The sequence below is a fragment of the Pseudothauera rhizosphaerae genome (assembly GCF_004801305.1).
In the GTDB taxonomy this organism is placed as follows: Bacteria; Pseudomonadota; Gammaproteobacteria; order Burkholderiales; family Rhodocyclaceae; genus Pseudothauera; species Pseudothauera rhizosphaerae.
In genome coordinates, this window is sequence record NZ_SSOD01000016.1 from 1 (window position 1) to 55,887 (window position 55,887).

52 protein-coding genes are annotated in these 55,887 nt (G+C 69.0%); 35 read left to right on the forward strand and 17 right to left on the reverse strand.

Annotation, left to right across the window (positions count from 1 at the left end; genetic code table 11):
- The first annotated feature begins 35 nt into the window (after positions 1–35).
- The 21 genes from E6O51_RS16985 to gloB all read left to right on the forward strand — a co-directional run bounded on the left by E6O51_RS16985 (position 36) and on the right by gloB (position 12,849).
- Complete coding sequence (locus E6O51_RS16985) at positions 36–461, forward strand: DUF1566 domain-containing protein (RefSeq protein ID WP_136386204.1); 426 nt, start codon at positions 36–38, stop codon at positions 459–461.
- 28 nt (positions 462–489) lie between these two features.
- Entirely contained in the window at positions 490–885 is a 396-nt protein-coding gene (locus E6O51_RS16990) for a four helix bundle protein (RefSeq protein WP_136386205.1), read from the forward strand.
- Positions 872–1,006, forward strand: a complete 135-nt coding sequence (locus E6O51_RS22405) for a hypothetical protein (protein ID WP_269140107.1) — start codon at positions 872–874, stop codon at positions 1,004–1,006. The genes E6O51_RS16990 and E6O51_RS22405 overlap by 14 nt, the downstream gene beginning before the upstream one ends.
- 111 nt (positions 1,007–1,117) lie before the next feature.
- The gene (locus E6O51_RS16995; protein ID WP_136386206.1) at positions 1,118–2,224 is read left to right on the forward strand and encodes an RNA-directed DNA polymerase; all 1,107 of its coding nucleotides are present in this window, start codon (positions 1,118–1,120) and stop codon (positions 2,222–2,224) included.
- 29 nt (positions 2,225–2,253) lie between these two features.
- A complete protein-coding gene (locus E6O51_RS17000) occupies positions 2,254–2,694 on the forward strand; it encodes a hypothetical protein (RefSeq protein WP_211091446.1) in 441 nt (146 codons plus the stop codon).
- Complete coding sequence (locus E6O51_RS17005) at positions 2,691–4,499, forward strand: ATP-binding protein (protein WP_136386207.1); 1,809 nt, start codon at positions 2,691–2,693, stop codon at positions 4,497–4,499. Before E6O51_RS17000 ends, E6O51_RS17005 begins: the two co-directional genes overlap by 4 nt.
- Positions 4,496–4,762: a Lar family restriction alleviation protein gene (locus E6O51_RS17010; protein WP_136386208.1), complete on the forward strand. Its 267-nt coding sequence runs from the start codon at positions 4,496–4,498 to the stop codon at positions 4,760–4,762. Before E6O51_RS17005 ends, E6O51_RS17010 begins: the two co-directional genes overlap by 4 nt.
- A 2-nt stretch (positions 4,763–4,764) precedes the next feature.
- Complete coding sequence (locus E6O51_RS17015; RefSeq protein WP_136386209.1) at positions 4,765–5,370, forward strand: 3'-5' exonuclease; 606 nt, start codon at positions 4,765–4,767, stop codon at positions 5,368–5,370.
- Positions 5,367–5,912: a metal-dependent phosphohydrolase gene (locus E6O51_RS17020; protein WP_136386210.1), complete on the forward strand. Its 546-nt coding sequence runs from the start codon at positions 5,367–5,369 to the stop codon at positions 5,910–5,912. The genes E6O51_RS17015 and E6O51_RS17020 overlap by 4 nt, the downstream gene beginning before the upstream one ends.
- The gene (locus E6O51_RS17025) at positions 5,909–6,367 is read left to right on the forward strand and encodes a hypothetical protein (RefSeq protein ID WP_136386211.1); all 459 of its coding nucleotides are present in this window, start codon (positions 5,909–5,911) and stop codon (positions 6,365–6,367) included. Before E6O51_RS17020 ends, E6O51_RS17025 begins: the two co-directional genes overlap by 4 nt.
- The gene (locus tag E6O51_RS17030) at positions 6,364–8,289 is read left to right on the forward strand and encodes a DNA cytosine methyltransferase (protein ID WP_136386212.1); all 1,926 of its coding nucleotides are present in this window, start codon (positions 6,364–6,366) and stop codon (positions 8,287–8,289) included. The genes E6O51_RS17025 and E6O51_RS17030 overlap by 4 nt, the downstream gene beginning before the upstream one ends.
- Positions 8,286–8,459 carry a hypothetical protein gene (locus E6O51_RS21920; protein WP_168735310.1) on the forward strand — a complete coding sequence of 58 codons (174 nt, stop codon included), beginning with the start codon at positions 8,286–8,288 and terminating at the stop codon, positions 8,457–8,459. The genes E6O51_RS17030 and E6O51_RS21920 overlap by 4 nt, the downstream gene beginning before the upstream one ends.
- The gene (locus E6O51_RS17035) at positions 8,456–8,851 is read left to right on the forward strand and encodes a hypothetical protein (RefSeq protein ID WP_136386213.1); all 396 of its coding nucleotides are present in this window, start codon (positions 8,456–8,458) and stop codon (positions 8,849–8,851) included. The genes E6O51_RS21920 and E6O51_RS17035 overlap by 4 nt, the downstream gene beginning before the upstream one ends.
- 57 nt (positions 8,852–8,908) lie before the next feature.
- Positions 8,909–9,118, forward strand: coding sequence for a hypothetical protein (locus tag E6O51_RS17040; RefSeq protein WP_136386214.1), 210 nt, complete (start codon positions 8,909–8,911; stop codon positions 9,116–9,118).
- On the forward strand, positions 9,115–9,303 hold the full coding sequence (locus E6O51_RS17045) for a hypothetical protein (RefSeq protein ID WP_136386215.1): 189 nt from the start codon (positions 9,115–9,117) through the stop codon (positions 9,301–9,303). The genes E6O51_RS17040 and E6O51_RS17045 overlap by 4 nt, the downstream gene beginning before the upstream one ends.
- The gene (locus E6O51_RS17050; RefSeq protein ID WP_136386216.1) at positions 9,300–9,941 is read left to right on the forward strand and encodes a hypothetical protein; all 642 of its coding nucleotides are present in this window, start codon (positions 9,300–9,302) and stop codon (positions 9,939–9,941) included. Before E6O51_RS17045 ends, E6O51_RS17050 begins: the two co-directional genes overlap by 4 nt.
- A gap of 83 nt (positions 9,942–10,024) precedes the next feature.
- A complete protein-coding gene (locus E6O51_RS17055) occupies positions 10,025–10,276 on the forward strand; it encodes a hypothetical protein (RefSeq protein WP_136386217.1) in 252 nt (83 codons plus the stop codon).
- A gap of 39 nt (positions 10,277–10,315) precedes the next feature.
- Complete coding sequence (locus tag E6O51_RS17060) at positions 10,316–10,552, forward strand: hypothetical protein (RefSeq protein WP_136386218.1); 237 nt, start codon at positions 10,316–10,318, stop codon at positions 10,550–10,552.
- Between the two features lie 386 nt (positions 10,553–10,938).
- A complete protein-coding gene (locus tag E6O51_RS22510; protein WP_168735311.1) occupies positions 10,939–11,130 on the forward strand; it encodes a DUF4224 domain-containing protein in 192 nt (63 codons plus the stop codon).
- Positions 11,081–12,061 carry a tyrosine-type recombinase/integrase gene (locus E6O51_RS17070; protein WP_136386220.1) on the forward strand — a complete coding sequence of 327 codons (981 nt, stop codon included), beginning with the start codon at positions 11,081–11,083 and terminating at the stop codon, positions 12,059–12,061. Before E6O51_RS22510 ends, E6O51_RS17070 begins: the two co-directional genes overlap by 50 nt.
- Before the next feature lie 26 nt (positions 12,062–12,087).
- Entirely contained in the window at positions 12,088–12,849 is a 762-nt protein-coding gene (gene gloB, locus E6O51_RS17075) for a hydroxyacylglutathione hydrolase (RefSeq protein ID WP_136386221.1), read from the forward strand.
- Between the two features lie 27 nt (positions 12,850–12,876).
- Here gloB and E6O51_RS17080 read toward each other — a convergent pair whose 3' ends face one another.
- Positions 12,877–13,848: a diguanylate cyclase gene (locus E6O51_RS17080; protein WP_136386222.1), complete on the reverse strand. Its 972-nt coding sequence runs from the start codon at positions 13,846–13,848 to the stop codon at positions 12,877–12,879.
- A gap of 158 nt (positions 13,849–14,006) precedes the next feature.
- On the opposite strand from E6O51_RS17080, the gene E6O51_RS17085 reads away from it, so the two are divergent.
- Positions 14,007–15,245: a transglycosylase SLT domain-containing protein gene (locus tag E6O51_RS17085; protein WP_136386223.1), complete on the forward strand. Its 1,239-nt coding sequence runs from the start codon at positions 14,007–14,009 to the stop codon at positions 15,243–15,245.
- Positions 15,246–15,306: 61 nt separating this feature from the next.
- Here E6O51_RS17085 and E6O51_RS17090 read toward each other — a convergent pair whose 3' ends face one another.
- The 3 genes from E6O51_RS17090 to E6O51_RS17100 are packed head-to-tail and all read right to left on the reverse strand — an operon-like array spanning position 15,307 to position 18,335.
- Positions 15,307–17,349: an ABC transporter ATP-binding protein gene (locus E6O51_RS17090; RefSeq protein ID WP_136386224.1), complete on the reverse strand. Its 2,043-nt coding sequence runs from the start codon at positions 17,347–17,349 to the stop codon at positions 15,307–15,309.
- 54 nt (positions 17,350–17,403) lie between these two features.
- The gene (locus tag E6O51_RS17095; protein ID WP_136386225.1) at positions 17,404–17,889 is read right to left on the reverse strand and encodes an FKBP-type peptidyl-prolyl cis-trans isomerase; all 486 of its coding nucleotides are present in this window, start codon (positions 17,887–17,889) and stop codon (positions 17,404–17,406) included.
- On the reverse strand, positions 17,859–18,335 hold the full coding sequence (locus tag E6O51_RS17100; protein ID WP_230976827.1) for a peroxiredoxin: 477 nt from the start codon (positions 18,333–18,335) through the stop codon (positions 17,859–17,861). The genes E6O51_RS17095 and E6O51_RS17100 overlap by 31 nt, the downstream gene beginning before the upstream one ends.
- 302 nt (positions 18,336–18,637) lie before the next feature.
- Here E6O51_RS17100 and lexA point away from each other — a divergent pair, with 302 nt between their 5' ends.
- The 4 genes from lexA to E6O51_RS17120 are packed head-to-tail and all read left to right on the forward strand — an operon-like array spanning position 18,638 to position 21,983.
- A complete protein-coding gene (lexA, locus tag E6O51_RS17105; RefSeq protein ID WP_136386226.1) occupies positions 18,638–19,249 on the forward strand; it encodes a transcriptional repressor LexA in 612 nt (203 codons plus the stop codon).
- Between the two features lie 34 nt (positions 19,250–19,283).
- The gene (gene imuA / locus E6O51_RS17110) at positions 19,284–20,003 is read left to right on the forward strand and encodes a translesion DNA synthesis-associated protein ImuA (RefSeq protein ID WP_136386227.1); all 720 of its coding nucleotides are present in this window, start codon (positions 19,284–19,286) and stop codon (positions 20,001–20,003) included.
- Positions 19,939–21,375: a Y-family DNA polymerase gene (locus E6O51_RS17115; RefSeq protein WP_136386228.1), complete on the forward strand. Its 1,437-nt coding sequence runs from the start codon at positions 19,939–19,941 to the stop codon at positions 21,373–21,375. Before imuA ends, E6O51_RS17115 begins: the two co-directional genes overlap by 65 nt.
- A 41-nt stretch (positions 21,376–21,416) precedes the next feature.
- Positions 21,417–21,983: a hypothetical protein gene (locus tag E6O51_RS17120; protein WP_136386229.1), complete on the forward strand. Its 567-nt coding sequence runs from the start codon at positions 21,417–21,419 to the stop codon at positions 21,981–21,983.
- Here E6O51_RS17120 and E6O51_RS17125 read toward each other — a convergent pair.
- The 4 genes from E6O51_RS17125 to E6O51_RS17140 form a co-directional block, all read right to left on the reverse strand.
- Positions 21,972–23,762 carry a M61 family metallopeptidase gene (locus E6O51_RS17125; protein WP_136386230.1) on the reverse strand — a complete coding sequence of 597 codons (1,791 nt, stop codon included), beginning with the start codon at positions 23,760–23,762 and terminating at the stop codon, positions 21,972–21,974. The two genes, E6O51_RS17120 and E6O51_RS17125, sit on opposite strands and share 12 nt — an antisense overlap.
- A gap of 168 nt (positions 23,763–23,930) precedes the next feature.
- Positions 23,931–26,366, reverse strand: coding sequence for a Lon protease family protein (locus tag E6O51_RS17130; RefSeq protein ID WP_136386231.1), 2,436 nt, complete (start codon positions 26,364–26,366; stop codon positions 23,931–23,933).
- Positions 26,367–26,525: 159 nt separating this feature from the next.
- Positions 26,526–28,706 carry a catalase/peroxidase HPI gene (gene katG / locus E6O51_RS17135; RefSeq protein ID WP_136386232.1) on the reverse strand — a complete coding sequence of 727 codons (2,181 nt, stop codon included), beginning with the start codon at positions 28,704–28,706 and terminating at the stop codon, positions 26,526–26,528.
- Positions 28,707–28,971: 265 nt separating this feature from the next.
- Positions 28,972–31,848 (reverse strand): putative bifunctional diguanylate cyclase/phosphodiesterase, encoded by a 2,877-nt coding sequence (locus E6O51_RS17140; protein ID WP_136386233.1) that lies wholly within the window; start codon positions 31,846–31,848, stop codon positions 28,972–28,974.
- A gap of 368 nt (positions 31,849–32,216) precedes the next feature.
- Between E6O51_RS17140 and E6O51_RS17145 the strand changes: the two genes are divergently transcribed.
- Both E6O51_RS17145 and pabB read left to right on the forward strand, forming a co-directional pair.
- A complete protein-coding gene (locus E6O51_RS17145; protein WP_136386234.1) occupies positions 32,217–35,393 on the forward strand; it encodes an error-prone DNA polymerase in 3,177 nt (1,058 codons plus the stop codon).
- Between the two features lie 60 nt (positions 35,394–35,453).
- Complete coding sequence (pabB, locus tag E6O51_RS17150; RefSeq protein ID WP_136386235.1) at positions 35,454–37,241, forward strand: aminodeoxychorismate synthase component I; 1,788 nt, start codon at positions 35,454–35,456, stop codon at positions 37,239–37,241.
- Between the two features lie 109 nt (positions 37,242–37,350).
- On the opposite strand, the gene E6O51_RS17155 is transcribed toward pabB, so the two are convergent.
- Together E6O51_RS17155 and E6O51_RS17160 are read right to left on the reverse strand one after the other, a co-directional pair.
- Positions 37,351–38,025 carry a hypothetical protein gene (locus tag E6O51_RS17155; protein WP_136386236.1) on the reverse strand — a complete coding sequence of 225 codons (675 nt, stop codon included), beginning with the start codon at positions 38,023–38,025 and terminating at the stop codon, positions 37,351–37,353.
- Positions 38,022–38,690: an AAA family ATPase gene (locus E6O51_RS17160; RefSeq protein ID WP_136386237.1), complete on the reverse strand. Its 669-nt coding sequence runs from the start codon at positions 38,688–38,690 to the stop codon at positions 38,022–38,024. The genes E6O51_RS17155 and E6O51_RS17160 overlap by 4 nt, the downstream gene beginning before the upstream one ends.
- 191 nt (positions 38,691–38,881) lie before the next feature.
- Between E6O51_RS17160 and E6O51_RS17165 the strand changes: the two genes are divergently transcribed.
- On the forward strand, positions 38,882–41,449 hold the full coding sequence (locus E6O51_RS17165; RefSeq protein ID WP_136386238.1) for an EAL domain-containing protein: 2,568 nt from the start codon (positions 38,882–38,884) through the stop codon (positions 41,447–41,449).
- Positions 41,450–41,502: 53 nt separating this feature from the next.
- On the opposite strand, the gene E6O51_RS17170 is transcribed toward E6O51_RS17165, so the two are convergent.
- Positions 41,503–41,895, reverse strand: coding sequence for a hypothetical protein (locus E6O51_RS17170; RefSeq protein WP_211091447.1), 393 nt, complete (start codon positions 41,893–41,895; stop codon positions 41,503–41,505).
- A gap of 227 nt (positions 41,896–42,122) precedes the next feature.
- Between E6O51_RS17170 and E6O51_RS17175 the strand changes: the two genes are divergently transcribed.
- On the forward strand, positions 42,123–43,394 hold the full coding sequence (locus E6O51_RS17175; protein WP_136386239.1) for a bifunctional O-acetylhomoserine aminocarboxypropyltransferase/cysteine synthase: 1,272 nt from the start codon (positions 42,123–42,125) through the stop codon (positions 43,392–43,394).
- 70 nt (positions 43,395–43,464) lie between these two features.
- Here the strand turns inward: E6O51_RS17175 and E6O51_RS17180 are convergent, their stop codons facing one another.
- A complete protein-coding gene (locus E6O51_RS17180) occupies positions 43,465–47,028 on the reverse strand; it encodes a DUF748 domain-containing protein (RefSeq protein ID WP_136386240.1) in 3,564 nt (1,187 codons plus the stop codon).
- A gap of 203 nt (positions 47,029–47,231) precedes the next feature.
- On the opposite strand from E6O51_RS17180, the gene E6O51_RS17185 reads away from it, so the two are divergent.
- On the forward strand, positions 47,232–48,449 hold the full coding sequence (locus E6O51_RS17185) for a BaiN/RdsA family NAD(P)/FAD-dependent oxidoreductase (protein WP_136386241.1): 1,218 nt from the start codon (positions 47,232–47,234) through the stop codon (positions 48,447–48,449).
- Here the strand turns inward: E6O51_RS17185 and E6O51_RS17190 are convergent.
- From E6O51_RS17190 to cadR, 4 genes are all read right to left on the reverse strand, one after another.
- On the reverse strand, positions 48,446–49,096 hold the full coding sequence (locus E6O51_RS17190; protein ID WP_136386242.1) for a DsbA family protein: 651 nt from the start codon (positions 49,094–49,096) through the stop codon (positions 48,446–48,448). The genes E6O51_RS17185 and E6O51_RS17190 overlap by 4 nt on opposite strands.
- On the reverse strand, positions 49,093–49,527 hold the full coding sequence (locus E6O51_RS17195; protein ID WP_136386243.1) for a disulfide bond formation protein B: 435 nt from the start codon (positions 49,525–49,527) through the stop codon (positions 49,093–49,095). The genes E6O51_RS17190 and E6O51_RS17195 overlap by 4 nt, the downstream gene beginning before the upstream one ends.
- A gap of 176 nt (positions 49,528–49,703) precedes the next feature.
- Complete coding sequence (locus E6O51_RS17200) at positions 49,704–50,042, reverse strand: hypothetical protein (RefSeq protein WP_136386244.1); 339 nt, start codon at positions 50,040–50,042, stop codon at positions 49,704–49,706.
- Positions 50,043–50,088: 46 nt separating this feature from the next.
- Positions 50,089–50,517: a Cd(II)/Pb(II)-responsive transcriptional regulator gene (gene cadR, locus E6O51_RS17205; protein WP_136386245.1), complete on the reverse strand. Its 429-nt coding sequence runs from the start codon at positions 50,515–50,517 to the stop codon at positions 50,089–50,091.
- 82 nt (positions 50,518–50,599) lie between these two features.
- Between cadR and E6O51_RS17210 the strand changes: the two genes are divergently transcribed.
- Both E6O51_RS17210 and E6O51_RS17215 read left to right on the forward strand, forming a co-directional pair.
- Entirely contained in the window at positions 50,600–52,855 is a 2,256-nt protein-coding gene (locus E6O51_RS17210) for a heavy metal translocating P-type ATPase (protein WP_269140108.1), read from the forward strand.
- Positions 52,856–52,900: 45 nt separating this feature from the next.
- A complete protein-coding gene (locus tag E6O51_RS17215; protein ID WP_136386247.1) occupies positions 52,901–53,821 on the forward strand; it encodes a UDP-2,3-diacylglucosamine diphosphatase in 921 nt (306 codons plus the stop codon).
- On the opposite strand, the gene E6O51_RS17220 is transcribed toward E6O51_RS17215, so the two are convergent.
- The gene (locus E6O51_RS17220; protein WP_136386248.1) at positions 53,776–54,999 is read right to left on the reverse strand and encodes an MFS transporter; all 1,224 of its coding nucleotides are present in this window, start codon (positions 54,997–54,999) and stop codon (positions 53,776–53,778) included. The two genes, E6O51_RS17215 and E6O51_RS17220, sit on opposite strands and share 46 nt — an antisense overlap.
- Before the next feature lie 160 nt (positions 55,000–55,159).
- On the opposite strand from E6O51_RS17220, the gene E6O51_RS17225 reads away from it, so the two are divergent.
- Positions 55,160–55,627, forward strand: a complete 468-nt coding sequence (locus E6O51_RS17225; RefSeq protein ID WP_136386249.1) for a hemerythrin domain-containing protein — start codon at positions 55,160–55,162, stop codon at positions 55,625–55,627.
- Complete coding sequence (locus E6O51_RS17230; RefSeq protein ID WP_136386250.1) at positions 55,624–55,839, forward strand: DUF2249 domain-containing protein; 216 nt, start codon at positions 55,624–55,626, stop codon at positions 55,837–55,839. Before E6O51_RS17225 ends, E6O51_RS17230 begins: the two co-directional genes overlap by 4 nt.
- Positions 55,840–55,887: the final 48 nt, after the last annotated feature.

Consider the following 55,887-nt stretch of genomic DNA (forward strand, 5'->3'; position numbering starts at 1 on the left):
TGACCCATTCGACCCTTTCAACCAAGGAGCACACCATGAGCGAAACCACCACCAGCACCACCCCGCCTGTCATCGGCCAGCCGTGGCCCGAACAGGGTGGGATTTTCATCGGCAGCCGCCTGATCGACGGCGATATTCACCACCGGATCATCCCGGGCGGCCCGGAATTCGACATCCCGGCGAGCCACAACAATGCGGCCGAGCGCATCGCCGCGAAGGGCGCGATCAACGGCCACAACGACTGGTTCCACGGTGATCCGAAGGACGTGATGCTGGCCTACATCAACGTGCCGCACCTGTTCCCGAGCAAGGGCATCGAGAGCGTGCAGATCACGTCGAAACCCTACGGGGAATACTACGCGTGGGCTGTGGTTTTCGAGCACGGCGACGTGGACTGCCACTACCGGCTCAACGAGTTCCGCGTCCGCCCCTTCCGCAGCATCATCGCTTCATCCATTTAACCCTTCGCGGGCGTAGCCCGCTATCGCCATGGCTTTGCACACCGACACCGAGATTTACCGCGCCACGTACTCGCTGTGCCAACTCGTGACGCAACTCGTCGCGAACATGCCGAGGAACTACAAGGCCGACTTCGGTGCGGAGTTGCGGCGCCGCTGCATGGGGCTGGTGATGCGCACCTACGAGGCCAACACCGCAGAAGCCGACGAGCGGCCCGCTGTGCTGCGCCGCATGCGTCACGAGGTCGAGGCGGTGAATCTCTCACTGCGACTTGCGAAGGATCTGCGCCTCATCTCCGCCGGCCAGTACGCAAGAGCCATCGCCATCACGGAGAGCATCGCCAAGCAGGCGACCGGATGGCAGAAACACACCGAATCGCGCTTGTCGCCCGCTCGTCAAGGCGGACGGGCCAATGCGCATAGATGATCTGGTCGAGCCGCTGGGCCACGAGCCCACCGCCAAGCGCATCAGGGATATCGACGGCACCGCCGCAGCGATCCCGCGCAGTTTGCCCGCTGAAGCCGCGCGCCTCGGCGAGCTGACGTGAATAGCTCGAATCTCCGTGGGCTGTGGATTTCGAGAACGGCAACGTGAACAACAACAACCGGAACAACGAGTTCCGCGTCCGCCCCTTCCGCAAATCTCACCGGGTGTTTCTATGGATGCTGGCTATTCGCTCGAATTGCTGGCGCAGGCGTATTTCGACTGCCGCCGGCACAAACGCAACACCGCCAGCGCGCTCCGGTTCGAGCAGAACCTGGAGCACAACTTGATGGCGCTGCACGAGGAGTTGATGGACGGGTCGTACCGGCCCGGAAAGTCCATCTGCTTCGCGATCAGCAGGCCGAAACCGCGCGAGGTGTGGGCCGCGATGTTCAGGGACAGGATCGTGCATCACTTGCTCTACAACCACATCGCCCCGCGCTTCATCGCCAGGTTCGTGGCCGACTCGTGCGCGTGCATCCCAGGCCGCGGCACGCTATACGCCGCGCAGCGCCTGGAGGCGAAGATTCGCAGCCAGACGCAGAACTGGTCACGGCAGGCCTTCTACCTGAAAGCCGACCTCGCCAACTTCTTCGTGAGCATCGACAAGCGGGTGTTGTGGCCGATGCTGGCGCGGCGAATACCGGAACCGTGGTGGCGCGGCTTGGCGAAGCTGATCCTGTTCCACGACCCGCGCGAGAACTATGAGGTCCGCGGCGAGCCACGGGCACTGGCAGCCGTGCCGGCGCACAAGCGCCTCACCAACGCAGGCCCATACTGCGGGCTGCCCATCGGCAATCTGAGCAGCCAGTTCTTCGCCAACGTGCTGCTGGACGCCATGGACCAGCACGTGAAGCACGTCATCCGCGCCAAACACTACGTGCGGTACGTCGACGACATGGTGCTGCTGCACGAATCCGCGCAGTGGCTCAACGAGGCGCTGGCCGGCATCAACGCCTTCCTGCCGGGCCTGCGCCTGACCCTCAATCCGCACAAGACCGTCATCCAGCCCGTTGCACGCGGGGTGGATTTCGCGGGGCACGTCATCAAGCCGTGGCGGCGCCAAGCCAGGCGCCGGACGGTTCGCACCGCTCTGTCGCGGATCGAGCATCAGCCGGCAGCCCAGACCCTGGAAACCATCAACAGCTACCTGGGCCTGCTGCGCCACACCGACGGCCACCACGACCGGGCGCGCATCGCGCACGCCGCCCGCAAGCGCGGGCATTGCGTGGATTGGGACGCGACAAGGGCTTTCCGACGCTCGGCCGCAGCCGAGACATGACCGCCAACCACTACTTCAGGAATTTGACCATGAACGCACCCAAGGACTTTCGCGCCATGACGGCGCAATCCATCGGCAAGGATCTGCTCTCGGCGCTTGTCACCGAGATCAAGCTGCTGCCCGAACCCTGGCAGAAGCTGTCCGAGGCCAAGCAGAACGACATCATCGACCGCCTGCGAGCCCGCGTGGAACACAACGTGGGCATGGCGGTGCACGTGCTCGCCGCCCAGGGTCGTGCAACCGTCGTCGGCGACCTGGAGCAGATCGTCATCAAGGACGGCGTAAAAGCGACGCTGAAGTTCAGCCCGGCCGCGCCTAGCCTGCACGAACTGTACGAGGCTCAGGGCAAGGCCGTACTGGTCATCGTGGCCGCCGCAGCGGATCACACCGCAGGCATGGACGGGGTGAAGGGCTGGAAGGCGTGGCACGAGCAGCAGGAGGCCGAAGGCGCCGAGGAAGGTGCGGAATGAAACTCCACCACATCGCAATCCATAACTTCCTCGGCGCGCGTACCGTCGACCTGCCGCTCGCGCAACCCGTGACCTTGCTGGCGGGGGCCAACGGCGCGGGCAAGAGCAGCCTGCGGGACGCCATCAGCCTGGCCCTGACCGCCGACCTGTGCCGCGTGAGCAAGAGGGGCGAAGCCGCTGCGCTCATCAGCGAAGGTGCGGCAGCTGCCCGGGTGTTCATCCAGACCGACGAGCGCGACTACGAGGTCGCCATCTCGAAGGCCGGCAAGATCACCGACAGCGCCGCCGGCAACGAGCCGCACGCGGCCCTGCCCTTCGTGCTCGATCCGGCCCGCTTCGCCCGCCTGACCGACACCGAGCGCCGCGCGATGCTGTTCGGCCTGCTGGGCATCGAGACCAGCCACAAGGCCATCGGCGAGCGCATGACGCGCCGAGGCCTCGCCGAGCAGAAGATCGCTGCTGTGCTGCCGATCCTGCGCGCCGGCTTCGGCGCTGGCGAGAAGCACGCGAAGGAAATGGCGAGCCAGGCGCGCGGCTCCTGGAAGGCCATCACCGGCGAAGCCTACGGCGACAAAAAGGCCGACGGCTGGGCACTGCCAGCCATCGACGCGCCGGCCGGCGCAGACAAGAAGGCCGAGAACGCCGAGCTGCAGGCCAAAGCCGTCGAAGCCGAACTTGCCCAGGCACAGCAGGAACTCGGCGCTGCCCGGCAGGATGCGGCAACCCGGCGAGAGGCCGCTACCCGCATCGAACGCCTGCGTGAGCAGGCCAGCATGGTCGAGCGCATCAAGGGCCGGCTGAAAACGGCGGAGGAGAACGACGAGAATTGCCGCGCGCGGCTTGCAGAGTCCGACGGCAAGAGCGGGCTCATCCATGAGCTTGCCTACGCGCTCGACCGCTCCCTGTCGCTGACCATCCCATTCGGCGAGATGGACGCCGACCAGCGCGCAGTGCTCAAGACGGCAGGCTCCACGCTGGACGCCTACACCGCCCAGCACGGCAAGCCGGCTGCGCCGGCGCCGGCCGACCCCGCCCGCGCCGATGAAATCCGCCGCGGCCTGCAAACCGCCAAATCCGGCGCCGCGAACGCCCGCCGCGACCTGGCCACGGCCGAGGCGGCAGCCATCGAACTGGCCGAACTGGAAAAGGCCCAGCAGGACAACGCGGCCACCGCACCGGTGCTCGATGCCATCGAGGCCCGCATCGCCGAACTGACCGAGCGCCGCAACAACTGGCAAGCCGACGCCCGCCGCTACCGCGAGGCAGCCGGCGCCGCAGCACGCCGCGCACAGCAGATCGAGCAGGCCACCCGCCACCATGTCGACGTGCAGCAGTGGTCAGCCATCGCCGACGCCCTGTCGCCCGACGGCATCCAGGCCGAGATGATCGCCGAGGCGCTGGCCCCGCTGAACAAGCTGCTGGCCGAGCACGCCGCGCTGGCGCAGTGGGCGCCGGTGCTGATCGGCGCCGACATGTCAATCACCGCCGCCGGCCGCGCCTACGGTCTGCTGTCCGAGTCCGAGCGCTGGCGCGCCGACGCCCTGCTCGCCGTCGCCATCGCCGCGCTGTCCGGCCTGCGCTTCGTGGTGCTGGATCGGCTCGACGTGCTCGACGCCACCGGCCGCGAGGACGCGCTGTACTGGCTCTCCGACGTGGCCGAGGCCGGCCAGATCGACACGGCGCTGGTGCTGGCGACGCTCAAGAGCGCCCCGCCGGCCGGTGCTCTGCCGGCGCACATCGCCAGCCGCTGGATAGAGCGCGGCAACCTCATCGCTACCAACGAGAAAGCCCGGGAGGCGGCATGAGCGACGACCTCAAGCCGTGCCCGTTCTGTGGCGGAGCGCCAGAACTCGACACGATGCGTGGATTCATCAACAAGCGCGCATTGAACAAGCGCAACGCGCCGGCCGATCCGAGGCTGGACGACTTGGCGACGCTCGTTCGCCGACTCGCCCACTCGCTCAACAAACCCAGTGGCGACACGATTCTTGCGCAGAAGGCACTGGACTACTTGCGCCGGAACGGACTGCAAAACAGTCCGCTCCGCGATACCGACACGAAGGAATGACCATGAACCACATCCTCTTCTACGACAGCGAGACATCCGGCCTCCCGCTTTTCAGCGAACCGTCCGAGCACCCCGACCAGCCGCACATCGTGCAACTCGCCGCCCTGCTGGTCGATCCAGAGTCGCGCGAGACCATCGCCAGCATGGACGTGATCGTGCGTCCCGCCGGCTGGACGATCCCCGACGAGGTTGCCGCGGTGCACGGCATCACGACCGAGCGCGCAACCGCCGTCGGCGTGTCCGAGAGCATCGCGCTCGGGCTCTTCCTGGACCTGTGGGGATGCGCCGGCCTGCGCATCGGGCACAACGAGAGCTTCGACGCCAGGATCATCCGCATCGCCCAGCACCGCTTCGACTGCGGCGAACTCGATGCATGGAAGGAAGGCGCAGCCGAATGCACCGCCCGCCTGGCGACGCCGATCTGCGCCCTGCCGCCGACCGAGAAGATGAAGGCGGCCAAGCGCTTCCACTACAAGACCCCGAACCTGGGCGAAGCCTACCGGCACTTCACCGGCCGCGAGCTGGAGAACGCGCACAGCGCGATGGCCGACGTGCAGGCCTGCCGGGATGTGTATTTCGCGATCAAGGACGGGAGGGAAGCAGCATGAGACACAGTATCCGCCCCGACATCCTCACGGTCTCGGGCAACTACTTCGACTTCATTCAGCCCCAGAACAGCACCTTCGGCATCCAGGATGTGGCACACGCGCTTTCGCACGTCTGCCGATTCGCCGGCCATACCCGGTTCTTCTACTCGGTCGCTCAACACAGCGTGATGGTGTCGCGCATTGTGCCGCTGTCCGATGCCATGGCCGGTCTTCTGCACGACGCGGCAGAGGCATTCATCGGCGACGTAACGAGACCGCTCAAGCAACTTCTCCCGGACTTCAAGGAGATCGAGCGGCGAGTGGAAAAAGCAGTTCTGGTGCGCTTCGGTATCGAGGCCATTCCTCTGTCTGTCAAAGAGGCCGACATCATCATGCTTGCGACTGAGCAACGCGACCTGATGGCGCCTCACGATGACGAATGGGCGCTGATCCAAGAAGTGCGTCCACTGCCTGAAACCATCGTTCCGTGGAGTCCAGACGAAGCAAGGAAGCGGTTCCTCGACCGCTTCTTCGAACTGGCGCCCGCAGGCTGCGCAGCATGACCGAGCCTCTTGCCGACCGCATCGCCCGCGAATCAGCCCGCGGCCGCATGCCCGCCACCCACTCCCTGATCCTGCGAGAGATGGCCGAACGCCTCGAAGAGGCCGAACGCAAGATCGCCGCCCTTCAACAGCCCTGCCCCGAATGCGCCCGCCGCGCCGAGTGGGCGAACGGGGCCGAGTTCAGAGGAACGACCATGACCACCAGCGCCAAGGAATTCCGCCAGTACGCCATCGTGGAGTTGTTCGGCCACGCTTCGCATCGCCGGCCTCATCACCGAGCAGACCATCGGCGGATGCTCGTTCGTGTCGATGTGCCCGAGATCGTCACCAAGCCGGAGACCGCCGTCAAGCGTGCGAAGTCCGCCGCGCGCGGGGCCGGCCGCAGCGACGTGTATGCGCTCGTCCATGTCGGAACGGCCCGTCGGGACGCGGTGTATCGTGAGAAGCAAGCATGAACCGGAATTCCTTCACCACCGCCCCGTCCGACGTGCGTGAAATCCGCCACTTCCACCTGTTCTGCGGACTCGGCGGCGGCGCCAAGGGCTTCAACAAGGCTTCGCCCCGGGTGGGCAACATGGTAGGCAAGTTCCGCTGCATCGGCGGCATCGACGTCGACGCGCCGGCAATCCGCGACTTCGAGCGCCTCACCGGCGCCCGGGGCACCGTGCTGGATCTGTTCGACCGCAGCCAGTTCATGGACTTCCACGGCGTGGAGCCGCCCGCCGGCTGGCGCGAGGCCGGACCGGCGGACATCCGCGCTGCAGCCGGCGGCGAATATCCGCACATCGTCTTCCTGAGCGCACCGTGCAAAGGGTTTTCCGGCCTCTTGTCCGAGGGCAAGAGCAAGACGGCCAAATACGTGGCGCTCAATCGGCTTACCGAGCGTGGCGTATGGATGATGCTTGAGGCATTCTCCGACAACCCGCCGGAACTGGTGATCTTCGAAAACGTGCCGCGGATCATGACCAGGGGTCGTCACCTGCTTGACCGGATCGCCGACCTGTTCCGCGCCTACGGCTATGCATGGGCCGAAACGACGCACGATTGCGGCGAGATCGGCGCCTTGGCCCAGAGCCGTAGGCGCTTCTTTGGCGTCGCCAGGCATCTCGAAAAGGTGCCACCGTTCCTCTACGAACCGCCGCAGAAGCGCCTGCAGGCTGTCGGCACCGTGCTGGGCCGCCTGCCACTGCCTGGCGACCCAGCCGGCGGTCCCATGCACCGCGTACCTCGCCTGCAGTGGAAGACGTGGGTGCGGCTCGCGTTCGTGGAAGCCGGCAGGGACTGGCGTTCGCTGAACCGGCTGGCGGTGGAGAATGGCCACCTGAAGGACTATCTGATCGTCCCCGGGTACCACGCTGGCTATCTGGGCGTGGGAAGGTGGAGCGACCACAGCGGTACGGTTCAGGGCCACAGCGGACCGACGAACGGTGCATTCTCAGTCGCCGACCCGCGTTTCGACCAGTCAGCCAGGTGGAACGACGGACAGGCCCTGGGTGTGCGCGACTGGAACGAACCAACCGGCACCGTGGCTGGACAGCAGGGGCCGCTGCAGGGTGCCTACAGCGTGGCGGACCCGCGCCACACCGGTCCGTCCAAGCACAACAACGAGTTCCGCATCGTGCCGTGGGAACGTGAGGCCGGCGCGGTGACCGGCGCGCACGGCACCGGCCAGTGCGTGGCCGATCCGCGGAACCATCGAGAGGGCTTTGGCAAATACGCTGTCACGGATTGGAGTGACGCCGCTGGCACCGTGATTTCCGGCAGCACCACCGGACAAGGAGCCTACGCCGTCGCAGATCCACGCCCGAACGGCATCCCGCAATCCGGCGACCACTACCTGACGGGTGGACACTACGGCGTCGTCGGCTGGGGCGATACCTCTGGCGCAGTCTCTGCCGCAGCGTGCCACGACAACGGCCGGTGGTCGGTGGCCGACCCGCGAGTTTGCGATTCGGTGCAAGTTGGCAAGTTCTGCATGCCAGCGCCGGCCGACAAGCTGGTAGCGGTGATCCGTGCCATCGATGGGACGTGGCACCGACCATTCACCACGCTGGACCTCGCCGCGCTGCAGTCGCTGATCGACCCAGATGAAATCTGGTCGTCCGACCCGATCACGCAGCGCGCGATCGAGGCGCGCGATTCCGCCTTGATCGCCGAAGCCGTCGGCATCCTCCGCCTGGACGGCGAGAGCGATAGCGCGTGGCGTGAGCGCATCGGCAACGCAGTACCGCCTGACGCCGCCGAGGCCATCGGCAACGTCATGGGCACCACGCTGCTTCTCGCCTGGAGCGGGGAGACCTTCGTTCTGTCCAGTGCACCAATCTGGGTGCGGCCGGTGGCGGTTGCGCTCAGCGTCGCGCAAGGAGAATCGATATGACCCGCACCGAACTGATGCGCGCCATCAACGACCTGATGACCGCCGCCGGATGCAGCCTCACCGAAGACCAGGATGCCGTGCTCGCCGCGGCACTGGCGGTGTTGCTGCCGCAATACGTCAACGCGGCGCAGATGCCGGAAAAGAAAAATCAACAGGAGGCCGCACGATGAGCATCCTCACTCAACTGCAGGCGGCGAACTCGGCGCCTGCCGATCCGGCTGCCGTGCCGCATGACTTCGCGCTGCTCTTCGGGCTGGTGCCGCCACTTGCACGGCCGAAGCGCGCAAAGGTGCGCGCGCATCTGCTCGACGTGCCGGACGATGCTGTAGCGGCCCAGGCGATCAAAACGCCGAAGGCCCGCCCCACGGTGGCGGCGCAGAAGGACTCCATCATGACTGCCCTGGACGCTGCGGAATACCCGCTGCGCCGCTGCGAGGTATCGGAGCGCACCGGCATTCCGCCCGAGCGCGTCGGCGACTTGCTGCAACTGCTGCGCATCGCCGGCCGCGCGAAGTCGACCGGGCGCGGCGAAGGCTGCCTCTGGTCGCCCATCAAGACATAGCCCGCGGCATAACTTCCGGTTGCTCGCCCCGCAGGCCATCGGCCTGCAGTCTGGCACATGCCGGGGCTCGCCGGTCGGCGCGGGCGCGGGTTGGAGCTGAAACCCCGCGCCGACTCCACCTGTACGCGCACAGCCGGCCATGCCCAGTTCATCGGGCTGCGCGTTCAATGTGCCGAAGGCCGGCACAACCCCAACACCAGGAACATCATGACCACCATCACGCCCATCGCCGCGGCGCAAATCGCACTGCAGGAGCGCCAAGAATGACCGCCGCCACCCATACCCTTTCGCGCGAATTCGACAACGGTCGCATTGTTACCGTGACGGTCTCGGGCCAGGCCGACATCGACGACATCGTCGACGTCATGCGCGGGTTTCTGGTCCAGCTTGGCTATCACCCCGATGTCGCCAAACGCCTGCATCTGGCTGATGAAGAGGACGATTCGCGATGACCGACGACGAAATCCAGGCCGTCGAGTTCGCCCCTACGCTTCAGTCAGGCAACTACGTCCCCATGTTCTGGGTGCGCCTGTGCAGCGACGGCGGCTACGAAGGCCCGATCCACAATGACCGCATCGAGGATGTCCGCAAGCACTCTGGCGCATGGACGCCGCTGTACCTGGGTGCCGCGACGCCCGTGCCGGCTGTGGCGCCACATCTCGGTGGGCCAATGATCGACCGTGAATTGCTGGACCTGGAGCGGCTGGCACTGGATGCGACTCCCGGCCCATGGATTGCGTGCGGGCCGCACTACGGAGCCCCACATCCTCAATACTTCGATGCGGTCGTGCTTGATGAGGCCAAGGACGGCGGACAGGGAATCGCCCTCGCGCCTGACGGCATGGGCGAATCTGGATCGCCCGACATGGCATTCATCGCCGCCGCCAACCCCGTCGTCGTGCTCGATCTGATCAGACGGCTTCGCGCTGCGGAAGCGGCTGCAGGCCGCGCGAAGAAATTTGCCGACGAACGAGACAAGGCGAGGCTGGAGAACACGAAGCTGAAAGCCGCGCTGGAAGAAATCCGGCACAGCACATACCTACGGCACGCGACTGCCGTGGCTGCGATAGCGCTGGGCCATGAGGCATAACGTTGGAAGTAACCGGAAGCCCGCCGCAGGCGGGCTGTCCGGTTGACTGAAATGTTATGCCAGAGACAACTACGGAGAAAAAGATGGAAAACGACACTCGCTACCCCTACACCTACGCTGCCGATTTCTTGCGCGGGTTGGCCGGATATGGGGAAGGTGGAACGAAACTCTCTCGGTCGGGCGCGAGCCAGGTGCTGCAGGGGATCGCCGCCGCACTCGGCATGGATGACGCGGAGTTGGCTCGGAAGCTTGCCGACCACTACAAGGCCAACGAAGACGCGATCACCGAGAAGTCCGCCAAGGCGTTCATGGTGGCGCAAGGCTATGCGGGCTAACGCCAGCGTAACCGGCCTTGCGCCGGGAAAGGACTGAAAATGAGCAACGAACCGCCGCCGGCGCAAGGTCCGGTTGACGTAACTGTTGGGCGGCAATATCGGCTGCTGACACGCGCCGACAGAATTGATCACGACGACGAGTTCCTGCAGGAAGATTGCGAGACTTGGCAGATTGACCCGTTGCATATTTTCGCCGGTATGGAGTATTGCCCAGGCGTTCTTCGTCCAGCACGTCGAAAACTGCCGCCCAACGCCGGAGGTAACGCGCGTGAGTGAAACGAACGTCGCCGTTGACCGGCGTGTTGTGCGTGCGCTGATGCTGGACGACCTGATAACCGCTGCTGTGCAACTTGCCGGCGAGGATGCCGTGAGCTGTGGCGCGAGACTGTGGCAAAGCGAGGGAGGCCGAGCCTGCCCGCTGGGCTGGGGCGGCTGCAGCCAACCGGTGTACGTGGACCTGAAAACAGGTGAGTACGACTACGGCGCCACTGGCGGACCGGGACATGCTGACTGCACAAGGAACTGCCGGCATGGGATGCAGCGGTGCACGGATGATGACTGAGCCGCACAACACCTGATATCCGTCACCTGCCGCCTATCAAGGCAGCACCCCACCAGACCGCAGCCACGAGCTGCGGTTTTTCGTTTTCATGAGGGCGCCCATGCACATCCTGTCCGACGACCAGATCATCGAGATCACGCGGCGCGTGCGGCCAAGCGCACAGCGGCGTATGCTCGACTTCCTCAAAATCCCCTACCGCCAACGCCCGGACGGCACTCCGGTTGTCTTTGAGGCCGACATCCATGCGCCCCCGAAAGAAAGATCGTCAGCTCCCCGCCTGCGTCTACCTTAAGCACGGCGCCTACTACTACGTCAAACACGGGAAATGGACGCGGATCGGCACTGGCCTGGAAGCCGCGCTGCGCGAATACGCCCGCCTGCAGTGCCAGCGGTCAGGCGGCATGGTGGCCCTGATCGAGCGCATGTTGCCGGCCATCCTGGCGGGCCGCGCGCCGGCAACCGTCCGCAAGTACCGGACCTATGCGCGATACCTGCAGTCCGCGTTTGAAGAGTTCTCCCCGCAGCAGATCACGCAGGCCGACGTGGTGCAACTGCGCCGGCACTTGGCCTGCAGCCCGTCGAAGTGCAACGGCGTAATCTCCGTGCTACGGATGGTCTTCGACATGGCGCTGGAAGAGCGCATCGTCGAGTTCAACCCATGCAGCGGCATCAAGACGGTCCGCCCCGGAAAGCGCACCCGGCGCGTTGAAATGCACGAACTGGAAGCCATCAAGGCCCGCGCCCCGGCACGCCTCGCGGTCATCCTTGACCTGTGCTATCTCACCGGGCAGCGCATCGGCGACGTGCTCAAGATCGCCCGCGCCGACCTGCGCGAAGAAGGCATCTACGTCGAGCAGCAAAAAACCGGAGCCCGCGTGCTGGTGCGCTGGAATGCAGACCTTCGTGCCGCAGTGGATCGCGCGAAGGCGCTGCATGGTGCCGTGGCAGGAATGTATCTACTCAAGGGCAGTAAGGGCCGGCCGCCGTCCTACAACGGCGTGTGGAAGGCGTACAACATCGCCAGGAAACAAGCCGGCGTGCACGATGTCGTCATCCACGATCTGCGAGCCATGTCCGGCACCGAAGCCGACAACCAAGGCGCAGACCCGCAGAAGCTACTCGGACACACAGACCGCAGGATGACCGAGCGCTACCTGCGGGACAGGAAGGTTGCGCAGGCGGATGGGCCGAGTTTTAGACGTGTCCAAAATAATGAGCGCTGAAGCCGCACCATTACTGAGGAAAAGAGATGGACATTATCCCCCTTCCCGCCTTTCGCGATAACTACATCTGGTTGTTGCGCACCGGGCACGACGCCGCGGTGGTCGATCCGGGCGACGCCGAGGTGGTGGAAAACCACCTTGCGGAACAGGGGCTTGCGCTGCGGGCCGTGCTGCTGACCCACCATCACGCCGACCACGTGGGCGGCGTCGGCGAACTGCTGGGGCGCCACCGCGTACCGGTGTTCGGGCCCGCCGGCGAGTCCATCGCCGGGGTCGACCACCCGGTGAAGGAAGGCGACGAGGTGGCGCTGCCCGGGTTCCCGCTGCGCTTCACGGTGCTCGACGTGCCGGGGCATACCGCCGGCCACGTCGCTTACCGCGCGCCGGGCCTGATCTTTCCGGGCGACACACTGTTCTCCGCCGGCTGCGGTCGGTTGCTGGGCGGCACGGCAGCGCAGTTGTTCGCCTCCCTCGAACGCCTGGCGGCGCTGCCGGAGGATACCGCGCTGTATTGCGCGCACGAATACACGCTGGCCAACCTCGCCTTCGCACACGCGGCCGAACCGCACAATCCGGCGCGGGACGAGTACGCGGCCGCGTGCGCGGCACGGCGCGCCCATGGCCTGCCCACGTTGCCTTCCACGATCGGCCTGGAACGGCGCGTCAATCCTTTCCTGCGGGTTCGCGAACCCGGCGTGATCGACGCCGTGGCCCGCCATTCGGGGCAGACACCCGCGGGGCCGGAAGCGTGCTTCGCCGCCCTGCGGCGGTGGAAGGACACGTTCTGAACGCTGCCCGCCGGACGGGCGGCGGCCTCAGCAGACGTTTTCGGCTTCGCCCTGGGGCGGCGCGATGGCGACGCGGTTGCGCCCGGTGCTCTTGGCCCGGTAGAGCGCCTCGTCGGCCTGCTTGAGCAGGCGGGCGTGTCCGTCTTCGTCGCCGGCTTGCGGCACGGTGCAGGCCAGGCCGATGCTGATGGTCACCACCGGCGCCGCCGCCGAGAAGCGGTGGGTGATCCCCAGCTCCTGCACCGCCTGGCGCATGGCTTCGGCCACGATCCCCGCGCCCGTTTCATGGGTGCCCGGCAGGATCACCACGAATTCCTCGCCACCGTAGCGTGCGGCCAGGTCCGAGGAGCGGTGCACCGAGTCCGCCAGCGTGCGCGCCACCGCCTTCAGGCATTCGTCGCCGACCTGGTGGCCGTAGTTGTCGTTGAAGGGCTTGAAGAAATCCACGTCGATCAGCAGCAGCGCGAGGGGCTGGCGCTCGCGCGCGCAGCGCCGCCACTCCTTGAGCAGGGTCTCGTCGAAGCGCCGGCGGTTGGCGATGCCGGTCAATCCGTCTGCGGAGGACAAACGGGTCAGCTCCCGGTTGGCTTCGTCGAGCTTGCGCGTGAGCACCAGCAGCGAATAGCGCATCTGCGCGATGCGCTGCATCGCCCGCACCTTGGCCTTGAGCACGATTTCGGAAACGGGCTTGATCAGGTAATCGTCGCCGCCGACCTCGATGCCGCGCTCCAGGTCCTCGTCGCCGGTGCGGGCGGTAAGGAAGATGATGGGCGTCCACATGCCGTCCTTCTCCAGTTGGCGGATGCGGCGCGCCACCTCGAAGCCGTCCATGCCCGGCATGATGACGTCGAGCAGGACCAGGTCGGGGCGCTCGCTCTTGAACGCCTCGATGCCCGCTTCGCCATTGCGTGCGTGCACGGCCTCGAGCCCCATCTTGCGAAGCTGGTGGCAGACCAGTGTCGCGCTGGTAAGCGTGTCCTCGATGACCAGGGCTTTCATGAAAACGGCAAACGTGGCGCCATCTGACGAATGGCGTAATCGTAGCAGGAGCAACCCATGCAGGCATGGGGATCGGAAGGAATCTCGCCCTCAAGTTTGACGTATCGCCATCCCGGTCGATAGACTTGTGAAGTTTTTCACACTTTGCATCGGCACCCATGGCGACACGCACCGCCCTGACCTGCTGCCTGGCGCTGTGTCTGTGCCGTTCGGCATTCGCGCAGCCCGTCGAGGCTGAGCCGCCGCGGGTGGACGCGCCGATCGCACTGCTGTCGCCGGCGCCGGCCGCATCCTTCGCCGATCACGCCGACATCCTGCCCGCCGTCCTCGGGCCGCAACTGCGGGTCATCACGCTGGATCTGACCCGCCCCGCCAACGACGTGTGGGACCGCATCCGGCGCGGCTTCGCGATGCCCGACCTGGATGGCGGGCTGGTGGAGAAATACCAGCGCCACTACCTCGAACGCCCGGGTTTCCTGCAGCAGGTCTTCGCGCGCGGCGGGCGCTACCTGTACCACATCGTCAACGAGCTCGAAGCCCGCGGCCTGCCCACCGAACTGGCGCTGCTGCCCATGGTGGAGAGCAACTACAACCCGCTCGCCTATTCCCGCGCCAAGGCCTCGGGCCTGTGGCAGTTCATCCCCTCCACCGGCCGCCACTACAAGCTCACCCAGGACAAGTGGATCGACGAGCGGCGCGACGTGATCGCCTCCACCGAAGCAGCGCTCGAATACCTGCAGTACATCTACGAACTGCACGGCGACTGGCATCTGGCGCTCGCCGCCTACAACTGGGGCGAAGGCGCCGTGAGCCGGGCGCTGCAGCGCAACGAGGACGCCGGCCTGCCCACCGAGTACGTCCACTTGCGCATGCCGAGCGAAACGCGCAACTACGTACCCAAGCTGCAGGCGCTGAAGAACATCGTGATGAACCCGGAGCAGTTCGGCTTCGAACTGCCCTACGTGGCCAACCGGCCCCATTTCGTCACCGTGGAGTCGCCGGTGGGCGTGGACCTGGCCACGGCCGCGCGGCTGGCCGAGATGCCGATCGGCGAATTCCTGGCCCTCAATCCCGCTTTCAACCGCCCGGCCATCACCCGCAGCGGACACAGCCTGGTGGTGCCGGCCGAGCGCGCCGACGAGTTCGAAGAGCGCCTGCGCACGCTGGCCGATGCCGGCCCCCTGTGGGGCACCTACCGCCTCAAGCGGGGCGAGACCCTGGCCACGGTCGCCAAGCGCCATCGCCTGACGCTGGCCCAGTTGCGCCAGCTCAACGGCCTCACCGCCCGCAGCCGGACCGCGACCGGCTACGCGTTGCTGGTGCCCAAGGGCGGCGATCCGCGCGGCGCGCTGGCGGTGAGCGGCATGATTCCGCTCAAGGTGCGCGCCGTGAAGTAAGCGGCGCAGCCGCCGCCTGGAATGTCCCGCGCCTTCCCTGAACGCACCGGCCGTTTCCGGCTCAGTGTATTTCCGGCCAGTGGCAACGCACCTCGTGGCCGCCCGCCAGCGCGGTGGCCGGCGGATACTCGCGCCGGCAGCGCTCGTCGGCCTTCGGGCAGCGCGGATGGAAGTGGCAGCCCGCGGGCGGCGCCAGCGGCGACGGCAGCTCGCCCGCGGGCGGCGGCGCGCCACCCACGGCCTGCGGCGTTTCGATGCGCGGCACGGCGGCCATCAGCATGCGGGTATAGGGATGGGCCGGCGCGGCCAGCACACGCTCGGCCGGCCCCTGCTCCACGATGCGCCCCAGGTACATCACCGCCACGTCGTGGGCCAGGTATTCCACCACCGCCAGGTTGTGGGTGATGAACAGATAGGCCAGGCCCAACTCGTGCTGCAGTTCGCGCATCAGGTTGAGCAACTGGGCCTGCACCGACACGTCCAGCGCGCTGGTCGGCTCGTCGCACACGATCACCCGCGGCTCCACCGCGAGCGCGCGGGCGATGGCGATGCGCTGGCGCTGGCCGCCGGAGAATTCGTGCGGATAGCGGTGGCGCATCGCGGCCGACAGGCCGATGCGCTCCAGCAGCGCATCCACGCGCCGCGCCCGCTCCCCGGCATTGCCGCCCACGCCGAGCGCCACCATGCCTTCCTCGATGATCTCGCCGATGGTCATGCGCGGATTGAGGGAGGCGAACGGGTCCTGGAACACCATCTGCACCGCGCGGCGCAGCGGCCGCAGCGCGGCGGCGTCCTGTCCCGCGACCTCGCGGCCATCGAAGCGGACCGTGCCGCCGCTGGCCGCGATCAACTGCAGGACGGCCTTGCCCACGGTGGTCTTGCCGCAGCCCGATTCGCCCACCAGCGCCAGCGTGCGCCCGGCACGCAGGGCGAGGCCGACGCCATCGACGGCGCGCACCTGCCCCACGGTACGCCGCAGCAACCCCTTGCGCACCGGGAAATGCACCTGCAGTCCCTGCACTTCCAGCAGCGGCGCATCGCTGTGCGTGCGCGGCGCGGCCAGCGCCGCTGCGGCCCCCCCTGCCGCAGCGGGCAGGTTTTCGGCATCGTCGTAGAGATGGCAGCGCACCGCCTGCCCGCCGCGCTGCCGCCAGTCCGGCGCCTCGTGCCGACAGCGTTCGAAGACCTGCGGGCAGCGCGACGCGAAGCGGCAGCCGGCAAAGGCCGCATCCAGCGCCGGCACGCTGCCGGCCAGAGCATCCAGCGGACGGCCGCGCTGGGCGCCGTCCGGCAGGGCGGCGAAGAGCTTGCGGGAATACGGATGCAGCGGGGAGGCGAAGAAGGCCGCGCGCTCGCCCGTCTCGATCAGTTCACCGGCGTACATCACCCCCACCCGGTCGGCCATGCGCGCCACCACGCCCAGGTCGTGGGTGATCAGCAGCAGGGCCATGCCGCGCTCCCGCTGCAGGCGGGCGAGGAGATCCAGCACCTGGGCCTGGATGGTGACGTCCAGTGCGGTGGTGGGTTCGTCGGCGATCAGCAATTCGGGTTCGCCCGCCAGCGCCATGGCGATCATCACCCGCTGCTTCATGCCGCCGGAAAACTGGAAGGGGTAGTCGTCCAGGCGCCGTTCCGCGTCCGGGATGCCCACCGCCTCCAGCAGCCTGCGCGCCTCGGCGCGGGCCGCCGCGCCGCGCAGGCCGCGGTGGCGCGCGAGCACCTCGGCGATCTGCGTGTAGACGGTCATCACCGGGTTGAGGCTAGTGCCCGGTTCCTGGAACACCATGCCGATGCGCCCGCCGCGCACCGTGCGCATGCGCGCCTCGCTGAAGGCGAGCAGGTCCTCGCCCGCCAGGCGCAGGCTGCCGCCTTCGATGCGCCCGCCGTCGGGCAGCAGGCGGGCGATGGCGAGCGCCGTCATGGACTTGCCGCAGCCGGACTCGCCGAGCAGAGCGAAGGTTTCTCCCGCCCGCAGGCTGAGGTCGATGCCGGCCACGGGCCGAACCGGCGCAGCGGCGCCGCCGATGGCCACGCGCAGGCCGCTCACCGCCAGCAGCGGCGCCGCAGGGTCGGAGTCGGCAACGGAGCGGGTGTAGCCGATCATCGGCGGATGGAACTGCGGATGTGAAAAGGGCCGCTTGCGCGGCCCCGGTGAAGCTCAGTGATGGTGGCCGCCCGCGCCATGCACGTGGCCGTGGGTGATCTCCTCGGCGCTGGCCGCGCGCACCTCGGCCACGGTCACGTCGAAGACCAGCGCGGTGCCGGCCAGGGGATGGTTACCATCCACTACCACCTTGCCGTCGGCGATGTCGGTGATGCGGTAGATGATCTCTTCATCGCCGTCGTCGGTGACGCGTTCGAAGGACATGCCCACCTCGATATTCTCGGGAAAGAGCTTGGCGTCCTCGATCAGCACCAGTTCCTCGTCGTAGTCGCCGAAGGCGTCTTCGGGCTGCAGCTTCACTTCGAAGCGCTCGCCCACCTGCTTGCCTTGCAGCAGTTCTTCCAGCACCGGGAAGATGCCGTCGTAGCCGCCGTGCAGATACACCAGCGGATGAGCGCCGTCGTCGATCAGGTTGCCGTCCGGGTCGCGCACGGTGTAATTGAGGGTGACTACGCTGTTCTTGACGATTTCGGTTTGCATTTGTCTGCTTCCAGTTCCTTGACCAATTCGTAAACCGCGGCAGCATGGCCGCGGGGCGTGACGTCGTGGAGGGCGTGGCGGACGATGCCCTGCTTGTCGATGATGAAGGTCGACCGCAGCACGCCCATCTTCTTCACACCGTCGACTTCCTTTGGCTGCCACACACGGTACAGCCTGCAGACCTCCGTATCGGGGTCGGAGAGCAGGCGCACCGACAGACCGTGCTGATCCCGGAACTCGGCGTGGGTGAGGCAATCGTCGGGACTGACGCCGACCACGATGCAGTCGTGGCTGGCGAACTCCGCTTCATGGTCGCTGAAGTCGGCGGCCTGCAGCGTGCAGCCCGGCGTGTTGTCGCGGGGGTAAAAATAGAGCACCACATGATGCCTGCCGCGCTCGGCGGCAAGGTCGAAAGTCTCCATATCCGCATCCGGCAGCGCAAACACCGGTGCCAAGTCTCCGCATTGCAGCATGGGGCCTCCCTGACGTGCGGCGGATTTTATCCGAGAGCCGGTGCGAACTCTACCGGAAACGAACGACGACGGACGATCTTCCCGCAACAGCATGGCAGTTCTCCCCTTTCCCGTGAATCGGCACCCGTGGCGCGCGGGCCACGCTGGCGTCTGCCTGAAGCAATAGCCCAGATCGCCGGCTGGCTCAAGACGCGGTGCATCATCGGTGCAGCTCTCGACGCCTGTCGAGAGACTGTTTAAACTTACAGCACAACAATCCCCGCACCGGACCCGCCATGCCTCCCCGCAGCGAATCCCTGACCGCCCGCCAGGCCGAGATCCTCGATTTCATCCGCCAGACAGTGGAAGCCGAAGGCCGCCCGCCCACCCGGCTGGAACTGTGCGCCGCCTTCGGCTTCCGCTCGCCCAACGCGGCCGAAAGCCACCTGCGCGCGCTGGCCGCCAAGGGCGCGATCCTGCTGGAGGAAGGCCGTGCGCGCGGCATCCGCCTGGCCGAAGGGCCGGGCCTGCCCCTGGTCGGGCGCGTGGCCGCGGGCAGCCCCATCCTCGCCAGCGAACACGTGGAAAGCCGCCTGCAGCTCGACCCCACGCTGTTCTCGCCGCGCGCCGACTACCTGCTGCGCGTGCGCGGCATGAGCATGCGCGATGCCGGCATCCTGGACGGCGACCTGATCGCCGTGCATCGCCAGAGCGAGGTGCGCAACGGCCAGATCGTGGTCGCCCGCGTGCACGACGACGTCACGGTGAAGACCTTCCGCCGCAGCGGCCCGGTGGTGGAACTGCTGCCGGCCAACCCGGACTTCGAGCCCATCGTCGTGGACACCCGTGCCGAGCCGCTGGACATCGAAGGCATCATGGTCGGCCTGATCCGCCAGGACGGCCACTGAACGGCAGCACGCCGATGCCGGCCCCGACATCATCATGGGAAGCCCCCTCGCCCTTGCCGCCCTGCCGCCCTGCCTGGTGTGGCAGGCCGACCGCCTGGCCGGCAGCGCCGCGGCCGGGCTGCCCACCGGCTTCGCCGAACTGGATGCGCAACTGCCCGGCGGCGGCTGGCCCCGCGGCGCGCTGATCGAACTCTTCGCCGATCGTCCAGGCGTGGGCGAACTCGCCCTGCTGCTGCCCCTGCTGCGCCGCACCCCGGCCGACCACTGGCTGGCCTGGATCGCCCCGCCCTTCCTGCCCTACGCACCCGCGCTCACCAGCGCCGGACTGCCCCTGGAGCGCCTGCTGCTGGTACGCACCACGAACGCCGCCGAAACCCTGTGGGCCACACGCCAGGCCGCCGCCTCGGGCGCCTGCAGCGCCGTGCTGGCCTGGCCCGCCCGCATCGACGGCGCCGGCCTGCGCCGCCTGCAACTGGCCGCGGAAGATTCCGCCACCCCTCTCTTCCTGTTCCGCCCGCCGGAAGCAGCCCGCCAGCCCTCGGCCGCGGCGCTGCGCCTGCTGCTGAGTGGCCGGCCGGGCGGGCTCACAGTCCATATCCTCAAGCGCCGCGGCCCGGCCGCCGCAGCCCCGGTGGAACTGGCTCTGCCGCAGCGCCCCGGCGCCGCGGCCCCTTCACGACTCGACGATCATGCTCTGGCTCGCCCTGCTCCTGCCCGACTTGCCCTTGCAGGTCTTCACCCGCGGCGCACCTGAAGCCGGTCTGCTGGCGGTGGTGGAATCCCACCCCCGCCAGCGCATCGTGGCGGCCAGCCCGGCCGCCCGTGCGCTGGGGGTGAACGCGGGCGACAGCGTGGCCGCGGCGCTGGCCGTCGCCCCCGACCTGTTGCTGCGCCCGCGCGTCCCGGCGCTGGAGGCCGCCACGCTGGAAGAGCTGGCCGCCTGGGCCGGACACTTCACCCCCCATGTCAGCCTCGATCCGCCGGGTGGGCTAGTGCTGGAAATCTCCGCCAGCCTGCGCCTGTTCGGCGGCCTGCCCGCCCTGGCCCGGATGCTGGTGGACGGGCTGGCTGCCCTCGGCCTGCACGCCGCCCTCGCCGCCGCGCCCACGCCACTGGCCGCGCGCTGGCTGGCCGCCTGCCGGCCAGGGGAACTGCTGCGCCCCCGCACCGGCTGGCAGGACCGCCTGGCCGGGCTGCCCCTCGGCGTGCTGGTGGACGCCGGGGTGGGCCTGGACAGCCTCGATCTGCTGCTCGGCATCGGCGTCCGTTCGCTGGGGGACGTGCAGCGCCTCCCGCGCGCGGGGCTCGCCCGCCGCCAGGCCGGCGCGGTCAGCGCCGTGCTGGCCCGCGCCCGTGGCGAGGCGCCCGACCTGCGCAACTGGTTCGTGCCGCCCGCGCGCTATACCGCCCGCGTCGCCATGGCCGTGCCCACCGACAACGTGGAACCGCTGCTCTTCGCCGCACGCCGGCTGTTCGCCGGCCTGGCCGCCTGGCTGGTCGCCCGCCAGGCGGCGGTGGACCATTGCCACCTGCACCTGGAACATGAATCCGGCCCCGCCACCGTGCTGGAACTGGTCACCGGCGCCCCGTCGCGGGACGAGGCGCGTCTGGGCCTGCTGGCCCGGGAACGGCTCGCCGCCCTGCCCCTGCCGGCCCCGGTCGAGGCCCTGCACCTGGAAAGCGGTTTGCCGGTGGCCCTGGCACCGAGATCGGACGACCTCTTCGGCGACCCGGACAGCGCGCGCGAAAACGCCGGCCTGCTGCTCGACCGCCTGCGCGCCCGGCTCGGCGCGGACGCGGTCACCGGCCTGCGCCCCTACCCCGACCATCGCCCGGAACGGGCCTGGCGCCCGCTTCCTCCCGGCGCCCGTCAGCCCGTCGCCACCACCACCGCGGGGCCGCGCCCGCTGTGGCTGTTGCCCGAGCCGAAAGCCCTGGGCGGCCGTGCCCAGCTGACCCTGCTGGCCGGACCGGAACGCATCGAATCCGGCTGGTGGGACGAGATAAACGGGGGGGACGTGCGGCGCGACTACTACGTGGCCGCGGACGAGGCCGCTGCCCTGTGCTGGGTGTTCCACCCCCTCGATGCGCCCGGCGAATGGTACGTGCACGGCTACTTCGGCTGAGAACCGGTAAACTGGGCGCTTTCCGACGCCCCCGACGAGCCATGCCACTATTTCCGCACCCCCGCGCCTCCGAACTGCCCGGCGACTTCGCCCGCCGCGTGGCGGCCTACGCCCTGGTCGCCTTCCTGCTCGGCACGGCCGGCTCCGCTTGGCTCTTCATCCGCCTGCCCGAAATCTGGGCGCGGGTGATGCCGCTGGAAGGCGCCAGCTTCATGTTCGCCGCCACTGCGCTCGGTGGGGTCATGGCGGTGCTGCCGGTGATCGCGGCGGTCGGCTTCGTGCTCGCCCTGTGGTGCGGGGTGGAAAGCGTGTATCGCCCGCGGCGGCAGGCTTCGCCCTTCGCCGACCGGGCCATCGTCTCCCTGGGCCTGCTGGTCTGGTTCGCACCGGCCGCAGCCGCCATCGCTTCGGCGATCCGCGCCCTGGCGAGCGGACGCGTGCATTTCGTGCGCCCGCCGCGGGACTACTTCCTCGCCACCGACCCGGTGGCCTTCTGGGAGGGCGTGGGATTCTGGCTGATCATGGCCGGTCTGTTCGCCTTCCTCGCCTGGCGCTACTGGCGCGGCAAGCTGCTGCCCAAGGCCGACGAAGGGTCTTCAGCCGCCTAGCCAGCCGCGGCGCAGCCGCAGCGCGGCGGTCGACGGTCTGGCGGCCGTTTTCAGGCTCACCTTGTCGGCGGGGGCATCCGCCAGTTCCACTTCGAAGCGCATCAGTTCGTCGCGCCGGAAGGCGTGGATGTCCACGTGCTCGCCGCCTCGCCGGCGCGCCAGCATCGCGTCCAGCCCGGACGCACTCACCTTCAGCCCGTCCAGCGCCACCAGCACGTCGCCGGCCGACAGGCCCGCACGCTGGGCCGGGCCGCCATCGAAGACGCTGGCGAGCTTCGCCTCGCCGTTGCCGCCGGCGAGCTTCGCTCCCAGCCAGGGCGCAGCGACCGCCGCCTCGGCTTTCCAGACGATGCCGAAGGGCTTGAGCAGACGAGCCAGCAGCAGGTCGTCGGTGCCGTTCACCGCCCGGTGCAGCCAGCGCGCCAGCGCCTTGCCACCGACCTCCTCCACCGCGGCCTCGATGCCGTCCTCCGGCACGCCCAGGCCGGTCTGGCCGAAGCGCTGCCACAGCAGGCGCATCACGTCGTCCAGGCTCTTCCCGCCGCCGCTCGCCGCGCGCAACTGCAGGTCCACGGCGAGGGCGATCAGGGCGCCCTTGGCGTAGTAGCTGACGATGGCGTTGGGGGCGTTCTCGTCCTGGCGGTAATACTTGGTCCACGCGTCGAAGCTGGATTCGGCCACGCTCTGGCGCAGCCGGCCGGGCGTGCGCAGCACGTTGGAGGCGGTCTTGCCGAGCAGCGCGAGGTAGTCGTCCGTACCAATGACGCCGCTGCGCACCAGGGCCAGGTCGTCGTAGTAGGAGGTGAAGCCCTCGAAGGCCCACAGCAGGCGGGTGTGGTTCTCCACCGCCAGGTCGTAGGGCACGAAGGCCGCCGGCTTGATGCGCTTGACGTTCCAGGTGTGGAAATACTCGTGGCTGCACAGGCCGAGGAACTGGCGGTAGCCCTCGCTCGTGCCCTGCATGCCGGGGTATGGCAGGTCCGCCCGGCTGGCGAGCAGCGCGGTGGAAGCGCGATGCTCCAGACCGCCGTAGCCGTCGCCCACCACGGTGGCGAGGAAGGCGTAGTAGTCCATGGGCGCCGGGGCGCCGAAGAGTTTGACCTGCCACGCGCAGATGCGCGCCAGGTCCGCGGTGAGACGGGCGGTGTCGCAGTCGTGGCGGCCGGTGATGGCAAAGTCGTGGGGCACGCCGCCGGCTTCGAAGCTCGCCAGCGTGAAGCGGCCCATTTCCACGGGATGGTCGATCAGTTCGTCGTAGTCCGCCGCGTGATACAGCCCGAAGCCGTGGGCTTTGGCCGCCCCCTTGCCGCGGGCGCGGGGCAACGCGGTGATCACCCGCCAGTCGGCGAGTGCCGGTTCGGCCGGCGGCTGGATGTCCACCGTGCAGGGGGCGTTGTCCCGGCCGTGCACACGCAGGAACACGCTGGTGCCGTTGAAGAAGCCGTGGGTCCGGTCCAGATGGGCGCCGCGCACCGACAGGTCCCAGGCATAGACTTCGTAGTGCAGCGTAAGGGCCGCCCCCGCGGGCACCCGCGCGGCGCGCCAGGTGTGCTTGTCGAGCTTTTCCAGCGCCACCGCGCGGCCCGCGGTCTCGGCCCGGATGGCGACGATGTTGCGCGCGAACTCGCGGATCATGTAGCTGCCCGGAATCCAGGCTGGCAGGCTGAAACGCTGGCCGGCGGGGTCCGGCTCGGCCACGGTCAGGCTGAGCTCGAACAGGTGGGCAGCGGGCCGGGCGGGACGGATGGCGTAGTGGACGGCGGAAATCGAAGTGCTCATGGCAAAGAGGCGGGGCGAAAACGCCCGATTCTACGCGCTATCCACTGCGGCTCGCGGCCTGCCCGATTCTTGGGCAGCAGGAAAAAGCCCTGCTGCCTCAAGCTTCTGCAGCGCCGGCCCACAGCTTGTCCACAGGACTGCCCACGGGCGCTGGGGATAATCGTGGGCTCAATGCTCCTGCCGCCGCACGCGCCTGCGCGGCCGTTCGTGGCCCTCGCTCCAGGCGTGGCGGGCCGCGGTCATGTCGGCCAGGGCGCCGGCCACGCGGTGGTTGAGGGTGTCGCGCGGCATGATGCCCTTGGCGTCGGCCACGCCCGCCGGCATGCCGGTAAGCACTTCCATGGCCTCGTCCACGGTGGCGACGGCATGCACGGCGAAGCGCCCGGCGGCGACGGCCTCCACCACGTCGTCGCGCAGCATCAGGTGGCGGATGCAGGCGGTGGGGATGACCACGCCCTGCTCGCCGGTGAGGCCGCGCGCGGCGCACAGGTCGAAGAAGCCCTCTATCTTCTCGTTGACGCCGCCGATGGCCTGCACGCCGCCGAACTGGTTGATGGAGCCGGTGATCGCCAGGGACTGGCGGATGGGCACGTCGGCGAGCGCCGACAGCAGCGCGCACAGTTCGGCCAGCGATGCGGAATCGCCCTCCACTGGCGTGTAGGACTGCTCGAACACCAGGCTGGCCGAAAGCGACAGGGGCTGGTGGCGGGCGTAGCGGCTGGCGAGGAAGGCGGACAGGATGAGCACGCCCTTGGAGTGGATGGCCCCGCCCAGTTCGGTTTCGCGTTCGATGTCCACCACGTCGCCCTCGCCCAGGCGCACGGTGGCGGTGATGCGCATGGGGTGGCCGAAGCGCTCGCCGCCCAGCTCCACGACCACGAGGCCGTTGATCTGCCCGGCCTGCTCGCCGGCGGTGGCGATCAGCGTGGTGCCGTCCAGCATGGATTCTCGCACCTGCTCCGCGTAGCGCCCGAAGCGCCGGGCGCGCGCGGCCACCGCCCGGTCGATGTGGGTGCGGCCCACGACGGGCTGGCCGGCGTTTCGGGCAAGGAGATCGGCTTCGCGCATCACGTCGGCCAGTTGGCGGGTGTGCAGTGACAGGCGGCCGCCGTCTTCCGCCAGACGCGAACCGTGTTCGATGAGCCGCGCCACCGCAACCCGGTCGAAGGGTTGCAGCGCGGACTGGCGGGCGAGCTTGGCGAGCAGGCCGGCGAAATGCAGTTCGTTCTCGGCGGTGCGCGGCAGGTCGTCGTCGAAGTCGGCGGCGACCTTGAACAGTTCGGGGAAATCCGGATCGTGTTCGTTCAACAGGTAGAACATCTCCCGCTCGCCCACCAGCACCACCTTCACGTCGCAGGGCACCGGCGCCGGGTCGAGGGTCAGCGTGGCGCTCCAGCCCTGGGCCTCGGTGGGCGGTTCGATACGGATTTCGCCGCTGCGCAGCACGCGCTTGAGGCCTTCCCAGGCAAAGGGATGCACCAGCAGGCGCTCCACGTCCAGCACCAGGTAGCCGCCGCTGGCGCGGTGCAGTGCCCCGGCGCGGACCAGCGTGAAGTTGGTGACCGCCATGCCCATCTGCACCACGTGCTCGATGCGCCCGATGAGGTTACCGACGGCCGGATTGTCTTCCATGACCACCGGCGCCCCTTCCGTGCCGGAGTGGTCCACCAGCAGGTTCACCTGGTAGCGCTGGAAACGGCTGCCGTCCTCCTCCTCTTCCTCGCCCTCCTCCCCGGCGCCGCGCCACACGGTGCCGCTGTCGAGCAGGTCGGCGCAGATCGCGTCGAGGAATTCCCCGACTGCGGGCAGGTCGGCGAAATGCTCGCGCAGGCCGCGCATCAGATGGGTGACGGTGGGTGCCAGCGCGTCGCGCTCGGCCTGGGCGATGGCCTCGTGCAGAGTCTTGCGCCAGTCCGGGAGCTGCATCAGCAGGTCGCCCAGACGGTCGCTCCAGGTATCCACCAGCGCCTCGCAGGCCTTGCGGTCGTCCTCCGGCAGAGCGTCGAACTCCTCCGGCGACAGGGTCTGGCCGTTGCGGCTGGGGGCGAACACGAAGCCCTGCGGCGTGCGCAGCAGCACCAGCCCGTCGGCGGCGCAGGCCTGGCCCAGTTCGCGCAGCGCGGATTCCTCGCGGTTTTCGTGGGCCTCCTGCAGCGCTTCCACCCGCTTCGAGTGGGTCTCGCTGTCCAGCGCCGCCTCGATGGCCGGGCGCAACTCGCGGATGAAGGTCTGCACCTCGGCGCGCAGGGCGCCGCCCCGCCCGGCCGGCAACGCGAGCAGGCGCGGACACTGGGGTTTGTCGAAGTCGTGCAGGTAGCACAGGTCGGGCGGGGTGTCGCGCGCCGCGGCCACTTCCCGCAGCAGGCGCAGCGTGGTGGCATGGCGTCCAGTGCCGGGGCCGCCGAGCACGAACACGTGGTAGCCGGGATGCTTCATCGCCAGGCCGAAGCGCAGCGCCTCTTCGGCACGCTCCTGGCCCAGCCCCCCAGGCACGTCGGCCAGTTCGGCGGTGGTGGCGAAAGGCAGCTTCTCCGGCGCGCAGCACGCACGCAGGCGGGCCGGATCGAGGCTGCGGTCGGCGGCGCGGGCTGGGCCATCGGCCATGTTGTTGTTCTCCTGGGCGCTGAAGATTAAATCGTCCACGGCCCCTGACGCGGGCGTGCGGCGCAGCGAAGTCTACACGGTGCCGCAGGCCGCATCCCAAAAACAAACGCGCAGCCCGCAGGCTGCGCGTCGTTGGCGAACGGTTCGTTCAGTGTTGCATCAGGCGAGATCGAAGCGGTCCAGGTTCGCCACCTTGACCCATGCCGCGACGAAATCCTGCACGAACTTCGCCTGCCCGTCCGCGCTGCCGTAGACCTCGGCCAACGCCCGCAGCACGGAGTTGGAGCCGAAGGCGAGATCGACGCGGGTGCCGGTCCACTTCACCGCGCCGGTCTTGCGGTCGCGCCCTTCGAACACGTCCTTGGCTTCCGACACCGGCTTCCATTCCGTGCCCATGTCGAGCAGGTTCACGAAGAAGTCGTTGGTCAGCGTCCCGGGCCGCTTGGTGAAGACGCCGTGTGTGCTGCCGCCGGCGTTGGCGCCCAGCACGCGCAGGCCACCGACCAGCACGGTGAGTTCCGGTGCGGTCAAGGTCAGCAGTTGGGCCTTGTCGATCAGCAGGTGCTCGGCGAGCGCGCCCAGCTTGCCGCTGGCGTAGTTGCGGAAGCCGTCGGCCTTGGGTTCCAGCACGGCGAAGGAGGCCACGTCGGTCTGGTCGGCGGTGGCATCCACGCGGCCGGGCGCAAAGGGCACGGTCACGTCGATGCCGGCCGCCTTGGCCGCCTGCTCGATGCCCACGCCGCCGGCCAGCACGATGGTGTCGGCGAGCGAGAGCTTGCCGGAGGCCTTCTGGATTTCCTCCAGCTTGGCGAGCACCTTGGCCAGTTGCGCGGGCTGGTTGGCCTCCCAGTCCTTTTGCGGCGCCAGCCGGATGCGCGCGCCGTTGGCGCCGCCGCGCTTGTCGCCGCCGCGGAAGGTGGACGCCGAGGCCCAGGCGGTGGAGACGAGTTCGGCCACGGTGAGGCCGGAGGCGGCAATCTTCGCCTTGGCGTCGGCGATGTCGGCCGCCGTCGGGTTATGCGTCGCCTTGGGCAGCGGGTCTTGCCAGATCAGGTCTTCCCTGGGCACTTCCGGGCCGAGGTAGCGGGCCTTGGGCCCCATGTCGCGGTGGGTGAGCTTGAACCAAGCGCGGGCGAAGGCGTCGGCGAAGGCCTGCGGATTGTTCAGGAAGCGGCGCGAGATTCTCTCGTAGGCCGGGTCGAAGCGCAGCGACAGGTCGGTGGTGAGCATGGTCGGCTTGCGCTTGGGCGAATCGGGCGAGGGGCCGGGGACGATGGCTTCCGCGTCCCTGGCTTCCCACTGGATCGCGCCGGCCGGCGACTTGGTTTTCACCCATTCGTACTTGAACAGGTTCTCGAAGAAGTAATTGCTCCACTGGGCCGGCGTCTGCGTCCAGGTCACTTCCAGGCCGGAGGTGATGGCATCCTTGCCCACGCCGGTGCCGAAGCTGCTCCTCCAGCCGAAACCCTGCAGTTCCAGCGGCGCGGCTTCGGGGTCGGGACCGACCTTGTCGGCGGGGCCGGCGCCGTGGGTCTTGCCTATAGTGTGGCCGCCGGCGATCAGCGCGACGGTTTCCTCGTCGTCCATGGCCATGCGGCCGAAGGTGTCGCGGATGTCCTTCGCGGCGCTGATGGGGTCGCCGTTGCCGTCCGGGCCTTCGGGGTTCACATAGATCAGGCCCATCTGCACCGCGGCCAGCGGGTTTTCCAGATCGCGCTCGCCGGAGTAGCGGTTGCCGGTGTTCTTGGGATCGTTGCTGAGGGCGAGCCAGGTGGTCTCGCGGCCCCAGTAGACGTCCTGATCCGGTTCCCAGGTGTCCTCGCGGCCGGCGGCGAAGCCGAAGGTGCGGAAGCCCGTGGATTCCAGCGCCACGTTGCCGGCCAGGATCATCAGGTCGGCCCAGGAAATCTTCTGCCCGTACTTCTGCTTGATCGGCCACAGCAGGCGGCGCGCCTTGTCCAGGCTGACGTTGTCGGGCCAGGAATTGAGCGGCGCGAAGCGCTGTTGCCCGCGCCCGCCGCCACCGCGGCCGTCCAGCGTGCGGTAGGTGCCGGCGCTGTGCCAGGCCATGCGGATCATCAGCCCGGCATAGCTGCCGAAGTCCGCCGGCCACCAGTCCTGCGAATCGGTCATCAGCTTGCGCAGGTCGGCCTTGAGGGCCTCGTAGTCGAGTTTCTTGAATTCTTCGGCGTAGTCGAATTTCTCGCCCAGCGGGTTGGAGCGGTTCGAGTGCTGGTTCAGCAGGTCGACGCGCAACTGGTTCGGCCACCAGTGCTGGTTGGCGGTGCCGCCGGCGGCGTGGTGGAACGGGCACTTTGCTTCGGTCTTTTCGTTGCTCATGGTGCAGATCTCCTTTGTTGTCCGAGCAGAAGGATGCCTTGCGCGCAGGAGGCAGGAAGTCCGGCCGGCATGGCCCGCTTCGAGCGCCCTGTCCCGCGGAGGGGAAATGCTTGCGGCTTTTTCTAGATCATAGTCGCTTCGATGCCGGATTCAGCATGAAGTAAACCAATGGTTCGGATAGCCTCAGCCTCTTCGATGCGGGACCAATGATCAGGCAAGGCAATGGCACGGCAGGCGCCAGCTTCCGGGCCGGCGGCCGGGCGGATCACGCAGACGGCGATGCGCCGCCGTAGCGTGCGAGGATGTCGTCCGCCGGCATCGGCGCGGCGAAGTGGTAGCCCTGCCCCACGTCGCAGCCGAGCCGGAGCAGGTAGTCGGCCTGGGCGGCCTCCTCGATGCCTTCGGCGACGACCGTCATGCCCAGCGTCTTGGCGAGCGACACGGTGGCATGGACGATGGCCGCGTCGTTGGGGTCGGACATCATGTCCTTGACGAACTCGCGGTCGATCTTGAGCTTGTGGGCGCGCAACTGGCGCAGCATGATCAGCGACGAGTAGCCGGTGCCGAAGTCGTCGATGGCGAAATGCACGCCGCGCTCGCTGAGGCTGCGGATCCACGCCAGCGTGTCGTTGCCCACGTCCACGAAGGCGGATTCGGTGAATTCGATCTCCAGCACGGAGGGCGGCACGCCGCTGCCTTCTATCGTCTCGAGCATGGATTCCATGCCGCGGCCGCCCTTGAACTGCACGGCCGAGACGTTGATCGCGACCCGACCCACGTCCAGCCCCTGCGCCTGCCAGCGCTGCCACTGGCGGCAGGATTCGGCCATCACCCACAGGCCGATTTCGGGCATCAGGCCGCGGCTCTCGGCCAGCGGGATGAAGCGGTTCGGCGCAATGCCGCCCAACTGCGGGTGCTGCCAGCGCAGCAGCGATTCGACGCCCACCAGCCGGCCGGTCGTCAGCTCGATCTGCGGCTGGTAGGCGAGCGTGAGCTGGCCGAGTTCGAGCGCGCGGGCCAGGTCGTGCACCAGTTCGGCGTCGTTCTGCACCTGGGCGGTCATGGCGTCGTCGAAATACACGTAGGCCGCGCGCCCCGCGGCCTTGGCCTTGTAGAGCGCGATGTCGGCGCGGCTGATGAGGTCGTCCACGTCCAGCACGTCACCGGTGGGCACCACGATGCCGATGCTGGTGTTGCTGTGCAGGCGCATCAGCCCGAGCTCGAAGGACTCGCGGAAGGATTCGATGATCTTGCCGGCCAGCACCGCCGCATCCGAGGGCTGGCGGATGTCCGTCTGCAGGATGGCGAATTCGTCGCCGCCCAGGCGCGAGAGCGTGTCCGTGTCGCGCAGCAGGCCGAGCAGCCGTCCGGCCACCAGGCGCAGCAGTTCGTCGCCCACGGTGTGGCCGAGGCTGTCGTTGATGTCCTTGAAGTGGTCCAGGTCCAGGATCAGCAGGGCGAAGCCCGTCCCGTTGCGCTGATGCAGGCGCAGTGCCTGGTTGAGGCGGTCGCGGAACAGGCGCCGGTTGGGCAGGTCGGTGAGCGCGTCGTGGTAGGCCAGGTGATTGACGTGGGCCTCGGCCTCCTTGCGCCGCGTGATGTCCTCCTTGACCGCGACGAAGTGCGTGACGGCGCCGGACTCGTCGAGGATCGGCGAGATGGAGGTCTGCTCGTGGATGATGCGTCCGTCCTTGGTGCGGTTGGTCAGTTCCCCGCGCCACACCCGGCCGACGAGGATGGTGTCCCACAGTTCCCGATAGACCGCCTCCGGCATGTGGCCGCTTTTCACGAAACCGGGGTTCTGGCCCACCGCCTCGTCCGCCGTATAGCCGGTGATCTCGCAGAAGCGCGGGTTGACGTATTCGATCCGTCCGCTCGTCGAGGTGATGATGACCGAGGCCGGGCTCTGCTCGACGGCCTGCGAGAGCCGCCGCAACTGGTACTCGCGGTCGCGGATCTTCTCGGTCATGGCGTTGAAGGTATCCACCAGGTCGCCGATCTCGTCGCCGGAGCGCACGCCCGCGACCTTCTCGTAGCGCCCCGCGCGCGCGCTGGCCACCGCCGCCGCCAGGCGTTCGAGGGGCGAGGTGACGTTGCGGCGCAGGTACAGCACGCCGACCACGAACACCACCGCGGCCGCCAGCGCCATGCCTGCCAGGCCCGCGGTGAACAGGGCGTCGCGCTGCTCCGAGAGCTGCTGGCGGCTCAGCACGAACATGGCCGTGCTGAGGCTGCCGTCGCCCAGCAGCCAGTCGCCGGCGCCGAGCACATGGGCCTCGTCGCTGTGCCAGCGGATGCCGGCCAGGCTCAGGCGGCCGCGGTCGGCAGCGGCCGGCAGCGGATCGGCGACGGCCGGGGGAATGATGTCGGGCATCGCTTCGCTCAGCAGCTTGCGCTCGCCGACGATGCCGAAGGCCGCGCCGGCCTGGGCGGCCACCTTGTCCACGAAGGATTCGTCCAGGCAGGCGCCCAGGATCACGCGGCCGACCTCGCGCGTTCCGTCGGCCGTATCGATCTCCACCGGACGCTGCACCGCCAGCGCCGGCCCGCCGGCGGTCGCGCAGGCGGTCAGCACCGGGCTGCCGTTCCGGGTCGCCTCCAGGCCGGCGGTCACGCGCTGGATGAAGGGCTGGGGCTGGCTCGCGGCGCGAAACGGCGCGCCCGGAGCGGCGCTCACATAGATTTCGACGCCCTGCGGGCGCAGCGAGAAGTACGCATGGTGGTCCGCCTCCCCATGCCGCCAGTACGCGCCGACCGGGCCGCGCGGGCCGATGATGGCCGCCCAGCTCGCATCGGCAGCCTGGGCCATCTGGCCCAGTTCCATGGACAGCTCGCGGGCCGCGGCATCGAAGATGGCCGCATTGTCCGCCTGCGGGTCGAAGTGGTCGGCATAGAGGCCGATGGTGGCCACCATGCCGGGGCGGGAGGCCAGCGCACCGGCCGAATGTCCGAGCAGGGCCGCACGCTGGTCCAGGTGGTTCTGCAGGGTGCCGAACGCGGCTTCGATGCGTGCGCGGCGTTCGGCCTCGACCTCGTGCCCCTCGAACAGCAGGAAGGCGGCACCGGAAACCGTCAGCACGGCGGCGACGGAGGCGAACCAGAGCAGCAGCAGGCGATGGGTGAGGCGGAACAGGCGCGGCATGTCAGAAGATCTCGACGTCCGCGCGGACGACCTTCTTCGACTTCACCATGATCTCCTGCAACACCTGCCAACCGTGCCGGACATCCGGCGCGGGACCCGTCATCTGCCCCCGCACGGCGGCCGCACTTGGCCTCGCGAGCCGTGCAAACGGCCTCCTCCTCCGCATTCCAATCCCCTATTGGCGATGTGTGTTTATTTGTTACAGCCTAATACCGCAGCGCACAAGACGATGTCAAGCCGGCCGCGATGTCACGTGAGCAGGATCATGCCATATCGCACGAATTCATGCGTCCGGCCGACAGATCACGCCCGCGGCAGAGGTCCTGTCCCGGTTCCATACAGCGAAATCGACTGTATATACTTACACCATGACTGCCCCCGCCTATGCCGAACTGCACTGCCTGTCCTGCTTCAGCTTCCTGCACGGCGCCTCCCACCCCGAGGAACTCGTGCAGCAGGCGGCCGCCTTCGGCTATCGGGCATTGGCGATCACCGACGAAGGCTCGCTCGCCGGCGTGGTGCGCGCCCATCGCGAAATCCGCCGCCAGCGGCTGCCGCTCAAGCTCATCGTCGGCAGCCGCGTCCGCCTGGCGGACGGCCCCGCCCTGGTGCTGCTGGCGGCCACGCGGGAAGGCTATGCCGGCCTGTGCCGCCTGCTCACGCGCGGCCGGCGCGCCGCGCCCAAGGGACAGTACCGCCTCGCCCGCGCCGATCTGGCCGACGGCCTGCCCGGCTGCCTCGCGCTGCTGTTGCCGCCGGACGACACGGCCACGCTCGCCGCGGACCTGCCGCAGCAGGCCGCCTGGCTCACGCAAGCCTTTCCCGGCCGCGCCTGGATCGCCGCCGACTGCCCCTGCGGCGCGGACGACCGCGCCCGGCTGCAGAGCCTGCAGCGCATCGCCCGCGAGACCGGCCTGCCGCTGGTGGCCGCCACCGGTGCACTGATGCACGACGCCGGCCGGCGCGAACTGGCCGACGTGCTCACCGCCATCCGCCTGCGCACCCCGCTCGCCGAAGCCGGCCTGGCGCTGGCCGCCAATGCCGAACGCCGCCTGCACGACCCGCGGGAACTGGCCCGACGCCTGCCCGCTGCCCTGCTCGCAGAAAGCGTGGCGGTGGCCGAACGCTGCGCCTTTTCCCTGGCCGAACTGCGCTATGAATACCCCGCCGAGTTGGTCCCGCCCGGCGAATCAGCCGCCTCCTGGCTGCGCCGCCTGGTGGAAGGCGGACTCGCCTGGCGCTACGCCCCGCCCCTGGGGCGCGCGGCAGTCGCCGAGGCGGGCACGGCCCGGCCGCCGGAGGCTGCCGCCGATCCCGCACCGCCCAAAGTGCGCGCCCTGGTCGAATACGAACTGGCGCTGATCGCCGACCTGGGCTATGAACCCTATTTCCTCACCGTGCACGACATCGTGCGCCATGCCCGCCAGGCCGGCATCCTGTGCCAGGGGCGCGGCTCGGCCGCCAACTCGGTGGTGTGCTGGGCGCTGGGCATCACCGAGGTGCATCCCGAGCAGGGCGTCATGCTGATCGAGCGTTTCATCTCCCGCGAGCGGGACGAGCCGCCGGACATCGACGTGGACTTCGAGCACGACCGGCGCGAGGAAGTCATCCAGTACCTGTACCGCAAGTACGGCCGCGAGCGCGCCGCGCTGGCCGCCACGGTGATCAGCTACCGTTCCAGGAGCGCGCTGCGCGACGTGGGGCGGGCGCTCGGCCTGGACGAAGCGCGCATCGAACGCCTGACCCGGGGCCAGCAATGGTTCGACGGCCGGCAGATCCGCCCCGAGCGCCTGCGCGAGGCCGGCCTGGACCCGGCCAGCCCCGTCGCGCGCCGCCTCACCGGGCTGGTGCACACCTTGCTCGGCTTTCCCCGCCACCTGTCCCAGCACGTGGGCGGCTTCGTCATCGCCCGCGGCCGGGTGGACGAACTGGTGCCGGTGGAAAACGCCGCCATGGACGGGCGCACCGTCATCCAGTGGGACAAGGACGACCTGGACGAGATGGGCCTGCTCAAGGTGGACGTGCTCGCCCTGGGCATGCTCTCCGCCCTGCGCCGCAGCCTGGAACTGCTGTCCGCCTGGGAAGGGCGCAGCCTCACCCTGGCCGACATCCCGCGCGAGGACCCGGCGGTATACGACATGCTGGGCGAAGCCGACGCCATCGGCGTGTTCCAGGTGGAATCCCGCGCCCAGCTCTCCATGCTGCCGCGCCTGAAGCCGAGCGATTTCTACGATCTGGTGGTGGAAGTGGCCATCGTGCGGCCCGGCCCCATCCAGGGCGGCATGGTGCATCCCTACCTGGGCGCGCGCGAACGCAAGGCGCGCGGCGAAGATCCGCTGGCGGGCCTGCGCGAGGAAATCCGCCCGGTGCTGGAACGCACGCTGGGCGTGCCCATCTTCCAGGAACAGGTCATGCAGCTCGCGGTCGCCGCCGCCGGCTTCACGCCCGGCGAGTCCGACCAGTTGCGCCGCGCCATGGGCACCTGGCGCGGCAAGGGCGAACTGGACCGCTATCGCGAGAAGCTGATGGCCGGCATGGCCGCCAACGACTATTCCGACGACTTCGCCGAACGCCTGTGCCGCCAGATCGAAGGCTTCGGCAGCTACGGCTTCCCCGAATCCCACGCGGCCAGCTTCGCGCTGCTGGTGTATTGCTCGGCCTGGATCAAGCGCTTCCACCCCGCCGCCTTCCTGTGCGGCCTGCTCAACAGCCAGCCGATGGGCTTCTACTCGCCCTCGCAGCTCATCCAGGACGCCCGCCGCCACGGCGTGGAAGTGCTCGCCCCGGACGTCTGCCACAGCCAGTGGCACAGCGTGCTGGCACCGTCATCATCCACCGCCCCTGCCGTGCGCCTGGGCCTGGAGCGGGTCAAGGGCTTCAACGCCGCCACGGCCGAACGCATCGTGGCCGAACGCGCGTGCCGCCCCTTCGCCGACGTGGCCGATCTCGCCGACCGTGCCGCGCTTTCCGCCGCCGAACTGCGCGTGCTGGCCGCCGGCGGCGCGCTCGCCTCGCTCGCCGGCCACCGCCGCCAGGCCCTGTGGCAGGCCGCGGGCGACGTCGCCCTGCCCGGCGTACTGCACGGCGCCCCGCGCAACGAGGCGCGCCTCGCCCTGCCGCCGGCCACGGAAGCCCAGGACATCGTCGCCGATTACGCCCGCCTCGGCTTCACGCTGGGCCGCCATCCGCTGGCCCTGCTGCGGGAGCGCCTGGCCGCGCTGCGCTTCCTGAGCGCCCGCCAGATCGCCGACTGCCAGGACCGCCAGCTCGCCCGCGCGGCCGGAGTGGTCACCTGCCGCCAGCGCCCCGGCACCGCCAAGGGCACGCTCTTCGTCACGCTGGAGGACGAAACCGGGCTGGTCAACATCATCGTCCGCCCCGAACTGCTGGAAGCCCAGCGCCGCGAACTCCTCGGCGCCCGCCTGCTGGGCGTGTACGGCCAGATCAGCCGCCAGGGCCGGGTCGTGCACCTGGTGGCCGGCCGGGTGGTGGACCACTCCGTCCTGCTCGGCAGCCTGGAGGCGCGCAGCCGGGATTTCCATTGAGGGCTGCGGGGCGGGCGCTTTGGGCTACCATCGCCCCTCTTCCCGCTTCACCGCCGCGCCATGCTCCCCGCCCCGCCTTTCGCCTTGTTCGACGACAACCAGGACGCCGCCGGCGACCTGCTGCTCTCCGGGCTGCGGCAGACCCTGGCGTGCGAGTGCGCCGCGGATATCGACGCCACCTTCGCCGCCATCGAAACCGCCCGGGCCGCCGGGCACTGGGTGGCGCTGGCGGCGAGCTACGAACTGGGCTACCTGCTGGAGCCGCGGCTCGCCCCGCTGCTGCCGGAGGAACGTGACTGGCCGCTGCTGACCGCCTGGGTGTTCGCCCGCGGCGAACGGCGCAGCGCGCTACAGACGGCCGCCGATCTCGACGAGGCACTCGCCGCGCTGGACGAACACGAGCGCCTGGCCGGCCTCGCCGATCTCGCCCCCACGCTGGACGAAACACGCTACTGCCTTGCCGTGGACCGCATCCGCGCCCTCATCCATGCCGGCGACTGCTATCAGGCCAACTTCACCTTCGCCCTCACCGGCCGCACCTGGGGCGCTCCGCTCGCCCTCTACGAACGCCTCCGCCGCGCCCAGCCGGTGCGCTACGGCGCCTTCATCGCCGACGGCGAGCGCCACCTGCTGTCCCGTTCCCCCGAACTCTTCGTCGAGCGCCGCGGCACGCGGCTCACCTGCCGACCGATGAAAGGCACCGCACCGCGGGAGACCGACCCGCAGGCGCTCGCGGCCTCCGCCAAGAACCGCGCCGAGAACGTCATGATCGTGGATCTCATCCGCAACGACCTCGGCCGCCTCGCCCCGCCCGGCGGCGTGCGCGTGGAGGCCCTGTGCGAGGTGGAGGCCTATCCCAGCGTGTGGCAGATGACTTCCACGGTCATCGCCGGACCGGTCACGGCCGGCCTCCTCGACATCTTCCGCGCGCTCTTCCCCTGCGGTTCGGTGACCGGCGCCCCGCGTATCCGCGCCATGGAGATCATCCACGAACTGGAAGCCGAGCCCCGCGGCCCCTACTGCGGCGCCATCGGCTGGCTCGCGCCGGACGGCGACTTCCGCCTCAACGTGCCCATCCGCACCCTCGCCATCGACGCACATGGTGCCGCCCGGCTCGGCATCGGCAGCGGCATCGTGGCGGATTCCGACCCACAGGACGAGTGGCGCGAGAGCCTCCTCAAGGGCGCCTTCGTGCGGCGCGAGCCGCCCGGCTTCGCGCTCGTCGAAACCCTGCGCTGCGAGCCGGCCGCGTCCGAGCCCTACCCGCTGCTCCGGCTTCACCTGGAACGGCTCGCCCGCTCTGCGCAAAGCCTGGGTTTCGAATGCGATCCGCAGTCCGTGGGCGACGCCCTGCTCGCCCGCGCCCACGGGCTCGCCGGCCCGCAGCGCGTACGCCTGCAACTGGAAGCCGACGGCCGTTTCGCGATCACGACGGCGGCACTGGACGAACCGCCGCTGGCGCCGACCGTGACTGTCTCGGCCACCCCGCTGCGCGCCGGCGATCTGCTGCTGCGCCACAAGACCACCGCCCGCGCGCTGTACGACCGGGAACTGGCGCAAGCCGTCGCGGGCGGCCACTTCGACCTGCTCTACTTCAACGAACGCGACGAACTGTGCGAAGGCGCGCGCAGCAGCGCCTTCGTGGAACTCGACGGCGCGCTGTGGACGCCGCCGCTCGCCTGCGGCCTGCTCGACGGCGTGTGGCGCCGCCACATGCTGGAAAGCAGCCGCGCCCGCGAACGCGTGCTGACGCGCGCCGACCTGCGCGCGGCCGGCGCGCTGTATCTGGGCAACGCCTTGCGCGGGTTGCTGCAGGTCAGCCTGGCGTACAGCCCCACGGCAGAATGACGCGCCTCGCCGACGGCTTCGCCGCATTCTGCCCGATGCCGTAGGAGCGGCCTTGGCCGCGATGGCGGCCTATGGACAAACGAAGGCCGCATCGCGGGCGAGCCCGCTCCTACTTCTTGCTCTTGCCCTTGGGCACCGCCGCCAGTTCGTCCACCAGCTTGACGATCTCCGCCGCCGAACGGCCGGCCAGCAGTTGCAGGCCGGCACGCAGCAGTTCCGACTTGGTGCTGATCCGCCCGACCTTGGCGAGCGCGGTGCGCAGCGTCTTCAACTGCGCGTGCTCGCTCTTCGGAATGGAGAAGGAGTCGCGCACGACCTTCTCACGCTTGTCCTTGCGCGCGGTCTCCACCGGGGCGGCGGCCGGCTTCGCCGCGGCGCTCTTCACCGCAGCCGCAGGCGCGGCCTTGGCCGGCTTGTCGGTCTTGCCAGCGGTCTTGGCCACCTTGGCCGGTTTTGCGGCCGCCTTGGCTGCCGCGGGCTTGGTGGCGGCCGGCTTTGCCGCGGCGGCCTTGGCGACGGTTCTTGCAGCGGGTTTCGCCGCCGCCGGCTTGGCCGCGGCAGGCTTCCCCGCAGCCTTGGTCTTGGTGACGGCCGCCGGTGCCGCCACGACCGGTGCCGCCGGCGGTGCGCTTTGCGCAGCAGCCGGGGCGGATACAGCTTTCTTCGCAGCCGGCCTGGCGGTCTTCCCGGCCGCCGGTGCAGCCGGCAGGCGCTCGGCCAGTGCGGCATCTTCCTGCTTCAGCGCGGCGCGCAATGCGCTCTGGGTCTTGCGAGGGGTGCTCATTCTTTCTTCGCTCCTGTGAGTTTGAGTACCGCGGCGGCGAGCCGCGTCATTTCGTCGCGCGCCGCCTGCGCGGCGCGCCCGAGGTGGAACACCGACCCGCCTTGCACCGCGCTCTGCGCGTAGGCGTTGCGCTGCGCGAGCGCCACCGGCATCACCGGCAGCGTGAACTCGCGCATCACTTCCAGCACGTCGCCCGCCAGCGTGGTGTGCTGCACCCGGTTGGGCAGCAGCGCCGCGCGCAACACCGGGCGGCGCTGCTGTACGAGCAGGATCAGGCGCTCGACCGCACGCGTGGACCACAGGTCGGTCGGCCCCGGCACGATGGGCACGATCGCCAGTTCGACGCGTTCGAGCGCACCGAGCGTATGCGGATGTTCGATCGAGGGCGGGCAGTCGAGCAGCACCAGGTCGCAGCCTGCCGCACCCCGGTCCACCGCGGACGCGATTTCGCCGGCAGCGCCCGCCACCGCGAACACCCGCTCCGCGCGCGGCGGCCCGCCGCTGGCGGCTTCGGCCCAGCGCAGCGCGCTCTCCTGCGGATCGAGATCGGCGACTGCGACGCGCCGTCCCGCAGCACTCAGCGCCGCGGCCAGTTGCATGGCGATGGTGGTCTTGCCCGCCCCGCCCTTCTGCGAGAGCAGTGCGATCGCGACGGGTATTTTCATGGATGCCCCGAATTCGGTATTACTTTATTATCCAATTCGACGACGTGCGATGCAAGCATCGCTATTCGGGCGACGGACGGCGCAGTGTTGCAGGCGTCACGTCCTACCCCAAAAGTCGTGCTTCGCTTCGTGGCGGGAAAACCCCGCTGATGGTATGTTTTCGCCCATTTTGGGCAACGGCTCCGTCTCGTATGAAACTTCGCAGCTTCATCCTCGCCACCTCGGCTGCCGTCGGCATCGTCTTCCTGGGTGGTAGCTGGTGGGCCATCAGCAAGGGGTTCGACCGGGCTTTCAGCGAGCATGCGCGCCAGCAGGCCGACGACGTGGCCGCGCTGACCTTCTCCGCCATGTACGAGATCATGAGCCGCGGCTGGACGCGGGAGGAAGCCGAGCGCTTTCTGGCCGGTATACACGGCAGCCAGCCCGATGCCAACGACAACCGGCTGCAGGTGGTGATCTACCGGGGCCCCACGGTGATCGAGCGCTACGGGGAGATCGACCAGCCCGACCCGGGCAGGCTCGCCCGCGAGACGCTCGCCACCGGCCAGGGGGCGGATTCGGCCGAGTTCGGCGTGTTCCGGCGCACCTTTCCGCTCAAGGCGGAGGAGCGCTGCCTGGCCTGTCACGACAACGCCGCGGTGGGCGAGGTGCTGGGTGCGATCGAGGTACGCCAGCCCTATGAGGCCGTGCTGTGGAACGTGCGCACCGGCTTCTATCTGAGCGCCCTGCCCAGCCTGCTGCTGGGCATGATCGTCGCGGTCGGTGCGGTATGGTGGGTGAGCCGCCGCATCGGGCGCAGCGTGGACGAGGTGGAGCGCAGCCTGGAATCGATCAACAGCTTCGACGACCTGCGCCATCTCGCGGTGGACGAGGACCGCCACACCTTCGACGAATTCCACCAGGTGCATGGCTCCATCATGTCGCTGGCCACCAAGCTGCGCGCCGTGGCCGTGGACAAGGACATCCTGCTGTTCGAGATCGGCCTGCTGGAGAAATTCGTCATCACCTCCGAGGTGATCCGCGACTGGCGCGTCTACGTGGGCCGCCTGCTGGAGGACATCAACGCCGTCATCGAGGCCCACGTGCTGTTCTCGGTGTTCCAGATCGACGACGAGCTGTTCGACATCGAGATCTTCTGGTACCTCGTCCCCGACGACACGGCGCGCAAGCAGATCGAGCAGTCGATCCGCGAAACGCTGCACGCCGACACCCGCTTCGGCGCGCCGGCCACCCTCAACATCCATCACCATGCACCGGAGAGCAAGCGTTCGCTGGGCCGCGACGAACAGGACGCGATGGTGCTGCGCATCAAGTCCTTCTTCGTGGACCGCCCGCGCATCGGCAGCATCGTCGGCATCGGCGTGCAGTCCGACGCGCTCACCGACCATACCCACAGCCTGGTGCTGGACAGCATCCTGTCCACGCTGCTCAACGTGGTCGGATCCATCAAGGCCATCCACAAGTACACACGCGACCTGGAGTACTACGCCACCCGCGATCCGCTCACCGACCTCTACAACCAGCGCGTGTTCTGGGAACTGCTGGGCTACGAGATCGGCCGCAGCAAGCGCCACGACGCCAAGTGCACGCTGCTGCTGATCGACCTGGACAACTTCAAGCTCATCAACGACCACTACGGCCATGCCACCGGCGACCGCTTCCTGCAGAGCTTCGCCGAGGCGGTGGACGCCTCCCTGCGCGGCGGCGACATCCTGGCGCGCTACGGCGGCGACGAATTCGTCGTGGTGCTGCCCGAAGCCGGCGTGGAACAGGGTTACGCCATCGCCCAGCGCGTGCTGGCGGCGGCCAAGTCGGTGTCGGTGGAAGCCACGCCGGGCGGCGAACACATCCACGGTTCGGTGTCCATCGGCCTGGCGGTGTATCCGGATCACGCGGCCGAACCCAAGGATCTCTTCCTGTTCGCCGACAACATGATGTACCGCGCCAAAGCCGAGGGTAAGGAGCGCATCGCGCTGCCCTCCACCGAGGACGTCATGGCGGTCTTCCGCGACGTCTCGGAGATGGGCGTGGCCGTACTGGCCGCGGTGAACGAACGCCGGGTGATCCCCTTCTTCCAGCCCATCATGGGTCTGGACGGCAACCGCCTGGCGGCGGTCGAGGTGCTCTCCCGCCTGGAGGTGAACGGCGAGCTGATGCGCGCGGACCAGTTCATCGAGATCGCGGAGAAGATCGGCGTCATCCACCGCCTGGACGCCATCGTCATCGAGGCCGCGCTGGCCCAGATCCGCGACAGCGACTACGACGGCTACATCTTCTTCAACCTGTCGCCGCGCGCGCTGGTGCTGTCGGAATTCGCCCGCACGCTGCGCACCGTGGTGCGGGATTCGGGCATCCCGCCGCAGCGCATCGTGTTCGAGATCACCGAGCGCGACACGGTGAAGAACCTGTCGCTGCTCGAACGCTTCATCACCGATCTCAAGTCCGAGGGTTTCGGCCTGGCCATCGACGACTTCGGCTCCGGCTTCTCGTCCTTCCACTACCTGCGCCGCTTCCCCTTCGACTTCCTCAAGATCGAAGGGGATTTCATCGCCAACATGCTCCACAGCGAACGCGACCGCGTGTTCGTGCAGAGCATCACCGCGCTGGCCAAGGCGCTCGACATCAAGGTGGTGGCCGAGTTCGTGGAATCCGAGGAGGTGCTGGACATGCTGCGCGAACTCGACATCGATTTCGCCCAGGGCTACTACATCGGCCGGCCGGACCGCACGGTGGCGATGTCGGAAGCGGTGCGTACATGACCACACCCGGCACGGCCTGACGGACGCTCCGGGCATGGCGTGCCGACGCCGTTTCAGGAATTGAGCTGCTGGAAGCTGCAGCCGGCCGGGCACGAACTCAGATGGTTGTCACGCCCGATACAAAGGCAGAAACGCTGACCGCTGCACTCGGCGATGCCGGCATCCTCGCCCGGCTCGAAATCCTCGATCCGCACCAGCTTCAGAAAGTGCAGTGCTGCATCCAGGCCCTTGAACACGGTCAACTGGGCATCCCCCGTGCATAGCCAGCGCCCGTCCATGGACAGCGCATAGCAGCCGCTGTCCTTTTCGCCCAGCGCGTGCACCCTGACCTTGCAACTGCGCCGCCGCCACTCCGGCGCGACGGCCAGTTCCAGCCAGGTCGCGATCCGGACTCCCTCCTGCTGTGTAACCCCCATTTCCGCACCTCCTGTCGTCATCTCGCCCATGGTCTCGTCTTGTATTGGTGGCGATGCCGTCTGCTCTGCAGCAACTTTGATTATGGGAACCCATGCCGCGATCGCAAGGAGAAATAACCAATGCTCACAAACCGGCCCGGCCTATCCGTTTCGGGTAATTACAGAGGAATATACTCGCAGCCAGCGGTGCCGTCATGAATAATTTGCCCGGCCGCGGACTATACTGCCGCCCCACCATGACAAGAGGAGGAATCCCGATGAAGCTCGAAACCCTGGCCGTGCACGGCGGCTACCAGCCCGACCCCACCACCAAGGCGGTGGCGGTGCCGATCTACCAGACCACGTCGTATGCCTTCGACGACACCCAGCACGGCGCGGATCTCTTCGACCTGAAGGTGCAGGGCAACATCTACACCCGCATCATGAACCCCACCACCGCGGTGCTGGAGCAGCGCGTGGCGCAGATGGAAGGCGGCGTGGGCGCGCTGGCGGTGGCATCCGGCATGGCGGCGATCACCTATGCCATCCAGACCATTGCCGAGGCGGGCGACAACATCGTCTCGGCTGCCACTCTGTACGGCGGCACCTACAATCTGTTCGCCCACACCTTCCCGCAACTGGGCATCGAGGTGCGCTTCGCCGACTACCGCGACCCGGACGCCTTCGCCCGCCTCATCGACGCGCGCACCAAGGCCATCTACTGCGAATCGGTGGGCAACCCGCTGGGCAACGTGACCGATTTCGAGCGCCTGGCCGAGATCGCCCACAGGGCCGGCGTGCCGCTGATCGTGGACAACACCGTGCCCACACCCTACCTGTGCCGCCCCTTCGAGCACGGCGCGGACATCGTGGTGCATTCCCTGACCAAGTATCTGGGCGGCCACGGCAATTCCATCGGCGGCGTCATCGTGGATTCCGGCAAATTCCCGTGGGCCGAACACAAGGCGCGCTTCCGCCGCCTCAACGAACCGGACGTGTCCTACCACGGCGTGGTGTATACCGAAGCGCTCGGCGCCGCGGCCTACATCGCCCGCGCCCGCGTGGTGCCGCTGCGCAACACCGGCGCCGCGCTCAGCCCCTTCAACGCCTTCCTGATCCTGCAGGGCATCGAGACCGTGGCCCTGCGCATGGACCGCATCTGCGAGAACACCCTGAAGGTGGCCGAATACCTGAAGAAGCAGCCCAAGGTGGAATGGGTGAACTACGCCGGCCTGCCGGACCACGCCGACCACGGGCTGGTGCGGAAGTACATGGGCGGACGCGCCTCGGGCATCCTGTCCTTCGGCGTCAAGGGCGGACTGGAGGCCGGCGCCCGCTTCCAGGACGCGCTCAAGCTGGTCACCCGCCTGGTGAACATCGGCGACGCCAAGTCCCTGGCCTGCCACCCGGCCAGTACCACCCACCGCCAGCTCGCGCCGGAAGAACTCGCCAAGGCCGGCGTGTCGCCCGACATGGTACGGCTGTCCATCGGCATCGAGCACATCGACGACATCGTCGCCGACCTGGAACAGGCGCTCGCCGCGGTCTGATCCGCCACGTAGACGGCAGAAGGCCGGCCCACCCCGCGGGGGGCGGCCGGCCTTCTTTTTTTGCCCGCCCTTACTTCAGCGAGAACCGCACGCAGGCCCCGCAGGCGCCCTCGCCTTCCGGCGCGAGCTGCGGCGCGACCACGAACAGGCGTTCGGCGGGTATGCCGCCCTCCTCGGCCAGCCAGTCCCGCGCCGCCTGGGCGCGCTGCTGGGCAAGCGTGGCGAGTTCGTCCTCGCCGACCGCGGTGTTGGCCAGGATGACGGCCTCCATCTGCTCCACCGGCACCTCCTTGATCATGCCGATGAAATTGCGCTCCTTCTTGAAGTCGCCGTCGCGATAGACCGTGCGCAGCAGCGCCGGGTATTCCTCGTCGGAGACCTGGATGTCGTCCAGCGATGGCGCCTCGACGCCGCGCTTGATCATGTCCTTGAGCTTTTCCGCCTTCACCTGCTCGATCATCCGGGTCCGCTTCAGCCCTTCCGGGTCGGCCGCCGCATCGACGCTGCCGGCGATCTCCAGCTTGAGCGCCGGTCGGTCCAGCAAGGCTTCGGACAGGCGCCGCACCCGCTCCAGGGCGGTTTCGTTCAGCACTGGCGAGCCGGCGTCGAAGGCGAGCTGGGACATCTCCTCGCCGTTGCCGAACATGGAGCCGAGCAGCGCGAAGGGCGCGGTGATGGCCTTGCCGAGCAGGTTCATGATGGCGCGGAACACCAGCCCGCCGATGCTGAACTGGGGGTCGTCCAGCGTGCCGCTCACCGGCAGGTGGATGTCGATCTCGCCGCGGCGGTTCTGCAGCAGCGCGACGGCGAGCTGCACCGGCGCCTTGATCGCATCCGGGCTGTTGGTGGGCGGGCCGAAGGTGAGTTGGTCGAGGAAGACCCGGTTGGTGGCGCTGAGCCTGCGCTCCTCGATCCTGTAGTTCAGTTCCGCCGACAGCTTGCCCTTCTCGATGCCGTAGCCCACGTACTTGCCCGAATAGGTGGTCAGGCCGGTGAGTTCGAAGTCCTTCACCGCGGCGGCGATGTCCAGCCGCCTGTCCTCGCGGAAGGGGTTGAACTCGCCATTGACGGTCAGCGGCGCGGAGCGGTCCACCTTGCCGTTCAGTTCCAGCTTGGCCAGCGTGGCCGGGTCCGAGGACAGGCCGGTCAACTCGCCCGTGAGGCCGCTGATGTTGGCGTCGTAGTTGGGGCGGATGAAGCGGTCACTGAAGGCCACGTTGCCCTGCCGCACGACGATGCGGCGGATGGCGATGGGCGGCGGCTCGGCCGGTGCCTGTTCCGCCCCTTCCTGCGGCGTCCCGGCCGACGCCTCCTGCTGCCCTTCCTCCTGGCGAATCTCACGCAGGTTGAGGCGGCCCTGCTCGTCCAGGATCAGGCGGGTATGGAAATCGGTCAGCGCCACCTCGCGGATCGCCAGCGCGAACGGCGACAGGGCCAGATCGGCGCCGGTCACGCGCAGCGCACGCCAGCGCACGAAATCGTTGGCGTTGAGGCGGTCCACCGAAGCGAAATTGGCCACGCCGAGATCGCCGCGGAAGCGCCCCTTGATGCTGCCGTCGGCCGTCTGCTCCAGCGCCAGTTGCCCCTTCGTGGTCAGCGCACCGCGGGAAATGGCGATCTTGGTCTGCTCCAGCACGTAGGGCTGCAGCGGCAGCAGATCCACTTCGCGCAGATCGAGTTCCAGCGCGGTCTTCAGGGGTTCGAGCGCGACGCTGCCGGTGGCGGCGAGCTGGCCGCGCCGGTTGATGCGCGAACGCAAGTCCAGCGTGCCGCTGCTCCCCGGCGCATTGCCCAGTTTCTCCACCGTGAGCGCGATCTGGTCCGCCTCGGTCGACACCGGCTTGCCGGGCGTGCGGTCTTCCACGCGCACGCTGCCGTCTTCCGTGCCCAGGCGGGTGAGCATCCAGGTCCAGGGCTTGCCGGCCGGGCCGGCGTCGCGCGCCGGCGCAACGAAGTCGAGGGCGTCGAGCCGGCCCTCGCGGTCGCGCACCAGCGCCACGGCGAGGCCTTGCAGCGCCACCGCGCCCACTTCGACGCTGCGCCGGGCCGGGACGATCACGGCGCCCTCCACGCTCGCCTCGGGCAGGCGGAGCAGCGCTTCCTTCCGTCCCTTGAGCCCCAGCACCACGTCGTGCAGCGCCAGGCTCTCCACCGTGACCTCGACTTCCGGCACGCCCTCGTTCAGGCGCAGCTTGTGGGCCACCACGCCGTCGACCCGGCCGTCGCGCACCTCGCCCTTGTCCAGCGCATCGGCGTAGTACGGTCTCAGGCGCACTGGCTGCAGGGCCTCGATGGTCACCGTGCCGTCCAGCTCGAACGGCGTCAGGCGCAGTTGTTCCTGCAGATCGAAGCTTTCGCCGGCATCGGTATGGAAGTCGGCGCGGATCACCGCGGGCATCTCGCCGTCGCTGGCGAGGTCGCGCAGGTCGATGTTGATCGCCTCCAGGCGGGTGCGGTACGGCGTGGCCGGCACGCGGTCCTCGAAACCGACCACGCCGTCGCGCACGCGCGCGGTGGCAAGGAGGAAATCGAACGGCTCCGCAGCGGGCGCCGGTTTTGCCGCCGGCGCCGCCTTGCGTGCCGGAGCTGCGGGCAGCAGGCGGGCGAGGTTGAGGCGGCCGTCGCGCTCTCGCACCAGCTCGACCTGCGGGGCTTGCAGACGCAGGCGGGTGAAATGCCACTGCCCGGCCAGCGGCTGCAATTCGACCAGCTCCACCGCAAACTCGTCGAAGCCCAGCACGCGGCGGCCGTCCGCATCGTCTACCTGTACAGCGCCGAGGCGCACCTCGCCGTTGAGGGCGATACGCGGCGTGCCGTCCGCGTGCTGCTCGAAGGCCACCCGCAGTTCGGTACTCAGGTGCCCGCTCACCAGCGCGAAGGCCGGCTCGAAGGGCAGATAGGCGAGATAGGGCGCGACCTCCAGCTTGTCCAGCGTCAGTTCCAGCGCGGTCTCGCGCCCCTCGGTGAAGGGCTTGCTCTTGCCGGTGAGGTTCAGCGCGTGGCCGTTTACCGAGGCGCTCAGGGCCGGTTCGACGAACACGTCCACCTTCACCGGCAGGTTGGAAACGAAAGGCAGATTCAGCACCAGGTCGCCGATTTCGTGGCGCACGCCCGCCAACTGGTCGTCGAAGACGGCCGCCCCGCCTTCGAGCTGGATGTTGCCGACCGAGAAGCGCGCCGGTTCGGCCGCCTCCTCCGCAGCAGCCTCATCCCCGCCCGCGCCGAGGCGTTCGAACACGTCGCTCCAGTTGTAGCGGCCGTCGTCGTACCGCACCACCTTCAGGTTCGGCTGCCGGATGCGCAGTTCGTGCAGCACCGGTCCGCGCCGCAGCAGGGATTCGATCTCGAAATTGGCGTACAGGCTGCCCAGGGAAAAGGCCGTCAAGCCCCGGCCGGCCTCCGCCACCCTCAGCCCTTCGACGGTCAGCGCGAGGGTGAATGGGTTGAAGCGGACCACGTCCATGCTCACCCGCCGCCCGGTGGCCTCGCTCAGCAGGCGTTCGCCGTGCCCGCGCACGAGTTGCGGCACCAGGAGAAAACCACACAACGCATAGGCCGCCACCAGCGCGGCGGACCAGTTCAGCAGCTTGCGCGAGGGCCGCAGGCGGTTGGCCAGGGCAGCAGGCGAGGGCATCGGCGACTCCGGGGTTGTACAGGCGGCGTGGGCGAAGAGCGGTTCGAACGGCAGGATGCTACGCCGGTCCGTCCACGCAAACCGCGAAATCTATCAGGGTCCGGGGCTCAAAAGCGGGCCGCCGAGGTGTAAATAAATGTTTGCGGGTGCGGATTCCTGCGCGTAAGCTCGCGCGCTTTCATTGCACTCGGACCATCACGACGATGCGGCAGACCTACGACGTGATCGTCATCGGCGCGGGCGCGGCCGGCATGATGTGCGCCGGGCTCGCCGGCCGGCGCGGCCGCCGCGTGCTGCTGCTGGACCACGCCGAGCGCCTGGCCGAGAAGATCCGCATCTCCGGCGGCGGGCGGTGCAACTTCACCAACCTGCGGGTGGGCGCGGAGAACTACCTGTCGCGCAATCCGCACTTCGTGCGCTCGGCGCTGGCGCGCTACGGTTCGCGGGATTTCATCGACCTGGTGGAACGCCACGGCATCGCCTGGCACGAGCGCGAACACGGCCAGCTTTTCTGCGACGACTCCGCGCAGCGGATCATCGACATGCTGCGCGCCGAATGCGAGGACGGCGGCGTGGCCTGGGCCATGCCGCTGGCGGTGCAGCGCATCGAGCGCATCGCCGGCCAGGAATCCGCGGACGCGGAACGCTACCTGGTGCATACCGCCCACGGCGCGCTGGCCTGCGCAAGCCTGGTGATCGCCACCGGCGGGCTGTCGATCCCGAAAATCGGCGCCACGCCCTTCGGCTACAAGGCGGCGGAGCAGTTCGGCCTGCCCGTGGTGCCGCCCCGCCCTGCCCTGGTGCCGCTCACGCTGCCGCCGGAGACGCTGGCCCGCCTGGCGCCGCTGTCCGGGGCTTCCTTCGAGGCGGAAGCGAGCTGCCACGGCGGCCGCTTCCGCGAGGCGGTGCTGATCACCCACCGCGGCCTGTCCGGCCCGGCCATCCTGCAGGTGTCCAGCTATTGGCAGGCGCAGGCCTACGAGGGTGGCGAGCGCGCGCCGGTCACGCTCGACCTGCTGCCCGGCACCGACGCCCGCGCCTGGCTCGCCGAGCATGCCCAGGCGCGCACACTGCTGCCCAACCTGCTCGCCGAACGCCTGCCGCGCCGTTTCGCCCACGCCTGGTGCGAACTGCACGGCTGGAACCGGCCCCTCCAGCAGTTCCGCAGCAGCGAACTCGCCGAGATCGCCGACACGCTCGTAGCCTGGCCGCTGGCGCCGTCCGGCACCCAGGGCTACGCCAAGGCCGAGGTCACCCTGGGCGGAGTGGATACCCGCGCCCTGTCCTCGCGCACCATGGAGGCCGCCGCCTGTCCGGGGCTGTACTTCGTCGGCGAGGTGACGGACGTCACCGGCCACCTGGGCGGCTACAACTTCCAGTGGGCGTGGTCGTCGGGACACGCGGCGGCGCAGGTCGTCTAGGGCGCCAGGGCGTCCAGAATCTGCGCGTTCAGGCCCTCGGGGCTGAAATCCCGCAGCGGCTGACCGTTGACGAAGAAGGTGGGCGTCTGGCGCACCCGCAGCGCGGCGATGTCGGCAGCATCCTGGGCGAGCAGCGCGGCGATGCGCGGGTCTTCCATGTCGCGCCGTGCGCGCTCCAGGTCGATGCCCAGCCCGTCGAGGAATTTCCACACCAGTTGGGGCTGCGGCCGGCCGTGGTCGGCCCACACCGATTGAGCGTCGAGGATCGCTTCGAGCGCCCGCCAGTACGGCTCGTCGCCCTGCATGCGCACCGCTTCCAGCACCTTCACCACGTAATCGGAACCGTTGTGGAAGGCGGCGTAGCGCAGCGTCAGGCGCACCTTGCCGGCATGGGCCTGGGTGATCTGTTTCACGTAAGGGTAGAAGGCCCGGCAAGCCTCGCAGGCGGGGTCGAAGAACTCGGTGACCTGGGCGCGCGCCATCAGCGGTCCCAGGGAGGGCGAACCGGGGCGGCTGAGGGCGCCCTGGTGCTGCCGGACGACCTCGGCGCGCTGCACGGTCTGTGCGTTCTTGTACCAGTAGGCGCCGGCGGCGAAGCCGGCGATCAGCACGGCGGCGGCAGCGATCACGATGAGAGTGCGATTCATGTTTGAGTACCTTTGCGCGCGGCCAGGAGCAGCGCGGCGATGAGGGTGAAGGCGAACAGCGACAGCAGCGGAATGGTCACGAAGCCGGCCAGCTCGATCTGCACGTCCGCGCAGGACACGCCCTGGGTGCAGGGCTGCAGGCCGGCGGGGATGAAGCCGAGGTAGAGCAGGCAGTGGTAGGCCGCGACCAGCCAGCCGGCCACCGCCAGCGGGAGGGCATAGCGCACCGCGCGCGGATCGAAGGGCAGCAGGCCCACGCCGAGCACCAGCGGCAGCGGGAACATGAAGATGCGCTGGTACCAGCACAGCACGCAGGGTGGGCGCTCCATGACCATGCTGAAGAACAGGGCGCCCAGCGTGGACACGCTGGCCACCAGCCAGGCGGCGAAAAGCAGCAGCCAGGCGCGCGAGGAGGTCGTGGCGGCGCTCATGCCGCACACGGCCGTGCCGGCACGGCGGAATGGGGGGGGACCGGGAAGTTCATGGCATCTCCGGGGGTGTTCGCTCGGGGGCCTCGCGGGACGGCCGCCCATGCCGAGCACGGTGGTTCGCGGCAGTACGGAAGGCCGGGGACGGCGTGCGCCGCGTCAGGCGGCGGGCCGGGGACTCAGGCGGGGACGGCGGCGCCCCATTTGGGCCGCTCCGGCCTCGCCGGAGGGCGGAAGGCGGGTGCGCCGGCGGGGACGGAGGACAGGAGCTCCACCCGCGCGGGCAGCGGCATCGCCGGCAGGGCCGCGACGATGGCGGCGTGGCCGAGGTGGCAGGGATGGCAGTCCTGATGGGTGCGCGAGCCGGGGTCGCCCCCTGCCTCACCGCCGTGGCAGGCATCGACGCAGGCGGCGGCCGCGCGCCCTTCCGCGTCCAGCGCGCAGCAGGCGTCCAGTGCCGCCAGCGCGGACTGCAGGGGCATAAGCAGGACGAAGAGGATGGACACCAAGCGTCTCATGGGCGGTGCAGCCTAGCAGAGGGCGTTGGCGCGGGGCAAGCGCGCCTCAGCCCAGGTGGGTGTGGCGTCCTGGCGGCCCGCTTTCCATTTCGGCAAGGCCCTGCAGGATGCCGCAGTCCTCCACGGTCCGTTCGCGCCGGCAGCGTTCGCGCAGGGTGAGGAGCGAGCGGCGCAGGTGTTCCAGTTCGCGGATGCGCTCGGCCACGTGGGCGATGTGCTGGTCGAACACGTCGTTGACCGCGCCGCAGCAGGCCGAAGGCTGATCCGCCAGCGCGAGCACGCTGCGGATTTCCCCATGGCTCATGTCGAGGGCGCGGCAGTTGCGGATGAAGCGCAGGCGTTCCGCGTGTTCCTGGCCGTAGTCGCGGTAGTTGCCCGCGGTGCGCGCGGGAGGCGGCAGCAGGCCCTCGCGCTCGTAGTAGCGCACGGTCTCCACCGTGCATTGGGCGGCACGCGCCAGGTCGCCGATTTTCATGAACATGCTCCGTCAGAAGAGGGTTGACCCTATAGTAGCTTCACGGTGTGCAATGGTTCCATCGATCCATCCGGAACACGCCATGAATGCCCCCGATTCCCGCGCCGACCATTCGTGTTGCGGCAGTGTGCAGGACCTGGCAGCGGGTTGCTGCGCGGACCACCCCGTGGCCGCATGTTGCGGCGGGGAAGCGCCTCCTCCGGCGCGCGCAGACGGGAACCGCCCCCTGGCGGCGGGCGAGGTGCGCACGCCGATCCGCATCCGGCAGATGGACTGCCCCACCGAGGAAGCGCTGCTGCGCAAGAAGCTCGGCGGCCTGGCGGGCGTGGGCGGCCTGGAATTCGACCTGATGGGCCGCGTGCTCACCGTGGATCACCGGCCCGAGCGCCTGGACGCGGTGCTCGACGCCGTCCGCTCCCTCGACTTCACGCCGGAACCGCTGGCGGACGGTGCCTCTCCGGCCGCCGTGGAAGAACCGCCCGAGCCCTGGTGGCCCCTGGCGCTCGCCTGCGTGGCGGCGCTCGGTTCGGAAGCCGCGCACTGGCTGGAGGCGCCGGAGTGGGTCTCCGCCGTGCTGGCGGTGATCGCGGTGCTGGCCTGCGGCACGGGCATGTTCCGCAAGGGCTGGATCGCGGTGCGCCACGGCAATTTCAACATCAACGCGCTGATGAGCATCGCGGTGACGGGTGCGCTGCTGATCGGCCAGTGGCCGGAGGCGGCGATGGTGATGGCGCTGTTCACCATCGCCGAACTGATCGAGGCGCGCTCCCTGGACCGGGCGCGCAACGCCATCCGGGGCCTGATCGAACTCGCGCCGGAGGAAGCCACCGTATTGCAGCCCGATGGCGCGTGGCGCGCCGTGCCCGCGCGCGGGGTGGACATCGGTGCACGCGTGCGGGTGCGCCCCGGCGAGCGTATCGCCCTGGACGGCGAAGTGGCGAGCGGGCGGTCGACGATCAACCAGGCCCCGATCACCGGCGAGAGCCTGCCGGTGGACAAGGCCGAGGGCGATCCGGTATTCGCCGGCACGATCAACGAAACCGGTTCCTTCGAGTACACCGTCACCGCGCGCGCCGGCGACAGTACCCTGACGCGCATCATCCACGCCATCGAGGCCGCCCAGGGCGCGCGCGCGCCGACCCAGCGCTTCGTGGACGCCTTCGCCCGAGTCTATACCCCGGCGGTGCTGGCGGTGGCGCTCGCGGTCGCCCTGCTGCCGCCACTGCTGTTCGGCGGCGAATGGCTGCCCTGGGTGTACAAGGCGCTGGTGCTGCTGGTGATCGCCTGCCCCTGCGCGCTGGTGATCTCCACCCCGGTGACCATCGTCAGCGGCCTGGCCGCCGCCGCGCGCCGGGGCATCCTGGTGAAGGGCGGGGTGTACCTGGAACGCGGCCGCGAACTCGGCTGGATCGCCCTGGACAAGACCGGCACCCTGACCCACGGCAAGCCGGCGCAGACCGACTTCGCCCTGCTTTCCGGGCTGGATGCGGACACCGCCCGGCGGCTGGCCGCCGGCCTTGCCGCGCGCTCGGATCACCCGGTTTCCCATGCGGTGGCCGAGGCGGCGCGGGCCGATGGCTTGGAGCCAGCGGAAGTGGCGGAATTCGAGGCCCTGCCGGGGCGCGGCGTGCGCGGGGTCATCGGTGGCCGGGCCTGGCTGCTCGGCAACCACCGCCTGATCCACGAGCGGGGCCTGTGCGAAGGGGCGCTGGAAGCCCGTCTCAACGCCCTGGAAGCCGAAGGCAAGACGGTGGTGGTGCTGGCCGCCGAGGACGACGGCGCCCATGCGCTGTTCGCCGTGGCCGACACGGTCAAGGACAGCAGCCGCGCCGCCATCGCCGACCTCCACGGGCTCGGCATCCGCACCCTGATGCTGAGCGGCGACAACGGCCGCACCGTCCGCGCCATCGCCGCCCAGGTCGGCATCGACGAGGCCCACGGCGACCTGCTGCCGGAAGACAAGCTGGCGCGCATCGCCGCGCACGCCGCCACCGGGACCGCGGTGGGCATGGTGGGCGACGGCATCAACGACGCGCCCGCGCTGGCCCGCGCCGACATCGGCTTCGCCATGGGGGCGGCCGGCAGCGGCACCGCCATCGAGACCGCCGACGTGGCCCTGATGGACGACGACCTGCGCAAGCTGCCCGAGTTCGTCCGCCTGTCGCGCCGCACCCACGGGCTGCTGGTGCAGAACATCGCCATCGCGCTCGGCATCAAGGCGGTCTTCCTGACGCTCACGCTGGCTGGCCTGGGCACCATGTGGATGGCGGTGTTCGCCGACATGGGAGCGAGCTTGATCGTGGTCGCCAACGGCCTGCGCCTGCTGCGCGCGGACTAGGGTCTGTCATCGGCCTGTCACGCCGCCGCCATAGGCTAGGCGGCGATGAAAAGCGCCGAACACCCCGAGCCCCTCAAGGTCCGCTCGATCTTCATGTCCGACATCCACCTGGGTACGCGGGGATGCCAGGCGGACCGTCTGCTCGATTTCCTGCGCCACCACGAATCCGACAACCTCTTCCTGATCGGCGACATCGTGGACTTCTGGGCCATGAGCCGGGGCATCCACTGGACGCCGGCGCAGAACACCGTGGTGCAGAAGATCCTGCGCGCCGCGCGCAAGGGCACCCAGGTGATCTTCGTGCCCGGCAACCACGACGAGGCCCTGCGGGAATACGTGGGCATCACCTTCGGCGACATCCGCCTGGAACACGACTACATCCACCGCACCGCCGACGGGCGGCGCTACCTGCTGCTGCACGGGGACGAATACGACCAGGTCACCCGCTACCACCGCTGGGTCGCGGTGATCGGCGACGTGGCCTACAACGTGCTGGTGCGGATCAACGGCTGGCTGTCCCGGGCGCGCCGCCGGCTGGGCATCTCCGGCTACTGGTCGCTGGCCGGTTACGCCAAGCGCAAGGTCAAGACCGCCGTGAGCTTCATCTTCGACTTCGAGGACTCGGTGATCCACGGCGCCCGCGAGCGCGGCGTGGACGGTGTGATCTGCGGCCACATCCACTGGGCGTCGATGCGCGAGGTGGACGGCCTCACCTACGTCAATTGCGGCGACTGGGTGGATAGCTGCACGGCCATCGTCGAACACCTGGACGGCCGCCTGGAACTCATCGAATGGCGCGGGCACCGTTCGGACGCGCTGCGTGCCGGCAGGCCGGCCGCGCCGCCCACGGAAATCCCCGAACTCGCGGAAAACGCCCTCGCCGCTATCCCGGATTCACCCACCCTGTCCGCCGCCATTCCTCAGTTCCTGCTGCGCCGCCCGGACGCGGGCAACAGCGGCAGATAGCTCAGCGCCTGCAGCGCGATCAGCCCCACGAAGGCGATCGTCAGCGCGCCCGCGGTGCCGTGGCCGGCGGCCTGCAGGGCATCGAGCGCCAGCCCCAGCCCCCACTGCACGGCGAATGCACCCAGAAAGGCCATCAGGTTGACCGAGGTGCTGACGCGTGCGAACACCTCCCGCGGGAAATAAGCCGAGGCGGCCAGATAAGTCTGCGAATTCACCGCAGACAGGGCGCCGAGCAGGAACCACAGCGGCGCATGCGGCCCCCAGTCCAGCAGGATCAGCACCTGTACCGCAAGCATGCCGGCATAGCCGGCCTGCAGCAGGTTGACCGGACGCACCCCGGCGCGAGCCATGCGCACGCCGAACACACCGATGCCGAGTTGCCCGGCGAGCATGCCGGAATTGAGCGCCAGCAGCAGCGCGGCAGCCCGTTCCAGGGTCAGGCCGTTGACGTGCATCATCCACGGCACCGCCCACAGGCTCTGCAGCGCCATGAAGCCCCCGGTGAACAGGGCCGCCGAGCCGGCAAAGCGCAGGAAACCTCGGGACGTGTAGATGCCGGCCACGGAACGCAGCGCCTGGGCGAGGCCGTCTTTCGACCCATGGCTGGCCTCGTCCGGCAGCGACAGGAAGATCCACGCTGCAATGCCCGCCGCGATGGCGGCGACGATCCAGAACACCCCGCGCCAGCCCAGCACCGGCAGCACCGCCTCCACCGGCGCGCTGGCGGTCAGCGCGCCCAGTGCGCCCGCGGCCATGATGAAGCCGGTCATGGAACTCTGGCGCTCGGCCGGATACCACATGGCGAAGCCCTTCAGCGCCCCCATCAGGCAGGCCGACACCCCCAGGCCGATCAGCGCGCGCGCCGGCCCCAGCGTACCGAGGGAATCGCCCAGCGCAAAGGCAACCGCCCCGAGCGCGGTCAGCACCAGCAGCCCGCCCTCGACCCGGCGCGGCCCGTAGCGGTCCAGCGCGATGCCCACCGGAATCTGCGCCAGCGCGAAGGACAGGAAATAGGTGCTGGTGAGCAGGCCCAGCTCGGCGGCGGACAGGCCGAGTTCGCCGGTCAGCGCCGGCGAGATCACCGCATTGACCGTGCGCAGCAGGTAGGACAGGTAATACCCCAGTGCGAACGGCAGGAAGATCCTGCCCCAGCTTCCCGCTCCGCCGTCGTGCCGCATTGGCCACCCCCGATGATCGAAGGGCGAATTCTGCACCACAACGGGGCACGGCCGAACTGCCGAAAACCCCAGTTGCAGATGGTCCCGGCGGTTTGACTCGAATCAAGGCCGTCGCCCGACCGATTCGGAGAATTGGGCCACCCCACAGGAGATCACGCCCATGAGCACCCTCACCGAATTGATGACCCACGACCACCGCCAATGCGACGAGGCCTTTGCCAGCGCCGAGCGCCACGCGCGGCGCGGCGAGTGGGAGGTCGCGCACGCCGCGCTGGGCATGTTCGCGCGCGCGCTGAACACCCACTTCGGCGCCGAGGAAGCCATCCTCTTTCCCCGCTTCGAGCAGGCCACCGGCATGACCCACGGCCCCACCATGGTCATGCGCGAGGAGCACCGCGAACTGCGCGCCGCGCTGGCCCGCCTGCAGCAGGCCATCGCCGAGCGCGACATGGACGAATATGCCGGCGAGGCCGAGACCCTGCTGATCATGCTGCAGCAGCACAACATGAAGGAAGAGAACATCCTCTACCCCATGTGCGACCGCCACCTGCAGGCGCAGCGCGAGGACCTGGCACTGGCCATCGGCCATGAGCTCGCCGGCGCTGCCGGCGCGGAGCTGCCGCAATGAGCGACCGCTTGGTGGATGCCCGCGGCCTGGAGCCGCCCGAACCCTTCGAACTGGCCATGGAAGCGCTGGCCGACCTGCCCCGGGGGGCCGTGCTCACCCTGCTGCTGGATCGCACGCCGTGGCCGCTGCTGCGCATCCTGGACCGGGACGGCGTGCGCTACGAGTACGAGGTGCGCGACGATGCGGTCGAAGTGCGCATCGGTGGCCTATGAACCGCTGTACGACCGCCCCGGCAGGGGCCCGCTTCAGCGTGGCCGGAC

Coding starts and splice junctions, on each gene's coding strand:
- E6O51_RS17175 (WP_136386239.1), top strand. CDS start 42,123: ATGAAGCTCGAAACCCTGGCCGTGCACGGCGGCTACCAGCCCGACCCC.
- E6O51_RS17055 (WP_136386217.1), top strand. CDS start 10,025: ATGGAAAACGACACTCGCTACCCCTACACCTACGCTGCCGATTTCTTG.
- E6O51_RS16990 (WP_136386205.1), top strand. CDS start 490: ATGGCTTTGCACACCGACACCGAGATTTACCGCGCCACGTACTCGCTG.
- E6O51_RS17010 (WP_136386208.1), top strand. CDS start 4,496: ATGAGCGACGACCTCAAGCCGTGCCCGTTCTGTGGCGGAGCGCCAGAA.
- E6O51_RS17015 (WP_136386209.1), top strand. CDS start 4,765: ATGAACCACATCCTCTTCTACGACAGCGAGACATCCGGCCTCCCGCTT.
- E6O51_RS17210 (WP_269140108.1), top strand. CDS start 50,600: ATGAATGCCCCCGATTCCCGCGCCGACCATTCGTGTTGCGGCAGTGTG.
- E6O51_RS17190 (WP_136386242.1), bottom strand. CDS start 49,096: ATGAATCGCACTCTCATCGTGATCGCTGCCGCCGCCGTGCTGATCGCC.
- E6O51_RS17215 (WP_136386247.1), top strand. CDS start 52,901: ATGAAAAGCGCCGAACACCCCGAGCCCCTCAAGGTCCGCTCGATCTTC.
- E6O51_RS21920 (WP_168735310.1), top strand. CDS start 8,286: ATGACCCGCACCGAACTGATGCGCGCCATCAACGACCTGATGACCGCC.
- E6O51_RS17230 (WP_136386250.1), top strand. CDS start 55,624: ATGAGCGACCGCTTGGTGGATGCCCGCGGCCTGGAGCCGCCCGAACCC.
- pabB (WP_136386235.1), top strand. CDS start 35,454: ATGCTCCCCGCCCCGCCTTTCGCCTTGTTCGACGACAACCAGGACGCC.
- E6O51_RS17035 (WP_136386213.1), top strand. CDS start 8,456: ATGAGCATCCTCACTCAACTGCAGGCGGCGAACTCGGCGCCTGCCGAT.
- E6O51_RS17005 (WP_136386207.1), top strand. CDS start 2,691: ATGAAACTCCACCACATCGCAATCCATAACTTCCTCGGCGCGCGTACC.
- E6O51_RS17030 (WP_136386212.1), top strand. CDS start 6,364: ATGAACCGGAATTCCTTCACCACCGCCCCGTCCGACGTGCGTGAAATC.
- E6O51_RS17070 (WP_136386220.1), top strand. CDS start 11,081: ATGCGCCCCCGAAAGAAAGATCGTCAGCTCCCCGCCTGCGTCTACCTT.
- E6O51_RS17115 (WP_136386228.1), top strand. CDS start 19,939: ATGCTCTGGCTCGCCCTGCTCCTGCCCGACTTGCCCTTGCAGGTCTTC.
- E6O51_RS17200 (WP_136386244.1), bottom strand. CDS start 50,042: ATGAGACGCTTGGTGTCCATCCTCTTCGTCCTGCTTATGCCCCTGCAG.
- E6O51_RS17040 (WP_136386214.1), top strand. CDS start 8,909: ATGCCGGGGCTCGCCGGTCGGCGCGGGCGCGGGTTGGAGCTGAAACCC.
- E6O51_RS17120 (WP_136386229.1), top strand. CDS start 21,417: ATGCCACTATTTCCGCACCCCCGCGCCTCCGAACTGCCCGGCGACTTC.
- imuA (WP_136386227.1), top strand. CDS start 19,284: ATGGGAAGCCCCCTCGCCCTTGCCGCCCTGCCGCCCTGCCTGGTGTGG.
- E6O51_RS17000 (WP_211091446.1), top strand. CDS start 2,254: ATGAACGCACCCAAGGACTTTCGCGCCATGACGGCGCAATCCATCGGC.
- E6O51_RS17185 (WP_136386241.1), top strand. CDS start 47,232: ATGCGGCAGACCTACGACGTGATCGTCATCGGCGCGGGCGCGGCCGGC.
- E6O51_RS17085 (WP_136386223.1), top strand. CDS start 14,007: ATGGCGACACGCACCGCCCTGACCTGCTGCCTGGCGCTGTGTCTGTGC.
- E6O51_RS17140 (WP_136386233.1), bottom strand. CDS start 31,848: ATGCCGCGCCTGTTCCGCCTCACCCATCGCCTGCTGCTGCTCTGGTTC.
- E6O51_RS17170 (WP_211091447.1), bottom strand. CDS start 41,895: ATGGGCGAGATGACGACAGGAGGTGCGGAAATGGGGGTTACACAGCAG.
- E6O51_RS16985 (WP_136386204.1), top strand. CDS start 36: ATGAGCGAAACCACCACCAGCACCACCCCGCCTGTCATCGGCCAGCCG.
- E6O51_RS17165 (WP_136386238.1), top strand. CDS start 38,882: ATGAAACTTCGCAGCTTCATCCTCGCCACCTCGGCTGCCGTCGGCATC.
- E6O51_RS17160 (WP_136386237.1), bottom strand. CDS start 38,690: ATGAAAATACCCGTCGCGATCGCACTGCTCTCGCAGAAGGGCGGGGCG.
- E6O51_RS17025 (WP_136386211.1), top strand. CDS start 5,909: ATGACCGAGCCTCTTGCCGACCGCATCGCCCGCGAATCAGCCCGCGGC.
- E6O51_RS17080 (WP_136386222.1), bottom strand. CDS start 13,848: ATGAAAGCCCTGGTCATCGAGGACACGCTTACCAGCGCGACACTGGTC.
- E6O51_RS17130 (WP_136386231.1), bottom strand. CDS start 26,366: ATGGCCGATGGCCCAGCCCGCGCCGCCGACCGCAGCCTCGATCCGGCC.
- E6O51_RS17020 (WP_136386210.1), top strand. CDS start 5,367: ATGAGACACAGTATCCGCCCCGACATCCTCACGGTCTCGGGCAACTAC.
- E6O51_RS17060 (WP_136386218.1), top strand. CDS start 10,316: ATGAGCAACGAACCGCCGCCGGCGCAAGGTCCGGTTGACGTAACTGTT.
- E6O51_RS17045 (WP_136386215.1), top strand. CDS start 9,115: ATGACCGCCGCCACCCATACCCTTTCGCGCGAATTCGACAACGGTCGC.
- E6O51_RS17145 (WP_136386234.1), top strand. CDS start 32,217: ATGACTGCCCCCGCCTATGCCGAACTGCACTGCCTGTCCTGCTTCAGC.
- E6O51_RS17180 (WP_136386240.1), bottom strand. CDS start 47,028: ATGCCCTCGCCTGCTGCCCTGGCCAACCGCCTGCGGCCCTCGCGCAAG.
- E6O51_RS17095 (WP_136386225.1), bottom strand. CDS start 17,889: ATGCAAACCGAAATCGTCAAGAACAGCGTAGTCACCCTCAATTACACC.
- E6O51_RS17125 (WP_136386230.1), bottom strand. CDS start 23,762: ATGAGCACTTCGATTTCCGCCGTCCACTACGCCATCCGTCCCGCCCGG.
- lexA (WP_136386226.1), top strand. CDS start 18,638: ATGCCTCCCCGCAGCGAATCCCTGACCGCCCGCCAGGCCGAGATCCTC.
- E6O51_RS22510 (WP_168735311.1), top strand. CDS start 10,939: ATGCACATCCTGTCCGACGACCAGATCATCGAGATCACGCGGCGCGTG.
- E6O51_RS16995 (WP_136386206.1), top strand. CDS start 1,118: ATGGATGCTGGCTATTCGCTCGAATTGCTGGCGCAGGCGTATTTCGAC.
- E6O51_RS22405 (WP_269140107.1), top strand. CDS start 872: ATGCGCATAGATGATCTGGTCGAGCCGCTGGGCCACGAGCCCACCGCC.
- katG (WP_136386232.1), bottom strand. CDS start 28,706: ATGAGCAACGAAAAGACCGAAGCAAAGTGCCCGTTCCACCACGCCGCC.
- cadR (WP_136386245.1), bottom strand. CDS start 50,517: ATGAAAATCGGCGACCTGGCGCGTGCCGCCCAATGCACGGTGGAGACC.
- E6O51_RS17090 (WP_136386224.1), bottom strand. CDS start 17,349: ATGATCGGCTACACCCGCTCCGTTGCCGACTCCGACCCTGCGGCGCCG.
- gloB (WP_136386221.1), top strand. CDS start 12,088: ATGGACATTATCCCCCTTCCCGCCTTTCGCGATAACTACATCTGGTTG.
- E6O51_RS17050 (WP_136386216.1), top strand. CDS start 9,300: ATGACCGACGACGAAATCCAGGCCGTCGAGTTCGCCCCTACGCTTCAG.
- E6O51_RS17155 (WP_136386236.1), bottom strand. CDS start 38,025: ATGAGCACCCCTCGCAAGACCCAGAGCGCATTGCGCGCCGCGCTGAAG.
- E6O51_RS17225 (WP_136386249.1), top strand. CDS start 55,160: ATGAGCACCCTCACCGAATTGATGACCCACGACCACCGCCAATGCGAC.
- E6O51_RS17220 (WP_136386248.1), bottom strand. CDS start 54,999: ATGCGGCACGACGGCGGAGCGGGAAGCTGGGGCAGGATCTTCCTGCCG.
- E6O51_RS17195 (WP_136386243.1), bottom strand. CDS start 49,527: ATGAGCGCCGCCACGACCTCCTCGCGCGCCTGGCTGCTGCTTTTCGCC.